This window comes from Citrobacter sp. Cpo074, assembly GCF_030332745.1.
Classification (GTDB): Bacteria; Pseudomonadota; Gammaproteobacteria; order Enterobacterales; family Enterobacteriaceae; genus Citrobacter; species Citrobacter portucalensis.
Genome location: NZ_JAOWHG010000027.1, coordinates 1,094,660 through 1,151,155, shown reverse-complemented (window position 1 = coordinate 1,151,155; position 56,496 = coordinate 1,094,660). Strand labels below are relative to the sequence as shown.

General features: G+C 51.0%; 56 protein-coding genes (2 of these 56 only partly in view). 25 read left to right on the top strand and 31 right to left on the bottom strand.

The window, feature by feature from the left end; translation table 11 throughout:
* Together OGX83_RS10170 and mcbA are read right to left on the bottom strand one after the other, a co-directional pair.
* Positions 1-1,304: the 5' portion of a catecholate siderophore receptor Fiu gene (locus OGX83_RS10170; RefSeq protein ID WP_071445276.1), read on the bottom strand. The gene continues 982 nt to the left of window position 1, outside the view; only the first 1,304 of its 2,286 coding nucleotides appear in the window; it begins with the start codon at positions 1,302-1,304; its stop codon lies off the left edge, out of view.
* A gap of 290 nt (positions 1,305-1,594) precedes the next feature.
* Positions 1,595-1,855 (bottom strand): DUF1471 family periplasmic protein McbA, encoded by a 261-nt coding sequence (mcbA, locus tag OGX83_RS10165; RefSeq protein ID WP_048235782.1) that lies wholly within the window; start codon positions 1,853-1,855, stop codon positions 1,595-1,597.
* Positions 1,856-2,065: 210 nt separating this feature from the next.
* Between mcbA and rlmF the strand changes: the two genes are divergently transcribed.
* Positions 2,066-2,992, top strand: coding sequence for a 23S rRNA (adenine(1618)-N(6))-methyltransferase RlmF (gene rlmF, locus OGX83_RS10160; RefSeq protein WP_048226015.1), 927 nt, complete (start codon positions 2,066-2,068; stop codon positions 2,990-2,992).
* On the opposite strand, the gene ybiO is transcribed toward rlmF, so the two are convergent.
* From ybiO to rhtA, 6 genes are all read right to left on the bottom strand, one after another.
* On the bottom strand, positions 2,989-5,226 hold the full coding sequence (gene ybiO, locus OGX83_RS10155) for a mechanosensitive channel protein (RefSeq protein WP_286587988.1): 2,238 nt from the start codon (positions 5,224-5,226) through the stop codon (positions 2,989-2,991). The genes rlmF and ybiO overlap by 4 nt on opposite strands.
* 118 nt (positions 5,227-5,344) lie before the next feature.
* Complete coding sequence (glnQ, locus tag OGX83_RS10150) at positions 5,345-6,067, bottom strand: glutamine ABC transporter ATP-binding protein GlnQ (RefSeq protein WP_003035246.1); 723 nt, start codon at positions 6,065-6,067, stop codon at positions 5,345-5,347.
* Positions 6,064-6,723: a glutamine ABC transporter permease GlnP gene (glnP, locus tag OGX83_RS10145; protein ID WP_003035248.1), complete on the bottom strand. Its 660-nt coding sequence runs from the start codon at positions 6,721-6,723 to the stop codon at positions 6,064-6,066. The genes glnQ and glnP overlap by 4 nt, the downstream gene beginning before the upstream one ends.
* Positions 6,724-6,860: 137 nt before the next feature.
* Positions 6,861-7,607, bottom strand: coding sequence for a glutamine ABC transporter substrate-binding protein GlnH (gene glnH, locus OGX83_RS10140; protein ID WP_048235778.1), 747 nt, complete (start codon positions 7,605-7,607; stop codon positions 6,861-6,863).
* Positions 7,608-7,972: 365 nt separating this feature from the next.
* Positions 7,973-8,476 (bottom strand): DNA starvation/stationary phase protection protein Dps, encoded by a 504-nt coding sequence (gene dps / locus OGX83_RS10135; protein ID WP_286587985.1) that lies wholly within the window; start codon positions 8,474-8,476, stop codon positions 7,973-7,975.
* 303 nt (positions 8,477-8,779) lie between these two features.
* Positions 8,780-9,667: a threonine/homoserine exporter RhtA gene (gene rhtA, locus OGX83_RS10130; RefSeq protein WP_008784209.1), complete on the bottom strand. Its 888-nt coding sequence runs from the start codon at positions 9,665-9,667 to the stop codon at positions 8,780-8,782.
* A gap of 411 nt (positions 9,668-10,078) precedes the next feature.
* On the opposite strand from rhtA, the gene ompX reads away from it, so the two are divergent.
* The gene (gene ompX / locus OGX83_RS10125) at positions 10,079-10,594 is read left to right on the top strand and encodes an outer membrane protein OmpX (RefSeq protein ID WP_048214619.1); all 516 of its coding nucleotides are present in this window, start codon (positions 10,079-10,081) and stop codon (positions 10,592-10,594) included.
* Between the two features lie 139 nt (positions 10,595-10,733).
* Here the strand turns inward: ompX and OGX83_RS10120 are convergent, their stop codons facing one another.
* Positions 10,734-12,314, bottom strand: a complete 1,581-nt coding sequence (locus OGX83_RS10120; protein ID WP_048214618.1) for a phosphoethanolamine transferase — start codon at positions 12,312-12,314, stop codon at positions 10,734-10,736.
* Between the two features lie 276 nt (positions 12,315-12,590).
* The gene (gene mntS / locus OGX83_RS10115) at positions 12,591-12,719 is read right to left on the bottom strand and encodes a manganase accumulation protein MntS (RefSeq protein ID WP_003831584.1); all 129 of its coding nucleotides are present in this window, start codon (positions 12,717-12,719) and stop codon (positions 12,591-12,593) included.
* A gap of 186 nt (positions 12,720-12,905) precedes the next feature.
* Here mntS and mntR point away from each other — a divergent pair, with 186 nt between their 5' ends.
* Together mntR and OGX83_RS10105 are read left to right on the top strand one after the other, a co-directional pair.
* Positions 12,906-13,379 carry a manganese-binding transcriptional regulator MntR gene (gene mntR / locus OGX83_RS10110; protein ID WP_003831586.1) on the top strand — a complete coding sequence of 158 codons (474 nt, stop codon included), beginning with the start codon at positions 12,906-12,908 and terminating at the stop codon, positions 13,377-13,379.
* The gene (locus tag OGX83_RS10105) at positions 13,376-14,485 is read left to right on the top strand and encodes an anion transporter (RefSeq protein ID WP_286587983.1); all 1,110 of its coding nucleotides are present in this window, start codon (positions 13,376-13,378) and stop codon (positions 14,483-14,485) included. The genes mntR and OGX83_RS10105 overlap by 4 nt, the downstream gene beginning before the upstream one ends.
* 94 nt (positions 14,486-14,579) lie before the next feature.
* Here the strand turns inward: OGX83_RS10105 and ldtB are convergent, their stop codons facing one another.
* On the bottom strand, positions 14,580-15,500 hold the full coding sequence (gene ldtB, locus OGX83_RS10100; RefSeq protein WP_008784213.1) for a L,D-transpeptidase: 921 nt from the start codon (positions 15,498-15,500) through the stop codon (positions 14,580-14,582).
* A 232-nt stretch (positions 15,501-15,732) separates the two neighbouring features.
* On the opposite strand from ldtB, the gene OGX83_RS10095 reads away from it, so the two are divergent.
* Positions 15,733-17,325 (top strand): ABC-F family ATPase, encoded by a 1,593-nt coding sequence (locus OGX83_RS10095; protein WP_008784214.1) that lies wholly within the window; start codon positions 15,733-15,735, stop codon positions 17,323-17,325.
* A 78-nt stretch (positions 17,326-17,403) separates the two neighbouring features.
* Here the strand turns inward: OGX83_RS10095 and OGX83_RS10090 are convergent, their stop codons facing one another.
* From OGX83_RS10090 to OGX83_RS10075, 4 genes are all read right to left on the bottom strand, one after another.
* Entirely contained in the window at positions 17,404-18,666 is a 1,263-nt protein-coding gene (locus OGX83_RS10090) for a DUF1479 domain-containing protein (RefSeq protein ID WP_286587980.1), read from the bottom strand.
* Between the two features lie 152 nt (positions 18,667-18,818).
* Complete coding sequence (locus OGX83_RS10085) at positions 18,819-19,634, bottom strand: Cof-type HAD-IIB family hydrolase (protein WP_032942782.1); 816 nt, start codon at positions 19,632-19,634, stop codon at positions 18,819-18,821.
* 224 nt (positions 19,635-19,858) lie between these two features.
* Entirely contained in the window at positions 19,859-22,291 is a 2,433-nt protein-coding gene (locus tag OGX83_RS10080) for a glycyl radical protein (protein ID WP_032942784.1), read from the bottom strand.
* Between the two features lie 5 nt (positions 22,292-22,296).
* Positions 22,297-23,196: a glycyl-radical enzyme activating protein gene (locus OGX83_RS10075; protein WP_008784219.1), complete on the bottom strand. Its 900-nt coding sequence runs from the start codon at positions 23,194-23,196 to the stop codon at positions 22,297-22,299.
* A gap of 132 nt (positions 23,197-23,328) precedes the next feature.
* Here OGX83_RS10075 and fsa point away from each other — a divergent pair, with 132 nt between their 5' ends.
* Positions 23,329-23,991, top strand: a complete 663-nt coding sequence (fsa, locus tag OGX83_RS10070; protein ID WP_286587977.1) for a fructose-6-phosphate aldolase — start codon at positions 23,329-23,331, stop codon at positions 23,989-23,991.
* Between the two features lie 86 nt (positions 23,992-24,077).
* Here fsa and moeB read toward each other — a convergent pair whose 3' ends face one another.
* Both moeB and moeA read right to left on the bottom strand, forming a co-directional pair.
* Positions 24,078-24,827 (bottom strand): molybdopterin-synthase adenylyltransferase MoeB, encoded by a 750-nt coding sequence (moeB, locus tag OGX83_RS10065; protein ID WP_057067348.1) that lies wholly within the window; start codon positions 24,825-24,827, stop codon positions 24,078-24,080.
* On the bottom strand, positions 24,827-26,062 hold the full coding sequence (gene moeA, locus OGX83_RS10060) for a molybdopterin molybdotransferase MoeA (RefSeq protein ID WP_008784221.1): 1,236 nt from the start codon (positions 26,060-26,062) through the stop codon (positions 24,827-24,829). The genes moeB and moeA overlap by 1 nt, the downstream gene beginning before the upstream one ends.
* 174 nt (positions 26,063-26,236) lie before the next feature.
* On the opposite strand from moeA, the gene OGX83_RS10055 reads away from it, so the two are divergent.
* The 6 genes from OGX83_RS10055 to gsiD all read left to right on the top strand — a co-directional run bounded on the left by OGX83_RS10055 (position 26,237) and on the right by gsiD (position 33,488).
* Complete coding sequence (locus tag OGX83_RS10055; protein ID WP_250671141.1) at positions 26,237-27,025, top strand: aminoglycoside adenylyltransferase family protein; 789 nt, start codon at positions 26,237-26,239, stop codon at positions 27,023-27,025.
* A gap of 191 nt (positions 27,026-27,216) precedes the next feature.
* A complete protein-coding gene (gene iaaA / locus OGX83_RS10050) occupies positions 27,217-28,182 on the top strand; it encodes a beta-aspartyl-peptidase (protein ID WP_003836974.1) in 966 nt (321 codons plus the stop codon).
* Positions 28,169-30,040 carry a glutathione ABC transporter ATP-binding protein GsiA gene (gsiA, locus tag OGX83_RS10045; RefSeq protein WP_057067350.1) on the top strand — a complete coding sequence of 624 codons (1,872 nt, stop codon included), beginning with the start codon at positions 28,169-28,171 and terminating at the stop codon, positions 30,038-30,040. Before iaaA ends, gsiA begins: the two co-directional genes overlap by 14 nt.
* A gap of 28 nt (positions 30,041-30,068) precedes the next feature.
* Positions 30,069-31,607, top strand: a complete 1,539-nt coding sequence (gene gsiB / locus OGX83_RS10040) for a glutathione ABC transporter substrate-binding protein GsiB (protein WP_191226233.1) — start codon at positions 30,069-30,071, stop codon at positions 31,605-31,607.
* Positions 31,608-31,653: 46 nt separating this feature from the next.
* The gene (gsiC, locus tag OGX83_RS10035) at positions 31,654-32,574 is read left to right on the top strand and encodes a glutathione ABC transporter permease GsiC (protein ID WP_032942797.1); all 921 of its coding nucleotides are present in this window, start codon (positions 31,654-31,656) and stop codon (positions 32,572-32,574) included.
* Between the two features lie 2 nt (positions 32,575-32,576).
* Entirely contained in the window at positions 32,577-33,488 is a 912-nt protein-coding gene (gene gsiD, locus OGX83_RS10030; RefSeq protein WP_003831612.1) for a glutathione ABC transporter permease GsiD, read from the top strand.
* A 92-nt stretch (positions 33,489-33,580) separates the two neighbouring features.
* On the opposite strand, the gene rimO is transcribed toward gsiD, so the two are convergent.
* Entirely contained in the window at positions 33,581-34,888 is a 1,308-nt protein-coding gene (gene rimO / locus OGX83_RS10025; protein WP_003831616.1) for a 30S ribosomal protein S12 methylthiotransferase RimO, read from the bottom strand.
* 468 nt (positions 34,889-35,356) lie between these two features.
* Here rimO and glgP point away from each other — a divergent pair, with 468 nt between their 5' ends.
* On the top strand, positions 35,357-37,807 hold the full coding sequence (gene glgP, locus OGX83_RS10020) for a glycogen phosphorylase (RefSeq protein ID WP_286587975.1): 2,451 nt from the start codon (positions 35,357-35,359) through the stop codon (positions 37,805-37,807).
* A gap of 32 nt (positions 37,808-37,839) precedes the next feature.
* Here the strand turns inward: glgP and OGX83_RS10015 are convergent, their stop codons facing one another.
* Positions 37,840-38,766 carry a LysR family transcriptional regulator gene (locus OGX83_RS10015; RefSeq protein ID WP_032942801.1) on the bottom strand — a complete coding sequence of 309 codons (927 nt, stop codon included), beginning with the start codon at positions 38,764-38,766 and terminating at the stop codon, positions 37,840-37,842.
* A gap of 220 nt (positions 38,767-38,986) precedes the next feature.
* On the opposite strand from OGX83_RS10015, the gene bssR reads away from it, so the two are divergent.
* Together bssR and OGX83_RS10005 are read left to right on the top strand one after the other, a co-directional pair.
* Complete coding sequence (bssR, locus tag OGX83_RS10010; protein ID WP_008784229.1) at positions 38,987-39,370, top strand: biofilm formation regulator BssR; 384 nt, start codon at positions 38,987-38,989, stop codon at positions 39,368-39,370.
* A 102-nt stretch (positions 39,371-39,472) separates the two neighbouring features.
* Positions 39,473-40,570, top strand: a complete 1,098-nt coding sequence (locus OGX83_RS10005) for a PQQ-dependent sugar dehydrogenase (protein WP_032942802.1) — start codon at positions 39,473-39,475, stop codon at positions 40,568-40,570.
* Between the two features lie 5 nt (positions 40,571-40,575).
* Here OGX83_RS10005 and OGX83_RS10000 read toward each other — a convergent pair whose 3' ends face one another.
* Positions 40,576-41,202, bottom strand: coding sequence for a glutathione S-transferase family protein (locus OGX83_RS10000; protein ID WP_032942804.1), 627 nt, complete (start codon positions 41,200-41,202; stop codon positions 40,576-40,578).
* 328 nt (positions 41,203-41,530) lie between these two features.
* On the opposite strand from OGX83_RS10000, the gene dacC reads away from it, so the two are divergent.
* Positions 41,531-42,733: a serine-type D-Ala-D-Ala carboxypeptidase gene (dacC, locus tag OGX83_RS09995; RefSeq protein WP_020996521.1), complete on the top strand. Its 1,203-nt coding sequence runs from the start codon at positions 41,531-41,533 to the stop codon at positions 42,731-42,733.
* A gap of 45 nt (positions 42,734-42,778) precedes the next feature.
* Here the strand turns inward: dacC and deoR are convergent, their stop codons facing one another.
* Positions 42,779-43,537, bottom strand: coding sequence for a DNA-binding transcriptional repressor DeoR (gene deoR / locus OGX83_RS09990; protein WP_032942805.1), 759 nt, complete (start codon positions 43,535-43,537; stop codon positions 42,779-42,781).
* 64 nt (positions 43,538-43,601) lie between these two features.
* Positions 43,602-44,210 (bottom strand): undecaprenyl-diphosphate phosphatase, encoded by a 609-nt coding sequence (ybjG, locus tag OGX83_RS09985; RefSeq protein ID WP_003831635.1) that lies wholly within the window; start codon positions 44,208-44,210, stop codon positions 43,602-43,604.
* 297 nt (positions 44,211-44,507) lie between these two features.
* Between ybjG and OGX83_RS09980 the strand changes: the two genes are divergently transcribed.
* Positions 44,508-45,740 (top strand): MFS transporter, encoded by a 1,233-nt coding sequence (locus tag OGX83_RS09980; protein WP_008784235.1) that lies wholly within the window; start codon positions 44,508-44,510, stop codon positions 45,738-45,740.
* A gap of 217 nt (positions 45,741-45,957) precedes the next feature.
* Here the strand turns inward: OGX83_RS09980 and OGX83_RS09975 are convergent, their stop codons facing one another.
* The 3 genes from OGX83_RS09975 to OGX83_RS09965 all read right to left on the bottom strand — a co-directional run bounded on the left by OGX83_RS09975 (position 45,958) and on the right by OGX83_RS09965 (position 48,370).
* Entirely contained in the window at positions 45,958-46,239 is a 282-nt protein-coding gene (locus OGX83_RS09975; RefSeq protein WP_003831642.1) for a hypothetical protein, read from the bottom strand.
* Between the two features lie 107 nt (positions 46,240-46,346).
* Positions 46,347-47,162, bottom strand: a complete 816-nt coding sequence (locus OGX83_RS09970; RefSeq protein WP_079934660.1) for a Cof-type HAD-IIB family hydrolase — start codon at positions 47,160-47,162, stop codon at positions 46,347-46,349.
* On the bottom strand, positions 47,162-48,370 hold the full coding sequence (locus OGX83_RS09965; protein ID WP_286587972.1) for an MFS transporter: 1,209 nt from the start codon (positions 48,368-48,370) through the stop codon (positions 47,162-47,164). The genes OGX83_RS09970 and OGX83_RS09965 overlap by 1 nt, the downstream gene beginning before the upstream one ends.
* Before the next feature lie 85 nt (positions 48,371-48,455).
* Between OGX83_RS09965 and OGX83_RS09960 the strand changes: the two genes are divergently transcribed.
* Positions 48,456-49,016: a TetR/AcrR family transcriptional regulator gene (locus OGX83_RS09960; protein ID WP_003831648.1), complete on the top strand. Its 561-nt coding sequence runs from the start codon at positions 48,456-48,458 to the stop codon at positions 49,014-49,016.
* Here OGX83_RS09960 and OGX83_RS09955 read toward each other — a convergent pair.
* From OGX83_RS09955 to OGX83_RS09935, 5 genes are all read right to left on the bottom strand, one after another.
* On the bottom strand, positions 49,003-49,800 hold the full coding sequence (locus tag OGX83_RS09955; RefSeq protein WP_103284947.1) for an SDR family NAD(P)-dependent oxidoreductase: 798 nt from the start codon (positions 49,798-49,800) through the stop codon (positions 49,003-49,005). The genes OGX83_RS09960 and OGX83_RS09955 overlap by 14 nt on opposite strands.
* Before the next feature lie 278 nt (positions 49,801-50,078).
* On the bottom strand, positions 50,079-50,390 hold the full coding sequence (bamE, locus tag OGX83_RS09950; RefSeq protein ID WP_234102572.1) for an outer membrane protein assembly factor BamE domain-containing protein: 312 nt from the start codon (positions 50,388-50,390) through the stop codon (positions 50,079-50,081).
* Positions 50,391-50,515: 125 nt separating this feature from the next.
* Complete coding sequence (locus OGX83_RS09945; RefSeq protein WP_286587969.1) at positions 50,516-51,562, bottom strand: phage integrase; 1,047 nt, start codon at positions 51,560-51,562, stop codon at positions 50,516-50,518.
* An 85-nt stretch (positions 51,563-51,647) separates the two neighbouring features.
* Positions 51,648-52,823 (bottom strand): hypothetical protein, encoded by a 1,176-nt coding sequence (locus OGX83_RS09940; protein ID WP_286587967.1) that lies wholly within the window; start codon positions 52,821-52,823, stop codon positions 51,648-51,650.
* 24 nt (positions 52,824-52,847) lie between these two features.
* Complete coding sequence (locus OGX83_RS09935) at positions 52,848-53,411, bottom strand: phage repressor protein CI (RefSeq protein ID WP_286587965.1); 564 nt, start codon at positions 53,409-53,411, stop codon at positions 52,848-52,850.
* 125 nt (positions 53,412-53,536) lie between these two features.
* On the opposite strand from OGX83_RS09935, the gene OGX83_RS09930 reads away from it, so the two are divergent.
* From OGX83_RS09930 to OGX83_RS09920, 3 genes are read left to right on the top strand one after another with little or no spacing between them, the layout of a single operon-like run.
* Positions 53,537-53,758, top strand: a complete 222-nt coding sequence (locus tag OGX83_RS09930) for a hypothetical protein (RefSeq protein WP_004223867.1) — start codon at positions 53,537-53,539, stop codon at positions 53,756-53,758.
* A 32-nt stretch (positions 53,759-53,790) separates the two neighbouring features.
* A complete protein-coding gene (locus OGX83_RS09925; protein ID WP_286587963.1) occupies positions 53,791-54,300 on the top strand; it encodes a phage regulatory CII family protein in 510 nt (169 codons plus the stop codon).
* A gap of 7 nt (positions 54,301-54,307) precedes the next feature.
* Positions 54,308-54,541, top strand: a complete 234-nt coding sequence (locus OGX83_RS09920; protein ID WP_286587961.1) for a phage filamentation protein Fil family protein — start codon at positions 54,308-54,310, stop codon at positions 54,539-54,541.
* Here the strand turns inward: OGX83_RS09920 and OGX83_RS09915 are convergent.
* Positions 54,489-54,947: a hypothetical protein gene (locus OGX83_RS09915; RefSeq protein ID WP_286587959.1), complete on the bottom strand. Its 459-nt coding sequence runs from the start codon at positions 54,945-54,947 to the stop codon at positions 54,489-54,491. The two genes, OGX83_RS09920 and OGX83_RS09915, sit on opposite strands and share 53 nt — an antisense overlap.
* A gap of 220 nt (positions 54,948-55,167) precedes the next feature.
* Here OGX83_RS09915 and OGX83_RS09910 point away from each other — a divergent pair, with 220 nt between their 5' ends.
* The 4 genes from OGX83_RS09910 to OGX83_RS09895 all read left to right on the top strand — a co-directional run.
* Positions 55,168-55,509, top strand: a complete 342-nt coding sequence (locus tag OGX83_RS09910) for a DUF5347 domain-containing protein (protein ID WP_286587957.1) — start codon at positions 55,168-55,170, stop codon at positions 55,507-55,509.
* 67 nt (positions 55,510-55,576) lie between these two features.
* Positions 55,577-55,810, top strand: coding sequence for a DUF2732 family protein (locus OGX83_RS09905; protein WP_286587955.1), 234 nt, complete (start codon positions 55,577-55,579; stop codon positions 55,808-55,810).
* The gene (locus OGX83_RS09900; protein WP_221661617.1) at positions 55,810-56,037 is read left to right on the top strand and encodes a TraR/DksA family transcriptional regulator; all 228 of its coding nucleotides are present in this window, start codon (positions 55,810-55,812) and stop codon (positions 56,035-56,037) included. The genes OGX83_RS09905 and OGX83_RS09900 overlap by 1 nt, the downstream gene beginning before the upstream one ends.
* A 19-nt stretch (positions 56,038-56,056) precedes the next feature.
* Positions 56,057-56,496 carry the 5' end (the start) of a replication endonuclease gene (locus tag OGX83_RS09895; protein WP_286587953.1) on the top strand. Its footprint extends 1,945 nt past the window's final position, so only the first 440 of its 2,385 coding nucleotides appear in the window; its start codon is at positions 56,057-56,059; its stop codon lies off the right edge, out of view.

The following is a 56,496-nucleotide window of genomic DNA, read 5'->3' as shown; positions in this document are numbered from 1 at the left end:
CGAGACAATCCGCCGATATTCACGTTGCTGTCGGGGTGATAGATATTAACCGGTGGTGGGGTGATCGGCACCACGCCATAGTTGGTTTGTGTTTCGCGCGTCAGCTCCACGCCGGTGCTGATGTCGTGACCGATGGATCCCGTGTAGAACGTTGAGGTCAGGTTGGTCTGGTTGGTCAAGATCTTATTGCTGACATCCTTGGTATTTGCCAGGCGTGACCAGGTCCAGCTGTCGACGCTGCTGGTGGGTTGGGTGATGTTAGACGCGCCGCCCATCACCGCCGTCATCAGATAATCCTGTTTAATGCGCGACCAGCGGGTGGTGTTGCGAATAGTGGTGCTGTCGTTCAGGTCATGTTCAAAACGCATCGTCGCGGTATCGGTTGTCGAATCGTCATAATCCGAGTTGGTACCGTAGAAATTATGCGTGTCCACTTTGCCTGAATGATTCAGTGCAGAAGTCCCCGCAGAAGGTGCGGAGTATCCCGGCAGGCCAATGGTAGGGATGCCGCCATCCGGTGTGTTGTGTTGGGTGACATGCAGATAGTTCAGGTACAGTCGGTTCTCAGTCCCTAAGCCAAAAGCGAGAGAGGGGGCCACACCGTAACGTTCATTCTTAACATTATCGCGACCAGCATCATGCGTTTTTTCACCCATCAGGTTTAAACGTGCGGCGGTGGTCTCGCCGATGACCTGGTTAATGTCCAGCGTACCACGGCGGAACCAGGCGCTACCGACGCTGGCCGATGCATCGATTCCTGAGTCGGTGCGTGGCTGCTTGCTGATCATATTGATAGAGCCAGTCGGTGCGCTACGTCCATAGTCGGTACCGGAAGGACCTTTGATTACTTCCACCTGTTCGGTATTGAAGGTGTCGCGCGTGACGCTGCCAATATCACGGATACCGTCGATATAAATACTGTTCGAGGTATCCGCACCACGCATGTAAACCGCGTCACCGGTGCTGGAGTTACCGTTCTCACCGGCGAAAAATGCGCCAACGCCCGGGACGTTTTTCAGCGCGTCGGTCAGATTTGTTGCGCCTTGATCCTTAATCACCTGCTCAGAAATCACCGTCATGGTGCGGGTTGTATCCGCCACCGGACGGGAGAATTTAGGGTCGGCAGACTGTGTTGGGGCGTACAGCGAAGGTTTGGCCGCTTCAACGATCAGAGTGTCTTCTTGTTTTTTATCCTGGTCGTCCGCAGCGACAGCCTGAGCTATAGGGGACAGGCCAATGCACAGACCGGCAAAAAAAGTCAGTGAGTGAAAGCTACTGGACGGCAAGTTGCGATTTTTATCCATGTTAATGAGTGACTTATTATTTTTTGAGTGGACGGTTTCACTCGCGCGAAGGGACATCTCTATGGATGTTATACCCTGCAGGCCTCGCGGAAATGAATGTGTAATTGATAATGATTTTGATAAGCATTACTAATCAGTGCGACGTTTTAGCATTCATTAATTCAAAAATAAATACATTTATTTACATTGGATTCAAAATGCCAACATATTGATTACAAATTGAACTGCAATGAAGTGAACAGCGCGCAGAAAACTGCATTCGGGATGAATGCAGTTGGGCTGAGAAGGGGTTACTTATAGATGGTTGCTGTGCCGTACATCTGATTTTTACCGCCTGCAGAATTAACGACAAAGCCTTTTGCGCCTTGCTCTTTCGCTTTCTCCGCCAGCTTGTCTTCCAGGTCGCTCAGATTAGAGGCGCCGGTAGCGGATACGGTGCCGGAAGCATGTAGCTGACCGGTTGCAGGGCTAGTGTTGGGCTGTGCAGCAAAGGAGGCAAATGTCATGCCGGAAAGTACAGTAGCAGCAAGTAATGTGAGGCATTTCTTCATGGTGATGTCCTCTGAAAAACAACAGGTGTGCCTGATAAGTTTAGGTCGTCAGCGGATGATATTTACCGCAAAAAATCGATGATCAGTCGTCTGTTTTTTGAACAATCAGCAAGGCGTCAAACAGGTGTAAAAAATCAAATTTCCTTGTTGTGTGTGTTTACCGCGTGGCGTTATGCGGGTATCTTACGCCGCTGTTAAAAGGAGAATGCTATGTCTGCCCAGAAACCGGGATTACACCCACGCAACCGCCACAATGGCCGTTATGATCTTGCGACTTTATGCCAGGTTACGCCCGAGCTGACGCAATTTCTCACCCTCACGCCCGGCGGTGAGCAGAGTGTTGATTTCGCGAATCCGCAGGCAGTAAAGGCGCTCAATAAAGCACTGCTGGCGCATTTTTATGCGGTGAAAAACTGGGATATTCCAGATGGTTTTCTGTGCCCGCCGGTGCCTGGTCGTGCTGACTACATACACCATTTGGCTGACCTGTTGGGTGAAACCAGCGGAACCATTCCGGCAAATGCGAGCGTGCTGGACGTGGGAGTGGGGGCAAACTGTATTTATCCACTGATCGGCGTGCATGAATATGGCTGGCGATTCACGGGTAGTGAAACCAGTAGCGAAGCGTTTAACAGCGCTCAGGCGATCGTCAACGCCAATCCGGGATTAACCCGTGCTATTCGTCTGCGTCGCCAGAAAGATGCAACGGCAATCTTCAACGGCATCATTCACAAAAATGAGCAGTATGAAGCCACATTGTGCAACCCGCCATTCCATGATTCTGCGGCCTCAGCCCGTGCCGGAAGCGAGCGCAAACGCCGTAATCTGGGACAGGACAAAGACGATGCGCTGAACTTTGGCGGACAGCAGCAGGAGCTGTGGTGTGAAGGCGGTGAAGTGGCGTTCATCAAGAAAATGATTGCTGAAAGCCAGGCCTTTGGTCGCCAGGTGATGTGGTTTACTACACTGGTTTCTCGCGGCGAGAACTTGCCTCCGCTGTACCACGCATTAACGGATGCGGGCGCGGTGAAAGTGGTCAAGAAAGAGATGGCCCAGGGACAAAAGCAGAGTCGCTTTATTGCCTGGACCTTTATGGATAACGATCAGCGTCGTCGTTTTATGGCGCGTAAACGCTAAAGCGTTGGCTCGGTTGGCGGTAGCGGTTCGCTTGCCGCCGACGCAGGACCATTCCCTGGTGCAGGTAACACTTGATACGTCTGTACCGGGGCGCGTATGTTGGCCAGATCGAAGTATTTCTTCACCTGGCTGTCGAGCGCAAAACGTACCGTCCACTGCTTCAGCGGTAAGGTGGTAAACGAGACCCGTAGCGTGAATGCCGTATTGGTTAATCCTACAATCCCGGCAAACGACGGTTCGCCGATAATCAGCCCGCGAATATCATCTTTTTCCATCACCGCAGCAACCGCGTCTTTCAACGCCTGATTCGCTTTATCCGCATCCTCATGGCGGTCTACGTCGTAATTGGCGACGACCGATCCAATTCCACGCACAAAGTTGGCGAAGGTCGTTATCGATGACCAGGGAATAATATGGTACGCCCCGGTGTCCTGACGCACGCCCACAGAACGAATGGACATTCGTTCAACCGTACCGGTGAGTGGACCGATGGTCACCAGGTCGCCGGTGTTCATGCCATTTTCAAACTGAATAAAAATCCCGGTAATAATATCTTTTACCAGCGTTTGCGAGCCGAAAGAGATTGCCAGCCCCAGCGCCCCGGCCCCGGCCAGTAAAGGGGCGATATTAACGCCAATTTCGGACAGCACAATCATGATGGTGATCGTGCTGATGATCACCGCCAGCGCGTTGCGAAACAGCGTCAACAGGGTGCGGGTACGAGCGCTGGGTAGCGGGCGTCCGTGAATATCGGAAGCCAGACGATTTTCAATCAGGCTGGCAAGGATCGTCCAGCCGATGGCGGAGAAGAATAAAATCAGCGCGATACGGATCAGAATATCCACCGTTTTTTCTCCTGCGCCGTAATGCAGCCAGTTCCAGAAGTCGAACAGTCCCCAGGCATTCAATAGCAGCATCACCGCAACGCACACCGTCAGGATCCTGGCCACGCTTAACGCCGTCGACAGCCAGCCATTCAGCCGCTTTTGGAGTTCCGGATAGCTGCGCTGGGTGTGTGGCGAAAGGGTAATAGTTTTGGCTATCCAGCGGGAAAACATGCCGGAAACAAAGGCGGCAATTCCAATGATTACCAGGCTGCGCAGCGTAGCGCCCATCATGAATTTCAGGCTGTTGCCCGGATCAAACAGCGAAAAGAAAAACAGCACAATGAAGTAGGCGCTGGCCAGCCAGTGCCATACCAACGCAAAGGCGCGGATAAACAGGCTGAAAAAAGCTAACGATCTTTCTGCCAGATTCTGTAAATGCAGCGTTATCTCTTTCTTGTTTCTGAAAATCAGGTACAGCGCCCATAGCGTGATACATAGCATGATGATGACGTTGGCCATCGCGCCGACCTGCACATTGACCTGATTGGAGATAATGGGAACGGCAACTATAAGCCCGTAACCAATCAAACTGCTTAATGAACTCAAACGCCGATTCCAGTAGCGCGCACCGGCATCCTGAATGTTAAACGGACGCAGTTCGGCCACTGTTGGGCAAAATATCAGACGCAGAATGGCTTTGAAGAATTCAATCAGGGCAAAGGCATTGAGAAACAGGCTTTGCTGAAAGGCGATGGTGCGACTGCCGGCGTTCATTCTGTCGCTCAGTATCTGCCCGACAAACAATGTCAGCGCCAGCAGAAGCAAATCAATAATGAATGCCCCGACGATCATCGCCGGAAGCTGCAGCCAGTTGCTGCGTTCGCGGTTTTTCCGCCGCGCCCATTGCCCCATTTTGCGATACAGCGGCAGCGCGCACAGGCGGATCAGCCAGTAAAACCCGAACACTGACGCCGCCAGCATTAAAAAATGAGTCAGGGCATTGGTGAACGTTTGCGGGTTAAAGGTCTTGTGCGGTGCATCGGTAATATTGCGATAAAGCTGGGCAAAGCGGCTGGAGAGCGCCTCACCGTAGTGTCGGGTGACATCGGTGACGTTTTCCAGCACCGTTTTTTCTTCCGTTAACGTGGGTGGGACAATGGTTGGCACCGGTTCGGCTGGAGGAGTTGTCGCCACTTTGCGTAACTGATCGATCAGTTCTTTCCGCGAGGTGTCATTTTCCAGCACATCAGCCAGTGCGCCGTAGGCCGCTTTCTTCTGTTCAACATCTGGCTCCTTTGCCAGGGCGGTTTGTGCGTTGGTTGACGTTGGCGTGGTGACGCCAGGTATCGTCACTGCCTGAGTCGGAAGACTCAACAGACAAACAAAGATGAACAGGATCCAGCGCATGACTCCTCCCATGAGAAAATAAATTCAAAAGGATAAGTATAGATGTCAGGGCGGGAGGGAATTGAAATGAGAGGATTCTGGTGAAAAACCTCCCTTCGGGCGAAGGGAGGTTGAGCTATCAGGAAACGTGCTGCAAGAATTCCTGTAAGCGTTGGCTGGGTGGATTTTCAATCAGGGCCTGCGGATTACCGTCTTCGGCAATTCGTCCCTTATCAATGAAAATCAGGCGTGAAGCCACTTTTTCGGCAAAGCCGATTTCGTGGGTCACAATCACCATGGTCATCCCTTCTTCCGCCAGGTCCTGCATCACTTTCAGAACTTCATGGCGCAGTTCAGGGTCGAGTGCTGAGGTTGGCTCATCAAACAGCATCATTTTCGGTTTTACTGCCAGCGCACGGGCGATAGCCACACGCTGTTGTTGACCACCGGACAGTTCAGAAGGGTAGTGATGTGCACGTTCGGCCAGACCCACTTTTGCCAGCAGCTCTTTCGCCAGTTTCTCGGCCTGTTCTTTATTCGCCCCGCGTACGCGCTGCGGTCCGAACATGACGTTTTCCAGTGCCGTCAGATGTGGGAACAGGTAGAACTGCTGAAACACCATTCCGGCTTCCTGACGGATTAAGCGCTCGTCTACCTTCGGATCGTTTACTTTCAGACCATCGACGATCAGATCGCCGGAGGTTATCTCTTCCAGCTTGTTAATGCAGCGCAGCAGGGTAGATTTACCGGATCCTGACGGCCCGATAATCACCACGACTTCACCCTGCTGAATGTTCAGGTCAATATTGTGCAGCACCTGGGTTGGACCAAAGTGCTTAGAAACGTTTTTAAATTCAATCACAGGATTTTCATCCTTCTTTCCAGACGACGCAGAATGAAGCTCAGCACCAGCGTAATGATCAGATAGAACACCGCAACGGCGCTCCAGATTTCCAGTGCGCGGAAGTTACCGGCAATGATTTCCTGGCCCTGACGGGTCAGTTCAGCGACGCCAATGACAATAAACAGCGAGGTATCTTTAATGCTGATGATCCACTGGTTGCCCAGCGGCGGCAGCATACGACGCAGTGCGAGAGGTAAAATAACGTGGCGGATAGTCTCTGTGCGTGAAAGTCCAAGCGCCAAACCGGCTTCGCTGAACCCTTTATGGATTGAGAGCACGGCACCGCGGGTGATTTCCGCAATATAGGCCCCGGAGTTGATCATGATGGTGACAACGGCGGCGCTAAAGGGGTCAATGCGTAAATCGTTAAATGCCATTGGCAGAGCGAAGTAAATAAACATTACCTGCACAACGATTGGCGTACCGCGAATGACTTCGATAAACACCAGCGCTACGTGGTTGGCGATCCAACCGCCGAAAGTGCGCGCAAACCCTGCTGCAAGTCCGATTATCAGACCGCCAGCCAGACCGAGGACCGAGATCCACAGGGTCATTTTGGCGCCTTCAATCAAAAGCGGGATGGCGGGCCAGATGGCACTCCAGTCAAACTGCATATGTCGTTCCTGTTACCGTGGTGTAAATATTCAAATGCCCGTTTTGCCGGATGTGCTGTGCTTATCCGGCCTACAGGTCTCAAAAATCCAGGCGTAGGCCCGGTAAGCATCACGCTACCGGGCAACGCTGCCGGTTATTATTTAGGTTCAGTACCGAACCATTTTTTGTAGATTTCGTTGTAAGTACCGTTCTCTTTCAGCGTTTTCAGCGCGCCGTTCACTTTCTCACGCAGGTCGTCGCTGCCTTTCGGGAAGGCGATACCGTACTGCTGGGCTTCCAGCGATTCGCCTACAGCTTTGAACTGACCATTGCCTGCTGTTTTGATGAAGTAAAGAATGTTTGGTGTGTCGTGCAGTACAGCGTCTGCGCGGTTGGTGCCCAGTTCCATATATGCGTTATCGATATTCGGGAACTGACGCAGGTCTTTGGTTTTGATATTCGCTTTCGCGTAATCAACGGAACCGGTGCCGCTCTTAACTGCAACGACTTTACCATCCAGATCTTTTACGCTTTTGACGTCGTTGTTATTCGCTTTCACCATCACTAACAGACCGCTTTTGTAGTAGCCGTCGGAGAAGTCGATCGCTTTTTTACGCTCTTCGGTGATGGTGATACCTGCCAGTGCCAGGTCGATATTTTTGGTTTGCAGTGCCGGGATGATGCCGCTGAAATCCATCGGTTTCAGTTCATAATCCAGTTTCAGTTCTTTGGCCACGGCAGCCCACAGATCCACATCAAAACCAACGTATTTGTCACCCTGTTTGAATTCAAACGGTACAAACGCGGTGTCGGTTGCGACAACCAGTTTCTTGTCTGCGGCATGGGAGGACACCGCAAAAGCCAGGGTAAGTGCAGCCAGTGAAACTTTTAATACAGACTTCATAGGATTTCCTTTTATATCCACGGGGCGATCCCCTGCGAGAACATATGGCTTAATGAAAAAATCGTGCCAATTTTGCAACTCATTGTTTTAACAAGAGGGTGTCTCGTTTCTCTGCACAATAAGTAGGGCATAGCGAATAATCTGCACTGTTTTGGGGCACTCATTTGGTGCGAACCAGTCACGGTGCAAACTGTATGACTATTTAGCGTAAAAATTGTTGATAAAACAATCTTTCGTTAACGATTGTGTGAGGTGATTATTACAAATAATTTACTTTGGAGTGACGAATGATCAATGTTATGCACCATAGATGTGCAAAACCCCCGCCGGAGCGAGGGTTATATAGGTAATTCTTATGTCTGCTGTTACTCAATGTTGGCTTCGATAAACCACAGGAATTTATCGAGGTCGCGAGAAGCTGCGGTAAAGATATCCGCGGTATCTTCGTCTTTTGCTTCGCTGGTAGCTTTACGTACGCTGTTTGCAACTACGGCATAACGTTCGGCCAGCTCTTTTAAGTGGTCCTGTACGCTATGGATATCCAGCGGGTAACTTTTCAGAGGCGTTTTGCTGTTAATAACCTGAGTTGTGCCCAGTGCCACACCGCCCAACTGTACGGCGCGTTCAGCCATGGTGTCGAGGTGATCGGTCAGAGCTGTACGGAAGCCATCCAGCATTTCATGTACTGCAATGAAGTTTGCACCGCGCATGTTCCAGTGAGCCTGTTTGGTGATCAATGACAGGTCAATGAACTGGATTACTTGCTGATTCAGCAGTTCTACGGTCGCTTTCTTTTCGCTATCAGACACATCGTTGCGGGTATAAAGGAGGGCGGATGCTTTTGTTTTTACCAGTTTCGCGGTACTCATATTTTCATATCCTCTTGATATTTATGTCCCAACTCTTCAACGGAATTAAGTATAGCGCTAAATTTGGATTTTTGTTTCCGGTGTTGCCTATCACTTTAATAGCGAAGACGAGGGTGAATATAAAATATCAAATAAAATCAATGTGATGAGTGTTTTGTTACTTGCGTGGTGTTATTTTTATGTTAATTTTAAGATTAAATGAAATATGCGGATGAGAAAATTATATTTATTAGAATTATTATCACGCAGATTTACAATTGGATATTCTGCATGATTATGCAAACCATGCAGAATAATACGTGGTTAATTCACGTCGACTTGTTTTATTTGTGGCTCTTTACGAATAGTGAGCGTAGAGCCCATTGATGCGACAATAATGGCGCCCAGAGCGAGCGTCTGGATAAGCGTCAGCGTTTCACCGAGGAAGATCATTCCGGAAACCGCTGCCAGCGCGGGTTCCATGCTCATCAATGTACCGAAAGTACGCGTAGGCAGGCGCGTCAACGCAATCATCTCCAGTGAATAGGGAAGCGCAGTAGAGAGGACTGCAATGGCCAGACCTAACGGCAGTATGGACCAGTGCCACAGGGCATCTCCGGCCTGGAGTGCGCCGATTGGTACAAATACCAGAGCTGCAATGAATGACCCTACTGCGACGGTTGCCGGACCGTGTTCCGCCCCGGCTCGCTGCCCGGTAAGAATATAGATGGCCCAGCAGGCGCCAGCCCCCAGCGCCAGCGCTGCGCCGGTTAAATCTACGTGAGAAACGTCCTGACCCAGAGGCAGCAGGAACCAAAGCCCGAGCACTGCCAACGCAACCCAAATGAAATCCACCGGGCGTCGGGATGAAAACAGCGCTACCGCGAGCGGGCCGGTAAATTCCAGCGCCACGGCGATTCCCAGTGGGACGGTTTGGATTGACAGGTAGAAAAGGTAGTTCATCCCGCCCAGAGACAGGCCATAAAACAGTAGCGGCAGGCGTTGTTCTTTGGCGAATCGTAAACGCCAGGGCTTAAAGAAAGCGATAAGAATGAGCGTACCCAGCGCAAGGCGCAGCGCGGTAACGCCCGGCGCACCGACGAGTGGGAACAACGATTTTGCCAGTGATGCTCCGCTTTGAATGGAGGACATAGCAATAAGCAAAACCAAAATAGGCAACCAGACTGGCGCTTTACGTGACAACCCCGGCATCCTTTCTCCTGTCAAATGATGATTACACGTCTCCATCTGTGCCACGCTTCAGCATTGTTCCGACGCAGATGATTTTATGTATAGAAAAGTAAAACAGCGAGTGTAATGGAATTACGCTCAACTGGTTGAGTATTCGTTGAAAAAAAAATTGCTCAGTTCCGTACAATGGCATGAAAATGATGGATTAATAATCTGTGTGATTAGGAATGTTCTGGATGAATGTGCCATATTGTGCGCGCAATAATGGTATTTTCAGTTGAAAAAGTGATGTTAATTGAAAGAGATAGCGGGTTTTTGAAATGTTCTGTTACATGAAAGACCCCGTTAGACATCGCGAATCGCAAAGAGTTTCCCATCAATTTTTGGTATATTTAAAACTTAAGATTTACTTGAAGCACATTTGAGGTGGTTATGAAAAAAATTGCATGTCTTTCAGCACTGGCCGCTGTTCTGGCTTTCTCCGCAGGTACTGCTGTAGCTGCTACTTCTACCGTTACCGGTGGTTACGCTCAGAGCGATGCTCAAGGCGCAGCGAACAAAATGAACGGTTTCAACCTGAAGTATCGCTACGAGCAGGACAACAACCCGCTGGGTGTTATCGGTTCCTTCACTTACACTGAAAAAGATCGTACCGATGCTTCTGGCGACTACAACAAAACCCAATACTACGGCATCACTGCTGGTCCGGCTTACCGTCTGAACGACTGGGCAAGCATCTACGGTGTAGTGGGTGTTGGTTACGGTAAATTCCAGAACGCAGCATCTCCGGCTGACAACCACAGCACCAGCGACTACGGTTTCTCTTACGGTGCTGGTCTGCAGTTCAACCCGATCGAAAACGTTGCTCTGGACTTCTCCTACGAGCAGAGCCGTATTCGTAGCGTTGACGTTGGCACCTGGATTGCTGGCGTGGGTTACCGCTTCTAATCACTTCGGTGATATGAAAAATCCGCCTCTTGGGGCGGATTTTTTTTGCGTGTAATGCAGGAAGGAATGTCGTTGTAGGCCTGATAAGCGCAGCGCATCAGGCATCGGTAGCAAAATGCCTTATCCGGCCGACAACGTATTATTTGGTTGAGAAAATATCGGTACCCAGATGGTTGTAGTCCACCTTCTGCAGTTTGAAGTTGGTGATGTACACCGGCCCGGCTTTTTTCTCTGAGATAAAGCGGTAGCTGTTGGTGATTTCTTTTGCGCTTATCCCCGTCCACTGCGAGAAAAAGCTGAGGAAATCATTGGCGGAGCGACGGGCTTTAATCACCCGATGCGCTTTATCATCGCTCGACAGCACCATAAAAGGCACCTGGAAATTCTGCTGGAACTGATCGTCATGCGCCAGGTACTGCACCTCTTTTCCCCGCTCTTTAAACGCGAGGCCATGATCGGAGAAATAGACCATCGAGAAGCTATTACCGCTGTTACGTAACTGCTCGTAAAGCTGGCGCAGTAGGTCATCCGTCTGCGTCATGGTGTACAGATAACAAGATGTCTCTTTTGACTGGACGAAAGTCTCGTATTTACCCTGCGTTCGGTCACAGGCCTGCGGATGCGAGCCCATTAAATGCAGCACGATGAGCTGTGGCTGGGTGCGCTCGGTTGCCAGCACCTGGGCAGTCATCTTCAACAGCGCTTCGTCACGGGTGTTTTTATCCGCTTCGAAGTCACCGCTTTTGAGGAACTGAACCTCATCAGCGCGCTTCGCAATGCTGGCGATGGCCGTATCGTATTCACCAATCTGTCCCTGATTGGAAAACCACCATGTCTGAAAGCCCGCGCGGTTAGCCAGGGTGACAAAGTTATCCTGGAACTGGGGTTTATTATCCACTACCCGATTAAGCGTTAAGCCGAGCGATTTTTGCGTTGAACCGCTGGCAGCAATGTAATCCGCAAAGATATAGCCGTTAACGGAGCTGGCAAACGGGGTGTTATCCCAGTGACCGCCAAACGCGCCTAACGCATCGCGGCGGGCGCTTTCACCGATTACCACGACGTAGGTGTGATACTTCGGTTTAACGGCGGTTACCGTCCAGCTGTCTTTTACGCTCGACAGTTTCGCCATACGCTCTTGTTCGTCGAGCACTTCGTTGTTATTGACGATAACGTCCTTGGCGAAACGGAAAACCGGATAGCCAGTGTCTTTCAGCTTGAACACGCCGCCCCAGGCCAGGTTTTGTACCGGGGTAACAAAGAATGCGACAACGCTAAACAGCAAACAAATGCTGTCGAACTTATTCCAGCTGCGCTGCTGCACATCTTTTTTACGGCGTACGGCGATAACGCCAAGGGCAAAAATAAACACCCCAACCAGATAACTGTACCAGGGGAAGATGGTCAGGATCTCGGTTGACTCTTCCATATTGGTTGAGTGCAGCGCCAGCAAGGTATTGAAGTTCGGTGAGCCGTAAGCCTGGCCGAACGGAAAGTACATTGCCGCAATGAGTGAGCAAATGCCAATCAGTGCTTTCTGCGCGCGCGGCGCGCTACGCCACAGCAGCATCAATATACAGGTGAAAGCAACGCTATAGAGCAGGCTAAGCGGATAGCCCAGAGCAAGGTTGATCAGCAAAGACTGTAAGAAATAGAGGCCAGTCCACGGACTAATCGCTCGGCTACGAGCAATGATTGAATCTTTGAGGGTTAAATTCATATGCCACTGTTACAAAAACGCCATGTGCTTACCCTGGCGCTAAGGGTCATTGCCTGCCTGAGAGAGCGAGAAGAGGGATAGGGTCCGCATCCGCGAGCCGCAATATACGCAGGGCTGCGAAAAGATAGAGTGTGCGCAAGAGAAGGTCAACTACTACAAAGAAATTGTTTTGCGAGGGACGTGGCAAAACTGACAAAAAGAAGGGTTATTGAGACGAAAACCACCACCGTACCCGAATGACGGCAGGAAAATGAAGCGGCGTACCGCGACGCCGCATTATTTTTCTGAAGGTTTATCCTGCTCTGGTTTGCTGTTAATCATGTCACACAGCATAGAGATCAGCATCAACCGTACTTTAAAGGGAGAGTGACTAAACACGCGTATGCACCTCTTAAATTCATTCATGTAAACCTCCTGACTTCACAATCCCATCAGTCCTTGAGGGATGTCTTTATTATATACAGATATAGCACAGGCTATATTATATAGCTATTGCTAAAACGTTAATTTTTTGTGCCCACGCAACTCTGGTTTACAATGAGCGCTCTCTAATCAGATGCCGTTAACGCGTCACAGTAACGAGGAAGCAGAATGAGTCGTCGCGCAGGTATGCCAACAACAAAAAAAGTGACGCAATTGGTGAATGTCGAAGAACACGTTGAAGGATTTCGTCAGGTCCGGGAGGCGCATCGCCGCGAACTGATTGATGACTACGTAGAGCTGATTTCCGATCTCATTATTGAGGTGGGTGAAGCGCGCCAGGTGGATATGGCCGCGCGACTTGGGGTTTCCCAGCCGACGGTTGCTAAAATGCTTAAGCGCCTTGCTTCAGTCGGATTGATTGAAATGATCCCGTGGCGTGGGGTGTTTTTAACCGCAGAAGGTGAACGACTAGCCCAGGAGAGCCGGGAACGTCATCAGATTGTGGAAAATTTCCTGTTGATGTTAGGCATCAGCCCGGAAATTGCCCGTCGCGACGCGGAGGGGATGGAGCATCACGTCAGTAAGGAAACGCTGGAGGCTTTTAGCCGGTTTACGCAACAGCAAGGAACTGGCTCTGAATGAGTTTTCCTTTATTACGTGCCTTACAGCGCGATCGCTTTTTCCAGCTGTTAATCATCGTTGGGATTGTACTGAGTCTGTTCACGCCATTTACGCCCCGGTCCTGGCCAGGGGCAATTGACTGGCACACGATTATCACGCTTAGCGGGCTGATGTTACTGACCAAAGGCGTGGAGCTAAGCGGTTATTTCGATGTGTTAGGGCGCAAGATGACCCGCCGCTTCAAAACAGAGCGCCAGCTGGCGATATTTATGGTGCTGGCGGCGGCGTTGTTGTCGACGTTTCTGACCAACGACGTTGCATTGTTTATTGTTGTTCCGCTGACCATCACCCTGAAAAAATTATGTGCCATTCCGGTGAATCGCCTGATTATCTTTGAGGCGCTGGCGGTAAACGCTGGATCGTTGCTCACGCCAATAGGTAATCCGCAAAACATTCTGATGTGGGGACGCTCAGGCTTATCGTTTACCGCGTTTACCTGGCAAATGGCGCCGCTTGCGGGGGCCATGATGCTGACGCTGGTGGTGCTGTGCTGGTTCAGTTTCCCGCATAAAGCGTTGCACTATCATACCGGTACGCGCGCGTCTGACTGGCAACCACGCCTGGTATGGAGCTGTCTGGCGCTGTATATCATCTTCCTGGCGGCGCTGGAGTTAAAGCAAGAGCTGTGGGGTCTGGCTATTGTGGCGACAGGGTTCATGGTACTGGCGCGTCGCGTGATCCTCAGCGTGGACTGGACGTTGCTGTTAGTGTTTATGGCGATGTTCATTGATGTGCATTTGTTGACGCAGCTCCCGGCCTTGCAGGGGATTACCCACCAGATTGGCACGCTCTCAGCGTCGGGACTTTGGTTGACGGCTATTGGCCTGTCGCAGTTTATCAGTAATGTGCCGAGTACGATTTTGCTGCTGAACTATGTCCCGCCGACGCTGCTGCTGGCCTGGGCGGTTAATGTGGGCGGCTTTGGTCTGTTGCCGGGATCGCTGGCGAATCTCATTGCGTTACGGATGGCAAACGACCGACGGATCTGGTGGCGTTTTCATTGGTATTCGGTACCGATGCTGATATGGGCGGCGCTGGTGGGGTATGGTTTGCTGCTGTTGATGTAATTGATGTGGTGTGCCGGATGGCGGCTGGCGCCTAATCGGGCCTACTGCGTTGGTAGGCCCGATAAGCGTAGCGCCATCGGGCATATATAGCAGATTAGTTCAAACGAACTGGCATACCTGAACGGTTCTGTACCGCCTGCTCAACGACGGCCTGATCGACGTCAGACTGGCCGGTGATGCTGGTAATGCTCTTGGTCAGGGTAATCGGTACGATTTCTCCGCCTTCGAACTGTGCTTCAGTCGTAGACAGTGGGTTATGTACTTCGATGTAACGGCTGCCGTCTGGTTCGGTAGTGGCTTTTACCGGCTCATCAATAAACTGTACACGGGTGCCGACTGGCACATTTTCAAACAGGAATTTGATGTCGTCGTTACGCAGACGCACGCAACCGTGGCTGACGCGTAAGCCTACGCCGAAGTTAGCATTGGTGCCGTGGATGGCATACAGGCGACCGATATACAGCGCGTACAGTCCCATCGGGTTATCCGGACCTGCCGGAACAACGGCTGGCAGCGGCTCGCCCGCAGCGCGGTATTCCGCATGCATTTTCGCCGTTGGCGTCCAGGTTGGGCCTGCTTTTTTACGTTCTACTTTGGTTGTCCAGTTGATTGGCGTGTCTTTGCCCAGCTGGCCGATACCGATCGGCAGAACAATTACGGTGTTGGTGCCTTTCGGGTAGTAGTACAGACGCATTTCAGCGCTGTTGATAACAATACCTTCATGCACGGTATCCGGCAGGATCAACTGCTGAGGAATGTTCAGCACGGTGCCGCCTTTCGGCAGGAAGGTATCCACGCCCGGGTTGGCTTCCAGCATGTTAGACAGACCCATCTGATACTCTGCCGCAAAATACTCCAGCGGTTGGGTGTTGCCTTCAGGAATAGTAATGACCTGGTTTTGGCCAATCAAACGGCTACCATCAGTCGGCAGCGGGTACGTGACGGCTGAAGCGGTATTACAAAAACCAACTATTGCGAGTGCCGCCGCGAAAAGCGTTGTTAATTTCATATTCATATTCATGTATGCGAGATTCAGTGCCAGGCAGGCTAGTGGGTTGAGATTTATGTAGTGTTGGGCACGCATTATATGTGCAATCTGAGCAACAAGGAATTCGGATGTGTACTAAATCACATTTTTTTCCTTTTGGTTTCACTTTTTCCCTTCCGCATGAAGACGCGATCTTCTTGCAGACTTATGGCATAATAAGCGGTTTGTCACATATTTCTTTCTCTTTCAGGATACGCCAGTGTTAGTTTCCAGCAACGTCACCATGCAGTTCGGCAGTAAGCCGCTGTTTGAAAATATTTCCGTCAAATTTGGCGGCGGCAACCGTTACGGCCTGATTGGCGCGAACGGTAGCGGTAAATCCACTTTTATGAAAATTCTCGGCGGCGATCTCGAACCGACGCTGGGCAACGTTTCCCTCGATCCTAACGAGCGCATTGGTAAGCTGCGCCAGGATCAGTTCGCCTTTGAAGAGTTCACCGTGCTTGACACCGTGATCATGGGTCACGCTGAACTGTGGGAAGTGAAGCAGGAGCGCGATCGCATTTACGCTCTGGCCGAGATGAGCGAAGAAGACGGCTATAAAGTTGCTGACCTCGAAGTTCAGTATGGCGAAATGGACGGCTACTCTGCGGAAGCGCGTGCGGGTGAACTGCTGCTGGGCGTAGGTATTCCGGTAGAACAGCATTACGGCCCGATGAGCGAAGTCGCACCCGGCTGGAAGCTGCGTGTGCTTCTGGCGCAGGCGCTGTTCTCTAACCCGGACATTCTCCTGCTCGACGAACCAACGAACAACCTGGATATCGACACCATCCGTTGGCTGGAGCAGACGCTGAACGAGCGTGACAGCACCATGATCATCATTTCACACGACCGTCACTTCCTGAACATGGTCTGTACGCACATGGCGGATCTGGACTACGGCGAACTGCGTGTTTATCCGGGTAACTACGACGAATACATGACGGCGGCAACCCAGGCGCGTGAACGTCTGCTGGCCGATAACGCCAAGAAGAAAGCACAGATTGCCGATCTGCAATCCTTCGTCAGCCGCTTTAGCGCCAACGCGTCTAAATCTCGACAGGCGACTTCTCGTGCGCGTCAGATTGATAAGATTAAGCTCGACGAAGTGAAAGCGTCCAGCCGTCAGAACCCGTTCATCCGCTTCGAACAGGATAAGAAACTGTTCCGTAACGCGCTGGAAGTGGAAGCGCTGGCGAAAGGTTTTGATGAAGGCCCGCTGTTTAAAAACTTCAACCTGCTGCTGGAAGTAGGGGAGAAGGTTGCCATCATTGGTGCCAACGGCGTGGGTAAATCCACCATGCTGAAAACGTTGGTTGGCGACTTGCAGCCGGACAACGGTACCGTTAAGTGGTCTGAAAACGCCCAGGTCGGTTACTACGCGCAGGATCATGAATACGAGTTCGAAAACGATCTGACTGTTTTCGAATGGATGAGTCAGTGGAAGCAGGAAGGCGATGATGAGCAGGTCGTACGTAGCTTCCTGGGCCGTCTGCTGTTCAGCCAGGACGATATCAAGAAACCTGCGAAAGTGCTCTCCGGTGGTGAAAAAGGACGCATGCTGTTCGGTAAGTTGATGATGCAGAAACCGAATATCCTGGTTATGGATGAACCGACCAACCACCTGGATATGGAATCTATCGAGTCGCTGAACATGGCGCTGGAAATGTACCAGGGCACGCTGATCTTCGTTTCTCACGACCGTGAGTTCGTCAGCTCGCTGGCAACCCGCGTGATTGAAATTACGCCGGAACGCGTAATCGACTTCACCGGTAACTACGAAGATTACCTGCGTAGCAAAGGCGTCGAATAAGTCTCCCGTCGTTCTCGTGTTACAGGTGTGATGGTTGCACCTGTAACACGGGATACTTAGGGATAAGGGGTTATAAAATTAAACAATCCCCAGCGCGCGTTTACCGTGGATATTCAAATCCTCCAGCGTGAAGCGTCCTTCCCAGTTAGTTTCATAATCCTCCCGTGGAAAATCACCCGGTGATGCACCTTTTTCCAGCGCGGCCTTCACTTTGTGGGCGTAGGCCAGATTCTTTTCGCACATCGGTGCGGCAGGAATGTACATCACGTTACCCCAACCCTGCTGATTTTCCACCGGTGCGACGGAGTGAATCACATCACAATGCCACCAGACGGAGTCTCCTGCGTCCAGTTGTGGAATGCTGGTTAACGCTTCAATCAGCAGAGGATGCCATTGCGTGGAAATCGGCAGCACCCGGCCGGGCGCGACGCCGCAAAGTTCATCTTCTGGCACATCGTCAAGCAATGGGCGTAACAGCACATACGCCATCGCTTCAGGGATCGGGACCACATGCAACAATCCCTGACCTGGCAGCATATCGGACAGTGCAGTCCAGCCCTGGAAGGTACGGAATACCGAACATTTGGTGGTGTTATCCACCGTGTACTCTTCTACCTCAGTGCGATGCGCCGCCTGCCACGGATCGTAATCTTCCAGCTTGCCATTGAAAACATGAGCAAAGACCTGCTGATATGCCGGAAGAAGCCAGCGTTCCAGCGCGCCGGAATCCGTATGCGCGCCCAGCCCTTTAGACGTGGTTCCCGGCGGTCGACGGCGAATGCGGTCAGGGTAAATAACGCTGATATCCGGGTTAAACCATTGTTTACCTTCGCTTGTAAAGGTCCACAAACGATTGAGGAACGACTGTGCATTGGCCATTTCATCACTCTGGCGGGCCTGCATCTGCGCCTGGGACCAGTAGATGGGGTAGATTTCAGGCCGTGATGCGCTCAGAGTACCGAAGAAATTATCGCCGGGTCCTTTATAGACGTCGTCAAAGTGGTTGCGGTCCAGATAGTCCAGCATTGAGCTGTCCCATCCGAGAGCCTGTTCGCGAGGGAAATGACCTTTAATGACTGCGCATCCGCGACGCTTAATATCTTCACGCTGCTCTGCACTTACGTGGCCCGCTTTGATATCTGCATAAGATATCACTGGCCACACTGGGGCACCTTGCGCTTTGAGGGCGTTGATTTCCGCCACGCGGGTGGCGATAGCATCGCTCAACTGATTGAAGATTAACTGAACATCCCCAAGCTGTGCCCGCAGTTGCTGTTTCATCTGCCGGATTGCCGCTTTGTGATCGGCAGGCAGCGTGTCGCTGGTAAAAGTAAAAGCCATATCCACCTCGCATTAACTTTCATTCGAAACCAAACTAACTTACAGATGATAATATAAGTTAAAATTTAGTTAACGCAAGTTTAAAACTTGATGGAGTGAGCAAAATAGAAAAAGAGTGAAAACCGGGATGAGGGATACCCCGGTTGGCAGGATTAGACGTTAAAAGGGGAGGTGTTATCCAGCACAGCCTGAATTACGTTCAGCGCGCCCTGATGGTTATTGTCGTCGGTCTGATAGCGAGCAATCGCTTTGATATTCTCTGCCGCGTTGGCCATGGCGAAAGAGTAGTGCGCCATTTTCAGCATTTCCGCGTCGTTTCCGCTATCGCCAATGGCGACTACGTTTTGCGGTGACAGGTTCCAGCGTTTAAGCAGGCGGCTGATCCCGTTGGCTTTATGTAGGCCCGGAATGATCAGATCGATAAACCCGAAGCCGCTGGTGACGGGCTTCATAATGCCGTCCAGCGCAGCATGCAGGTGATCGATAACCAATGGGATTTGTTGGTCCGGTAAATTTAGCGAGAACTTGAACAGCACATCATCGATATCCTGATAATCCTTTACGGGTTTCAGGCGATGGTAGTGTTTTGACATCAATGCGACAAAGGACTCTGGCGCATTTTCGCTAACGTAAGCGCTTTGCAGCCCACAAGCCACAAAGTTGAGCTGCTTATCTTTTAGTAGTTCACCAATGACAATACGGGATTCGTGGCGGGTAAGCTCGCCGTGAAACAGCTGTTTGCCATGTTCAAAGACCAAAGCCCCGTTCTCAGCGACAAAAGAAATTTCCTCTTTGAGCTCCGGGAAAAAGGAGATCAGCTGGTAATACTGGTTACCGCTGGCCACGACAAATTCGATATTTCGTTTTTTCAGTTCCAGATACTGCGCCATAAAACGTGCACGATCGTATTTCTTGGCGTCGTCGAGAAAAGTTCCGTCCATATCGGTGACGATAACTTTGATGGTCATAAAGATAGGCTCCTGGCGATTACTGCAACCAGAAACATTCTAATAACAATGTGACCTGTAGCACAAATTTAATTTCGAATGAAAGTAAAAAGCCGGATGGTAGCTTCGCCTTACCCGGCTACGGGAAGAATCGTTGTAGGCCGGATAAGCGTCAGCGTATCCGGCAATGGGGAGGGTGGCGTGCCGGATGGCGGTGTGGAATCTCATCCGGCCGACAATATTGTTTACAGCATATGCTCAGTACGCGCGATGATGTCGTCTTGCGCATCCGGAGAAAGCGCAGTGAAGAAGGCGGAATAACCTGCTACACGGACCACCAGGTCACGATATTGATCCGGGTGTTTTTTGGCTTCCAGCAGCGTTTCACGGGAGACAATGTTGTACTGAATATGCCAGCCTTTGTGCTCTTCGAAGAAGGTACGCAGCAGGATCATCAGCTTTTGCTTATCGGATTCATTTTCCAGCGTGGCCGGGTTGAGCTTCTGATTTAACAGCACGCCGCCGAGAATCGAACCGGTCGGCAGTTTACCCACCGAACCAATTACCGCCGTTGGGCCGAGATGGTCCGTACCGGAAGCCGGGCTTGCGCCTTCTGCCAGCGGAGTGTGTGCTTTACGGCCATCCGGCGTTGCCATCGTTGCTGCGCCGAACGGCACGTTTGCCGAAATAGACGAGGTCCCGGCGTAGTAATTGCCGCCAACCGGGCCACGTCCGTAACGCGGATTATGATACTGTTTCAGTTCATTGATATAGGTCTGATAAGCGCGGGCCAGTAGCGTATCAACGCTATCGTCATCGTTGCCGTATTTCGGAGCGCCGTTGATCAGTCGTTGGCGTAACTGCTCATGGGTCAGACCGTCAAAATCATCGGCCAGCGCAGCGGCCAGCTGTTGTTGACCAATAGCGCCCTGTTCAAAGACCAGTTTCTTCACTGCTGCCAGGCTGTTACCGAGGTTGGCAATACCCACCTGCAAACCCGATACCCAGTCATACTTCGCGCCGCCTTGCTTAATGCTTTTCGCCCGTTCAATGCAGTCGTCTACCAGCGCGGAACACAGAATATCGTGCACGTTCTCTTCCAGCATGGTGTCGACGACATACTCAATTTCTATGGATTTACGCGTGTAGTAGCGGATCTGCGTATCCCAGGCATCCATCACTTCGTCGAAATTGTTGAAGTTACCAGCCGAGAGCGCTTTTTCCTGTGGCAGAAAGACTTTGCCACTGGTGGCATCGCGCCCACCTTCCAGTGCCGCCAGCATCACGCGGGCAAAGTTAATAAAGCTCATGCCGGTGCAACGGTAGCCCCATTTCCCGCCAACGGCGGTTTCGATACACCCAATGGCCGCATAGTCATAGGCATCCTGCGGTTCAATACCCAACTTAATGAATTCCGGTATGACGATTTCATCGTTGTTAAAGGCTGGCATCCCGAAACCGCAGCGGATCACCTGCACGCAGGCATCAAGGAAGTCATTACTCATCCCCGCGTGATAACGCACGCTCAGGTTTGGCTGCGTAGAACGCAGACGGCCACAGGACTCCAGAATCGCGTAGGAGAGCGGGTTGACGGCATCCATCGGCTGGCCGTTGACCAGGTTTTGACCACCAATGGTCACGTTCTGATACAGCGGGCTACCCGCTGAGGCTTTCGAATGGGAGCCGGAACGGATTTTGTTCACTTCCAGCAGTTTCAACCAGCAGCTGTGCAACAGTTCAATAGCGTGCTCACGATCAAGACTCTGGTTCAGCTCGACGTCGCGACGATAGAACGGATAGAGGTATTGATCCATACGACCAAACGACACCGAGTGACCGTTTGATTCAATTTGCAGGATCAGCTGGATGAAATAGCATAACTGCAATGCCTGCCAGAACGTTTTTGGCGGTTCATGGGCGATCACATCGCAGTTTTCCGCCATGGTCAGCAGTTCATCTCGACGGCTGGTGCGGGTTTCCGTGGACGCCATTTTACGCGCCAGCGCGGCAAAGCGCTCAATGTGAAGACTGACGGCTTCCAGCACGATATCAATCGCTTTCAGGAACTGATCGCCATGGAGGTCTTCCAGACACGTCAGATTGATGCGGGAGCGACGTTCATCGACTTTGTGACGCAGGCCGTCGAGACCTTTTTCCAGCAGTAACGGGAAGTTTACCGCCAGGTGTGCGTCGCCGGAGGTCATGTTACCTTCGGCTTTGATAATGCCGGTTTCCAGCAGCCCTTTCTGCTCATCAGTGAACATCCCGTAGCAGCGATCCTGCACGGTTTGACCACGCCACCATGGGCACACCTCATGCAATACACGTTTGTTCTCTTCGCTTACCGCAAAGCCTGCGCCCGGTCTGTCGGCGAGGTCGTCGATCTCTTTTTCAATCCAGGAGACGGTGTATTCCGGGAAGATAGGCGCGGCACGCACTTCGCTTGCCTGGTTACCAATGATCAGTTCGTCATGTTTGATCCAGATGGTGCGTTCCGCCAGATGATGAGCTAGTGCCAGTGCACGACGTACCGGGATAGGCTTATCCAGGTGTTGCTGATACATCTCGGTATAGTGCTGGGCGCGCTCGGTACAAACCGGTGGTTTCACGATGTGGATCAGGGCCGTTTTATGCGCTTTGATACGGTCGCTGAGTGTGTCCAGTTTCAGAGTGGTCATGGCGATTATCCTCGTAGGGTCGCGGTTAAACCTTTAAGGCTGGCGTACTGCTGGGCAAATTCGAGCAGTGCTGGCGCATCAAGCGGTTTATCCGGTGCGTTGTAGGGTTGACTGAGTAAGTGGTATTTGTTGATGCCCAGGGTGTGGTAGGGCAAGAAATGGATCTCACCGACGTGAAGCTCATCGGCGGCAAAATCGGTAATGGCCTGAATAGCGGCTTCGTCTGCGTTGAATCCCTGAATCAGCGGTACGCGGATAATCATTTTTTTACCGGCGGCAGCCAGTTTTTTTAGATTTTCCAGTACGCGAGAGGCACGCCCATCGGTCCATTGTTTAAACGGCGCATCTGCAACGTGTTTTAGATCTGCCAGAAACAGATCGACGTCAGGTAATGATGGTTCAATATACTTCCACGGGACATGCAAACAGGTTTCCACCGCGGTATGAATGCCTGCGTCGTGGCTGGCTTTGAGCAAAGCAGCTGCCAGCTCTGGCTGCATAAACGGTTCACCGCCGGACAGGGTGAGGCCTCCGCCACTGCGGTCGTAAAACGGTTTATCTCGCAATACGGTCGCCATGATATCGTCCACGCTTTTTACCTCTCCGCAGACGGTTAACGCCTGAGTCGGACAGCAGTCGGTCAGTACGGTGAGAGCGTCATCGGTCAGTTTTTCGCGATGAATAAGTAATCCGCCCAGCGCCCGTTCAATCACCGCGGGTGCAGCCTGAGCACAGAGATCGCAACCGTCGAGGCACAAACGCGCGTCATAAAGCAGGTCCTGCGTGCGGGCGCGGCTTTCCGGATTCTGGCACCACCGACAGCCCAGGGAGCATCCCTTAAGGAACACCACGGTACGAATACCGGGGCCATCATGCGTGGAGTAGCGCTGGATATTGAAAATCATAAGCGACCTCTTTTCTTTCGTATAAAGATTAAATTACTTTCGAATGAAAGTTATATTGACATGCGTCAACTAACCGTGAGGTTTCGCCGTGCTACCTTTTATTCATGCTAATTATTCGTTTGAGGAAAGGTTATGGAACTCTATTTAGATACGTCTGATGTTGATGCGGTAAAAGCTCTGGCGCGCATTTTCCCGCTGGCAGGGGTGACCACTAACCCGAGCATTGTGGCGGCAGGGAACCAGACGCTGGAAGTACTACTGCCGCAACTGCAGGAAGCGATGGGAGGGCAAGGGCGTCTGTTTGCTCAGGTGATGGCGACCACCGCCGAAGGGATGGTCAGCGATGCGCGTAAGCTACGGGCAATCATTGCTGATATCGTGGTCAAAGTGCCGGTGACAGCAGAAGGTCTGGCGGCTATAAAATTGCTGAAAGAAGAAGGGATCCCGACGTTAGGTACTGCGGTATACGGTGCAGTTCAAGGGTTATTGGCTGCTCTGGCGGGTGCGGAATACGTTGCGCCATACGTTAACCGCGTGGATGCGCAAGGAGGGGATGGCATTCAGACGGTGGCCGACCTGCAGACGTTACTGAAAATGCATGCCCCGCACGCCAAAGTACTGGCAGCCAGTTTTAAAACACCGCGTCAGGCACTGGATTGTCTGCTGGCGGGCTGCGAGTCCATCACGCTACCGCTGGACGTTGCTCAGCAGATGATTAGCTCTCCGGCGGTTGATGCTGCCGTCGCGAAGTTTGAGCACGACTGGCAGAGTGCATTTGGACGCACGTCGATCTGATGCTGTTGCCGGGTGGTGCTAACGCTTACCCGGCCTACGTTCGAGCCGTTGTAGGTCGGGTAAGGCGAAGCCGCCACCCGACTTTTTTACTGCCCGCAAACCTCACACCCCGGGTTGCGCATCAGCTTCATTTCGCGAAACTGGCAGGTCATGGCATCGTACATGACGATTTTTCCGGATGCCGGTTTACCGTAGTTTGCCAGTAGCTTAATGGCTTCCATCGCCTGTAACGATCCGATCACGCCGATCAGCGGGGCCATCACTCCGGCTTCTACGCAGGTCAGGGCATTTTCACCGAACAGACGACTCAGGCAACGGTAGCAGGGCTCACCGTCCTGGTATGTAAATACGGTAATTTGTCCTTCCATGCGAATAGCTGCACCGGAAACCAGCGGGACTCTGGCGGCAAAACATCCGGCATTCAACTGATTGCGGATGCTGACGTTATCCGTACAGTCCAGCACCAAATCGTGTTCGGCAATAAGCGCGTGAATCTCGCTATCGTCAAGCAGCGCATTCACCGGCGTAATGGCGATATAAGGGTTAATCCGCGCTAGCGCGTCACGGGCGGATAGCACTTTGGGTTGCCCGACGGTTGCATCGCTGTGCAGCGTCTGGCGTTGGAGGTTCGACACGGAGACCGTGTCAAAGTCGAGCAGGGTTAAATGCCCGACGCCAGCGCCCGCAAGGTACTGAGTTGCTGCGCATCCCAGTCCCCCCAGACCAACGACCAGTACCCGCGCATCTTTGAGCGCTTCCTGACCTTCGAAATCGAAGCCGCGCAGAATGATTTGCCGGTTATAGCGCATCATCTCCTGGTCGCTGAGTTCCGCCATTACAGGCCTCCAAACAGTGCGTTAAACGGCTCGACCTCAACCCATTCTCCGGCCTCAACGTTACCGCGATCGCGCTCCAGCACGATAAAGCAGTTGCCCTGGCTAAAGGAGCTAAAAATATGCGAGCCCTGGTGTCCGGTGGTGGTGACTTCCAGTTCGCCTTCCGCGGTACGCTGCAATACACCGCGCTGAAAATCCAGACGCCCTGGCGTTTTCTTCAGGCGTGAGGCTGTGCGCACGCGCTGGCGCGGAGGTAACCCACAGGCGGTGTTTCCGCTGAGTTTCGCCAGCAGCGGTTGCACCAGCTGATAAAAGGTGAGGGCCGCAGAAACCGGATTACCCGGCAGGCCGCAAAACCAGCTGTTGCTCAGTTTACCAAACGCGAACGGTTTACCGGGTTTGATGGCCAGCTTCCAGAAGGCAATTTCTCCCAGCTCTTCCAGAATGGTTTTGGTGTAATCCGCTTCGCCTACCGAAACGCCACCAGAGCTGATGACGACATCGGCCTGGCTGTCGGCTTCGATAAACGCGGCCCGCAGCGCGTTGGGATCGTCGCGAATAATTCCTAAGTTGATCACTTCGCAGCCCAGCTGCTGCAGCATCAGGTGAACGGTCAGACGGTTTGTGTCATAAATCTGCCCGTCGCCCAGCGGTTGACCCGGCAGTTGCAGCTCATCACCGGTGGAGAACAATGCCACGCGAACTTTGCGAACGACCGGTACTTCGGCAATGCCGAGCGAGGCCAGAACAGGAAGCTCGGCGGTTGTCAGACGAGTTCCGGTAGGGAATACCACCGCGCCGTTTGCTATATCTTCACCGCGCAGACGAATATTTTGTCCGCTGCGGACCTCGGCGGTAAAACGCACACCGTCGTCAGTTTGTTCCGTTTGCTCCTGCATCACCACCGCTTCACAACCGGCAGGCACCGGGGCACCGGTCATAATGCGGATGCAGGTTCCCGCAGGCCACTCGCCGTGGAATGGTTGACCAGCAAAGGCTTTGCCAGCCACCGCAAGAGGCTGGTCTGATTGTAAATCGGCTAATCGCACCGCATAGCCATCCATTGCCGAGTTATCGAATCCCGGCACATCAATCGGGGAGATGACGTCGGTGGCCAGAATGCGGCCAAAGCATTGAACCAGCGGCAGCGTTTCGACGGCGGTGAGTGGGGTAATACGCGAAAGCATCTGAGAGAGAGCCGTTTCAAGCGGCATCAGTCCGGCGGTAAATTCCATGAGAAGACTCCTGCGGGGCAAAATCGAATCCGCTCATTATGTCAGAAAATGGACGCGGACAGTATGCTACCTCAGGCTTAGGATCCGATCTGAGACAGGTTTTCTGCCAGAGAATAGCGCTACAGGAAAAATGCAGTATAGACTCATTATTTCTGCTTTTTTCCAGGAGGCTAAATGGCTGCGACTATCCCGAATTCAATTCGACAACAGGTGAATGCCGCCAGTGCACTGATTGCGCGGATTATAGAGGGCGACCTGGTTGCTGTTCATTTGTATGGCTCTGCTGTTGAAGGTGGCTTAAAACCCCAAAGCGATATCGATTTACTGGTTACCATTAGGCAGCCACTGAATACTCGTCAAAGAAAAGATCTGATGCAGGGGTTTCTGGAAATATCAGCACCGCCTGGCAGCGTTGATAGCTATCGGGCGCTGGAAGTGACCATTGTGGTCTATTCACAACTTGTGCCGTGGCGATTCCCACCGTCAAGAGAAATGCAATTTGGCGAATGGTTGCGTGACGATATTCGCGCGGGAATTTTTGAACCGAGACAGGTGGATCCTGATCTTTCCATCCTGCTGACCCAGGCCCGGCGCGTCAGCGTAGCGTTGTTCGGTGAACCCGCTGAGACGTTATTCAACGTCATCCCTTTTAGCGATGTCTTGCAAACGTTTCGGCATATCCTTGATATGTGGCAGAAACCGGGCGATTTAGAGGGTGACGAGCGAAATATCATCCTTACTCTGGCGCGTATTTGGTACAGCGTAGTTACGGGCAATATTGTCGCTAAAGATGAAGCCGCCTCCTGGCTTATACCGCAATTACCCGATGAGTATGCTGATACGCTGCAAGCCGCACGTGCGGAATACCTGGGGTTAACCAAAAAGAACTGGGCTGCGTCTATGCCATCTGTTGAACGCTTTGTGTTTTATGCAAAAAAACAGATTGCCGATCGGCTTGAATAATATATTCAACGATGTTGGAAGAAACTCTTTCTGTTTAACTCATCTAAATAACCTGATGGGATGGGGCGTGAGGTACGGGCCTTAACCTTTACATGACGTCTGCATCTTTCTATATTCAAAAATCGAATCAATAAGTCACAGAAATTCTGATATTTATAACCCCGGTACCTGCCACCTGATGGACGAAAAAAATGGGTAAAGCAGTCATTGCAATTCACGGCGGCGCAGGGGCTATCACCCGTTCGCAGCTGAGCCAGGAGCAAGAGTTGCGTTATATACAGGCGCTGTCGGATATCGTTGAAACCGGCCAGCGGATGCTTGAAGACGGTCGTAGCGCACTGGATGTCGTTACCGAAGCCGTGCGCCTGCTGGAAGAGTGTCCGTTGTTTAATGCCGGAATTGGCGCGGTGTATACCCGTGATGAAACCCATGAACTGGATGCCTGCGTGATGGACGGTAACACGCTTAATGCGGGAGCCGTCGCCGGAGTCAGCCATTTACGCAATCCGATTCTCGCGGCGCGCCTGGTAATGGAACACAGCCCACACGTCATGATGATAGGTGAAGGGGCTGAAAACTTTGCCATTGCGCAGGGTATGGAGCGCGTATCAGCGGATATTTTCTCGACGCCAGAACGCTATGCTCAACTACTGGCGGCGCGAACAGCGGGTGAAACGGTACTGGACCATAGCGCGAGCCCGCTGGATGAAAACAACAAAATGGGTACCGTGGGGGCGGTCGCGTTAGATATGTTTGGCAATCTGGCGGCCGCAACATCGACCGGGGGGATGACCAACAAATTACCGGGGCGGGTGGGTGACAGTCCGTTGGTCGGCGCAGGCTGTTATGCCAATAACGCAAGTGTGGCAGTCTCCTGCACCGGAACCGGGGAAGTCTTTATTCGTGCGCTGGCGGCCTATGACATTGCGGCGTTGATGGACTATGGCGGCCTGAGTTTATCCGAAGCGTGTGAACGCGTCGTGATGGAAAAATTACCGGCGCTTGGCGGCAGTGGCGGTTTAATTGCTATCGATCATGAGGGCAATGTCGCCTTGCCGTTTAATAGCGAAGGCATGTACCGCGCCTGGGGATATGCAGGCGATACGCCAACCACCGGTATTTATCGGGAAAAAGGAGATAGCGTTGCCACACAGTGATGAGCTTGATGCCAGCGACGTGCTGGCAGTCAGCAATCTGAATATTGCCTTTGAACAGGAACAGCAACGTGTCAGCGCAGTGCGTAATCTGTCATTTCGCCTGAAGCGTGGCGAAACGCTGGCGATTGTTGGTGAGTCCGGTTCAGGAAAGTCGGTAACGGCCTTGTCGCTGATGCATCTGATTGAACAAGCAGGCGGCGAGGTAAGCTGCGATGAAATGCTGCTGCGACGCCGCAACCGGCAGGTTATTGAGCTGGGTGAACAGAGCGCATCACAAATGCGTCACGTGCGCGGTGCGGATATCGCGATGATCTTCCAGGAGCCTATGACATCGCTCAATCCGGTGTTTACCGTGGGCGAGCAAATTGCTGAGTCTATACGCTTGCACCAGGGCGCCAGCCATGAAGAGGCGATGGTAGAAGCGAAGCGGATGCTCGATCAGGTGCGTATCCCCGAGGCGAAGGCGATTTTATCGCGTTATCCACACCAGCTTTCCGGCGGTATGCGCCAGCGGGTGATGATTGCCATGGCACTGTCGTGTCGCCCTGCGGTTTTAATTGCCGATGAGCCGACGACCGCGCTGGATGTCACCATTCAGGCGCAGATCCTGCAACTGATAAAAGTGTTGCAGCAGGATATGTCGATGGGAGTGATCTTCATTACCCACGATATGGGCGTTGTGGCGGATATTGCAGACCGCGTGCTGGTGATGTATCAGGGCGAGGCGGTAGAAACTGGCAGCGTTGAACAAATTTTTCACGCTCCCCAGCATCCCTATACCAAAGCGCTGTTGGCAGCCGTGCCGCAGCTTGGGGCGATGAACGGGCATGAGCTTCCGCGCCGTTTCCCGCTCATTTCATTGCACGATCCCAGTCATGTAGAACCGCAGACCGAGCAGGACACCGTGGTTGAAGGCGAGCCTATTCTGCGGGTACGTAATTTGGTGACGCGTTTTCCTCTGCGCAGCGGCATTCTAAATCGCGTGACTCGCGAGGTGCATGCAGTGGAAAACGTCAGCTTTGACCTGTGGCCTGGAGAAACGCTCTCACTGGTGGGGGAGTCGGGCTGCGGGAAATCCACCACCGGGCGGGCGCTGCTGCGCCTGGTTGAGTCTCAGCGTGGGGAAATCATTTTCAACGGACAGCGTATTGATACCCTTGCTGCCAGCAAGTTGCAGCCGCTGCGTCGGGATATTCAGTTTATCTTCCAGGATCCGTATGCTTCGCTCGATCCGCGCCAGACCGTGGGATATTCCATTCTGGAGCCGCTACGGGTACATGGGTTATTGCAGGGCGATGCGGGGTCAAAACGGGTTGCATGGTTGTTGGAACGTGTAGGCTTGCTACCTGAGCATGCCTGGCGCTATCCGCACGAGTTTTCCGGCGGTCAGCGTCAGCGTATCTGTATTGCACGGGCATTGGCGCTCAATCCCAAAGTGATTATTGCCGATGAATCTGTCTCGGCGCTGGATGTTTCAATTCGTGGGCAAATCATCAACCTGATGCTCGACCTACAGCGAGAATTGGGTATCGCATACCTGTTTATTTCCCACGATATGGCGGTGGTGGAACGGATCAGTCACCGTGTGGCGGTGATGTATCTTGGGCAGATCGTTGAGATAGGCACCCGACGGGCGGTGTTTGAAAATCCGCAACATCCGTACACTCGCAAGCTGATGGCGGCGGTTCCGGTCGCCGATCCATCCCATCACCGTCCCCAGCGCGTGCTGTTGTCGGACGATATCCCCAGCAATATTCGTAAACGTGGCGAAGAGATTTCCCCCGTATCACTCCAGTTAGTTGGTCCGGGGCATTATGTTGCGCGTCCGCTACCAGAAAATGCGCTTTCGCGTTTATAACAGGCAGGCAGGGTTTAAGGAGAATAACATGACAAAAATTGTTGCTCGAAAATGGCTGGTTGCTGTGGGAGTGGTCTCTGCACTGGCCGCATCGCCTGGCTGGGCCGCCAAAGATGTAGTGGTAGCCGTGGGGTCCAATTTCACGACGCTCGACCCCTATGACGCGAATGACACGTTGTCGCAGGCGGTAGCGAAGTCGTTTTATCAGGGGTTGTTTGGCCTTGATAAAGAGATGAAACTGAAAAATGTGCTCGCGGAGAGTTATACGGTTTCTGATGATGGGCTGACCTATACCCTTAAGCTGCGCCAGGGCGTGAAGTTTCAGGATGGAACCGACTTCAATGCCGATGCGGTAAAAGCTAACCTCGATCGGGCCAGTAACCCGGAAAACCATCTGAAACGTTACAACCTGTATAAGAATATCGATAAAACCGAAGTCGTCGATCCGTCGACGGTGAAGATTACGCTGAAACAGCCGTTCTCTGCCTTTATCAATATTCTGGCGCACCCGGCAACGGCGATGATTTCTCCCGCCGCGCTGGAGAAATACGGTAAGGAGATCGGTTTCCATCCTGTGGGGACCGGGCCGTACCAGCTTGATACCTGGAATCAGACGGATTTTGTGAAGGTTAAGAAGTTCGCGGGCTACTGGCAGCAAGGGTTGCCAAAGCTGGATACGATTACCTGGCGTCCGGTGACCGACAACAACACGCGTGCGGCCATGCTGCAAACTGGGGAAGCGCAGTTTGCCTTCCCAATCCCTTACGAGCAGGCGGCGTTACTGGCGAAGAACAAAAACCTGGAACTGGTGGCCAGTCCGTCTATTATGCAGCGTTACATCAGCATGAACGTCACGCAAAAACCGTTCGACAACCCGAAGGTGCGTGAAGCGCTGAATTATGCCATCAACCGCCAGGCGCTGGTGAAAGTGGCTTTTGCTGGTTACGCGACGCCGGCAACCGGCGTTCTCCCCCCGTCGATAGCCTATGCGCAAAGCTATACGCCGTGGCCCTACGACCCGGCGAAAGCGCGCGAACTGCTAAAAGAAGCAGGTTATCCGAACGGTTTTACCACTACGCTATGGTCTTCGCATAACCACAGTACCGCGCAGAAAGTGCTGCAATTTACCCAGCAGCAGCTGGCACAGGTGGGCATTAAGGCTCAGGTAACAGCGATGGATGCCGGTCAGCGCGCCGCGGAAGTTGAAGGGAAAGCGCAGAAAGAGAGTGGGGTACGGATGTTCTACACCGGCTGGTCGGCGTCTACGGGCGAAGCTGACTGGGCGCTGTCACCGCTGTTTGCATCACAAAACTGGCCGCCAACTTTGTTTAATACGGCGTTCTACAGCAATAAGCAGGTGGACAGTGATTTAGCGGCAGCGTTGCAAACTAACGATCCGGCGCAGAAAGCGAAGCTGTACAAAGACGCGCAGGATATTATCTGGAAAGAATCGCCGTGGATCCCGCTGGTGGTGGAAAAACTGATTTCGGCGCACAGTACCCGGTTGACCGGGTTCTGGATTATGCCGGATACCGGATTTAGTTTTGATGATGCGGATTTAAAATAAGCTATGCATTCGGCCCCGCAGCCCAGGGGCCGACGAAGGGAGCCTGATGCTTAACTATGTTTTCAAGCGCCTGCTGGGGTTGATTCCAACTCTGTTGATTGTTGCGGTGCTGGTATTTTTATTTGTTCACCTGCTACCCGGCGATCCGGCCCGGCTGATTGCCGGACCGGAAGCTGACGCCGAGGTTATTGAACTGGTGCGCAAGCAGCTGGGTCTTGACCAGCCGCTGCATGTTCAGTTCTGGCATTACATGACCAACGTGTTGCAAGGCGATTTTGGCACCTCGATGGTTTCTCGTCGCCCGGTTTCTGAAGAGATAGCCAGTCGTTTTATGCCATCACTATGGCTGACTATTGCCAGTATGGCGTGGGCGGTATTGTTTGGTATGACGGCGGGGATCATTGCTGCCGTATGGCGAAATCGCTGGCCGGACAGATTAAGCATGACGCTGGCGGTCACCGGGATCTCGTTCCCGGCGTTTGCGCTTGGCATGCTGCTGATGCAGATATTCTCCGTTGAACTCGGTTGGTTGCCTACCGTGGGCGCAGACACCTGGCTTCACTACATCCTCCCGTCTATTACGCTGGGCGCGGCGGTGGCTGCGGTGTTAGCCCGATTTACTCGCGCCTCGTTTGTTGATGTGCTTAGCGAAGATTATATGCGCACCGCGCGGGCTAAAGGGGTGAGTGAAACCTGGGTGGTGTTAAAACATGGTCTGCGTAATGCGATGATCCCGGTGGTCACCATGATGGGACTACAGTTTGGCTTTTTGCTTGGTGGATCAATCGTGGTTGAGAAGGTGTTCAACTGGCCCGGGCTTGGGCGACTGTTGGTGGACTCCGTCGAAATGCGCGACTACCCGGTGATTCAGGCCGAGGTGCTGTTGTTTTCTCTGGAATTTATTCTTATTAACTTAGTGGTGGATGTGCTCTACGCTGCCATTAATCCGGCTATCAGGTACAAGTAAGGATGCGATTTTTTAACTGGCGCCGACAGGCGATTTTAAATGCGATGCCCCTTGTTAAGCCAGAGCAGATACGCACACCGTGGCATGAGTTCTGGCGTCGGTTCCGTCGACAGCACATGGCGATGGTCGCTGGGCTGTTTGTATTGCTCCTGATCATGGTAGCGATTTTTGCCCGCTGGCTGACGCCATTTGATGCCGAGAATTACTTCGATTATGACCGTTTGAATGATGGGCCGTCGATGCTGCACTGGTTTGGCGTTGACTCACTGGGACGGGATATCTTTAGCCGCGTGCTGGTTGGTGCGCAAATCTCGCTGGCGGCAGGAGTCTTTGCCGTATTTATTGGCGCGGCGATTGGTACGGTACTGGGTCTGTTGGCGGGGTACTACGAAGGCTGGTGGGATCGACTGATCATGCGAATCTGCGATGTGCTGTTCGCCTTTCCGGGGATATTGCTGGCGATAGCCGTGGTCGCCGTGCTGGGCAGCGGAATCGCTAACGTGATCATTGCCGTGGCCATTTTCTCCATTCCAGCCTTCGCGCGCCTGGTGCGCGGGAATACGCTGGTGCTGAAGCAACAGACGTTTATTGAGTCTGCGCGCAGTATTGGTGCCAGCGATGCGACCATCATCTTCAACCATATTCTGCCTGGAACGGTCTCATCGATCGTGGTCTTTTTTACCATGCGAATTGGCACGTCGATCATCTCTGCCGCAAGCCTGTCATTTCTGGGATTAGGCGCACAGCCGCCGACGCCGGAGTGGGGGGCAATGCTTAATGAAGCGCGCGCTGATATGGTGATCGCGCCGCACGTGGCGATTTTCCCGGCGGTAGCGATATTCCTGACGGTGCTGGCGTTTAACTTACTGGGAGATGGTCTGCGCGACGCGCTGGACCCGAAGATAAAAGGATAAACCGTAGGCCTGATAAGACGCTTCAGCGTCGCCATCAGGCATTGCCGGATGCGGCATAAATGCCTTATCCGGCCTACGTTGGGTTACGCTAATTAAACGCGGGTGCCCCACAGATCGTATTCATCTGCGTTTTCGACCTTCACGCGGATGATATCGCCAGGTTTCACCTTGGTTTCACCATTCAGGTATACCGCGCCGTCGATTTCTGGAGCATCAGCCATGCTACGACCAATTGCGCCTTCTTCGTCAACTTCATCAACGATAACCAGAATCTCGCGGCCCACTTTCTCTTGCAAACGTTCAGCAGAGATCTGCTGCTGCAATTGCATAAAGCGGTTCCAGCGTTCTTCTTTCACCTCTTCCGGGATTTGATCCGGCAGGTCATTAGCGCCAGCGCCTTCTACCGGGCTGTATTTAAAGCAGCCCACGCGATCCAGACGCGCTTCCTTCAGGAAGTCGAGCAACATCTGGAAGTCTTCTTCCGTTTCACCCGGGAAACCAACAATGAAAGTGGATCGCAACGTCAGTTCAGGGCAGATTTCACGCCACTGCTTGATGCGCGCCAACTGTCTGTCCACGGAGCCCGGGCGTTTCATCAGTTTAAGAATACGCGGGCTGGCATGCTGTAACGGGATGTCCAGATACGGCAGGATTTTCCCTTCCGCCATCAGCGGGATCACATCATCAACGTGCGGGTAAGGGTAGACGTAATGCAGGCGCGTCCAGATCCCCAGTTTTGATAATTGTTCGCACAGATCAACCATGCTGGTTTTGACCGGCTCGCCGTTATGGAAACCGGTACGATGCTTCACATCTACACCGTACGCTGAGGTATCCTGAGAAATTACCAGAATCTCTTTCACGCCCGCATCGACCAGACGCTTGGCTTCGCTAAGGACGTCGCCAATCGGACGGCTCACCAGATCGCCGCGCATGGATGGAATAATGCAGAACGTGCAGCGGTGGTTACAGCCCTCGGAAATCTTCAGATAGGCGTAATGGCGAGGAGTCAGCTTGACGCCCTGCTCAGGAACCAGACTCTGGAACGGGTTGTGTTTTGGTTTTGGCACATAGTGGTGAACGTGCTCCAGAACCTGTTCATAGCTATGCGGCCCGGTGATTTCCAGCACCTTCGGGTGGACTTCACGGATCTGATCGACTTTCGCGCCCAGACAGCCGGTGACGATCACCTTACCGTTCTCGTTCAGCGCTTCGCCAATTGCTTCCAGGGACTCCTGAACCGCACTGTCGATAAAGCCGCAGGTATTAACGATAACCATATCCGCGTCGTCGTAGCTTGGCACAACATCATAGCCTTCGGTACGAAGTTCGGTCAGGATGCGCTCAGAATCGACGAGGTTTTTCGGACAACCTAGTGATATAAAACCAATTTTTGCCATTTTCTTATACTGTACATTGCTCGTAATCGGGGGATTATACAGATGCCTTCACGGTACATCTATATCTGATCAGCATAAGACGGAGAGAATAAAGAGCGATACCTATAAAGAGTAGATCGGTTAGTGAAAGGTGTTTAGTGAGTCTAATTCCGGCTTTAAGTGCCGCTTCTTGGCTATAGACACTCATTATCGTAAATTTTATCTCGTCGAGCGTTACTAATGAGGTTAAATTTGAAAGATATTGTTTTGAAGTCGAAACTTGAAATGGCTAAAACTCTTTATGCTAATGGTGTGAGTTTATATTATATCTCACTTGCCACAGGCTTAAGTTGGCGTGTATTAATGACAGAATTAACGTTCATCGCCAGTCATGAAAATATTCGACAAAAAGCTAACGCTCACGTACCCAAACTTTAAATAATTCACCTGTCTATTACCATCCTACAAAATTTGAAAGGTAACGTTAATATGTATATTTCGCCACTTCCGGTCGCCACGGACTCTGATGTTGATAAACTTAGAGATGATATTGCTAATAAACTTTTATTCACTATTGGCAAAGATCCCGCAATCGCCACGAAACGGGAGTGGCTTAATGCGACGTTATATGCGGTACGCGATCGGATGGTCGAGCGCTGGCACCGTTCTAATCGGGCGCAATTCTCTCAGGATGCGCGCCAGGTATATTATCTGTCGATGGAATTTTTAATTGGTCGTACGCTATCCAATGCGTTGCTCTCTTTAGGTATTTATGACGAAGTCAGAAGCGCGCTGGAGGCAATGGGGCTTGAACTGGAAGAACTGATTGATGAAGAAAACGATCCCGGGTTAGGTAATGGTGGTCTCGGTCGTCTGGCGGCCTGCTTCCTTGATTCACTGGCGACGCTTGGGTTGCCGGGATGTGGATACGGTATTCGTTATAATTACGGTATGTTCAAACAAAATATCGTTAACGGTGTACAAAAAGAGTCGCTCGATTATTGGCTGGAATACGGTAATCCGTGGGAGTTCAAACGTCATAATACGCATTATAAAGTACGTTTTGGCGGGCGTGTTCAACAGGAGGGGAATAAAACCCGCTGGCTTGAAACCGAGGATATTCTGGCCGTGGCGCATGATCAAATTATTCCAGGTTATGCGACGGACACGACTAATACGTTGCGTTTGTGGAACGTGCAGGTGAATAGCGAAGTTAATGCGGGCAAACTGAATCAGCAGGCCGACTTTGCTACTGAAGTGGAAAACAAATATCACTTCGATCGTATCTCGCGGGTTTTGTACCCTGATGATTCCACCGATGCGGGGCGTGAATTGCGTTTACGCCAGGCCTATTTCCTGGCCTCGGCGACGATCCAGGATATTCTGAGTCGTCATTATCAGTTGCACAAAACATACGACAATCTGGCCGATAAAATTGCGATTCACCTTAATGATACGCATCCGGTACTGGCGATCCCTGAGTTGATGCGTTTATTGGTTGATCATCATCAGTTTAGCTGGGATAACGCGTTTGACGTGACCTGTCAGATTTTTTCTTATACCAACCATACGTTGATGAGTGAGGCGCTGGAGACCTGGCCAGTAGAAATGCTAAGTCGAATTTTGCCGCGCCATTTGCAGATTATTTTTGAGATTAACGATCGTTTTCTGAAGACATTACAGGAACGTTATCGTAATGACAGCGATCTACTAAAACGTGTGTCGTTAATTGATGAGTCCAATGGTCGTGTGGTGCGTATGGCCTGGCTGGCGGTAGTTGTCAGTCATAAGGTAAACGGCGTGTCGGCATTGCATTCAAAACTGATGACCGAATCACTGTTTGCAGACTTCGCGCGTATATTTCCCTTGCGTTTCACCAACGTAACCAATGGTGTGACTGCGCGTCGTTGGCTGGCGCTGGCGAATCCACCGCTTGCCAAAGTGCTGGACGAAAATATCGGTGACAGCTGGCGGACTAAATTAATGCAGTTGGGCGAGCTGAAGCAGTTTATAGATTATCCGTCGGTGAATGAGGCTGTGCATCGTGCGAAACGTGAAAATAAGCAGCGGCTGGCGCACCATATTGCCACCCACTATGGCGTGGTGGTGAATCCTGATGCGCTGTTTGATGTGCAGGTGAAACGCATCCACGAGTACAAGCGGCAACTCATGAATGTGCTCCACGTTATTACACGCTATAACCGGATTAAAGCCGCGCCGGATGCCAACTGGGTACCGCGAGTGAATATCTTTGCCGGAAAAGCAGCCTCCTCTTATCACATGGCAAAACAAATTATTCGCTTGATTAACGATGTGGCGCAGTTAGTCAATAACGATCCGCAGATTGGCGGCAAACTGAAAGTAGTATTTATTCCGGATTACAGCGTCAGTCTCGCTCAGCTAATTATTCCGGCAGCCGATCTGTCAGAGCAAATTTCCCTGGCCGGGACGGAAGCCTCCGGGACCAGCAATATGAAATTCGGTATGAATGGTGCGCTCACTATCGGTACGCTCGACGGTGCGAATATCGAAATGCGCGAATACGTTGGGGAAGATAACATCTTTATCTTTGGCAATACGGCTAATCAGGTTGAAACTCTGCGACGTGATGGCTATGACCCGAGGCACATCTTTGAAAAGGATGAGGAACTTCATCAGGTGCTGACGCAAATCGGTACAGGGGTGCTCAGTCCGCAGGAGCCAGGGCGTTATAGAGACGTGTTGGATTCATTGATTAACTTCGGCGACTACTATCAGGTATTGGCAGATTATCGCAGCTATGTAGATTGTCAGGATGCGGTGGATGAGTTGTATCGTACTCCCCGGGAGTGGACGACAAAAACCATGCATAATATTGCTAACATGGGGTATTTCTCGTCGGACAGAACGGTTCAGGAATATGCCGACCATATCTGGCGCATAGCAAAAATACGCGTGTAGCCAGTATTTCTAACGCTCAGCCTCTCTGGTTTTCATAATAGGGAGGCTGTTTGCAAATCAGCCAGAATAGGTGAGAGGATTTTGTGGGTATTGCTTTCTTTGCGCGATGAGGCAAACACGCTAAATTGTGGCAAGGGAAACGGAGTGTTTATTTTTTTTAGTCCATACAGCTGAGCGTGTGTTTCAAATACCTTTTCCGGGATCACCCCTAAACAATGGGTATTGGACACAATCGTCAGAATCGCCGTAAACGATGAGGTAAGCAGGCAGCGTTCTCCGGTTCTAAATTTTTTATCCACAATACTGCGATGATAAATGATTTTCTCATTCTTAGTATTGTAACCGACCAGGTTAGCGTTTCTGAATTGCGCTTCACTGATGGTGTTACCATATAAAGAATTATTCTGCGAGGCCGCCAGTACCAGGCGCATATCGCAAATTTTCTGGCATGAAAGACTTGCTGACTCTACGGCAAAGGTAGAAAAAACGGCATCTGCCTGACGCATATTCAGCAGTTCAATAATACTCTGTTCATTCAGGTCGGCGGTAAGGTGCAGGAGGCTGATATCGGCGTCAGTCTCGATTATTCTGGCGGTGACATCTGGAATAACGATAGGGGAAATAAAAGATTCCGTATAAAGCGTTAACCTTTTTTTGGCGGCAGGCGTGGAAAGCGGCATCAGCGTTGATAGCTTATCGATAATTGGGATTGTATTATCATACAGTTCATCAGAATAGACTGTCGGTAACAGTGCATTCCCGCTACGGACAAAAAGATTATCACCCATCATTTCGCGCAGTTTTCTTAATGACTGGCTGACGGCGGAAGGTGAGATGTTCAGCATGTCAGCGACTCTGGAAATGCTACCCACGCTATAGATCAAACAGAAAATGGTCAGCAGATTGAGATCTATTTTTGATAGTGTGCGTATTTTTTCTGCATCATTTGCTTTCGACATAGACCCCTCATCATCAACACCATGGCAGTAACCACATCAGGTATAGCAAAAAAAGTCAGGCGAGTCAGACACAGAGCGCCTTCGATAAGCGTACAGAATGAAGTTGTAACATTGTAAATTATGTTAATCAATTGGGCTTTATTGATGTAGGACATCTATTTGTTCAAAAAACAACCATACTATTAAGTTGCACCATAGTTGGAAAGAGGAGGAACAAAGTATGGTTGTTGACAGACTGAGAACCGATCTTCTCAACAAATTGATAAACGCCCGTATCGAACTTGCCGCTTATCTGCAGTTGAGAAAAGCGAAAGGCTACATGTCAGTTAGCGAGAGCGATCGCCTGCGTGATGTTTTTTTTGCACTGAATCGCGAATTGCACGAGCAATCACAGCTTCACGGTATGCATCTTGATCAGGAAGAGTGGAATGCCCTTCATCGTGCTGAAGGGGCGTTAGCCGCCGCCGCTGTTTGTCTTATGAGTGGACATCACGATTGCCCAACGTTTATCGCCGTTAACGCAGAGAAACTGGAAAACTGCCTGACAACGCTGACGCTAAGTATCCAGAGTTTGCAATCTTACCCAACGCTGGAACACGTCTGAATCAGGGGGAGGGCGCTCCCCCTTTTCGTCAAGGTTATGTAAATGTAGCGGGATAATTCCCCTTGCTGGCTACGCTTTATGCAGAGCCATTAAGGAGGTGTTATGCGTCGACTCTTTCTCTGTGCTATTCCACTTGCGCTATTTTCCACTTATGCCGCCGCGGTAAAAGTGGAAGTGCTGCAAACTAAACTCGATCACCCATGGTCACTGGCTTTTTTACCCGATAACCGCGGTATGCTCATTACGCTCAAAGGTGGACAGCTTCGACTCTGGCAGCCTGATAAAGGGCTTTCCGACCCACTGACCGGCGTACCCAAAGTTTGGGCAAATGGTCAGGGAGGACTGCTTGATGTGGCGTTAGCACCGGATTTTGCACAATCTCGCCGGGTATGGCTAAGCTTCGCTGAAGCCGACCGCGAAGGCAAAGCGGGCACTGCGGTAGGCTACGGGCGATTGAGTGACGATCTCAAACATCTGCAAGGATTTCAGACCGTTTTTCGCCAACAGCCAAAGCTTTCCACCGGAAACCATTTTGGTGGACGTCTGGTATTTGATGGTAACGGTTATCTGTTTATTGGCCTGGGGGAGAATAATCAACGCGCTACCGCCCAGGACTTGGATAAATTGCAGGGTAAATTAGTCCGACTGACCGACGAGGGAAAAATTCCGCCGGATAATCCGTTTGTGAACATGGCAGGAGCGCGGGCAGAGATTTGGTCGTATGGCATCCGCAACCCGCAGGGGATGGCGATGAATCCGTGGAGTGATGTGTTGTGGCTCAATGAGCATGGTCCACGCGGAGGCGATGAAATCAATATCCCCGAGAAAGGGAAAAACTACGGCTGGCCTATCGCGACCTGGGGTGTTAACTACAGTGGTTTGAAAATTCCCGAAGCAAAAGGTCAAATTGTTGCTGGCACGGAACAACCCATCTTTTACTGGGAAAAGTCGCCGGCGGTTAGTGGAATGGCTTTTTACAATAGCGATACCTTCCCGCAGTGGCGGCAGAAGTTGTTCATCGGCGCGTTGAAAGATAAAGAAGTGATCGTGCTGAGCGTTAAAGGGAATACGGTCACTGAGGATGGTCGTCTGTTGCAGGAAAGGGGGCAGCGGATCCGTGATGTGCGCGTCGGACCAGACGGTTATTTGTACGTGTTAACCGACGAGTCCGACGGGGAATTACTGAAAGTGAGTCCCTGATTTGGTTAGCTGACCGGGATCATCACGATTTTTTGAAACGCCGGGCGCTCGGTCAGTTGTTGATACCAGCGTTCCAGATGCGGGCGCGGGGTCCAGCTCAGACCAACGTTGAACAGGTTATAGATGAACGGTGCCACAGCGATATCCGCGGTGCCAAATTCAGCGCCGGAGAACCATGGCTGGTCTGCCAGCGCGTTATCCAGAATGGCAAACAGGTTCTCGCAAACTTGCTTACTTGCCTCAATGGCCGCCATATCGCGCTGATCGGCAGGTGTTCTGACCAGACCAAATAAGATAACCCGATGCGCAGGGCTTAGCGTCTGATTTGCCCAGTCCATCCATTTTTCACCGACGGCGCGCGCGGCCGGGGCGTCAATCCACAAACGTTTTTGTCCGTACTGAGCGGCCAGATAGCGGACAATGGTATTGGATTCCCACAATACAACGTCCGTTTCATCATCGCGTAGCAGCGGGACCAGTCCGTTCGGGTTCAGTGCCAGATAGTCGGCATCGCGGTTACCGCCATGCTGCCCGCCCGCCAGAATTTGGTTATACGGCAGTTCCAGTTCCTCGAGCGTCCACAATACTTTTTTTACGTTGGTCGAGTTATTGCGACCCCACAGTGTAATCATAGTAACCCCGCAAATTAATTGAGCAGCTTTATGGCTGCAGATGCCATCTGACTAGCTCACATGGTGGGGTAAACCTAATATTTACGCAACAAAGTCTAAAAAAATCGTGCCAGGAGCAGCGCAGCGCGGCGTTATTGCATAAACTTTAAAAACTTTACCAACTTACGGTTTCTTTAAGCTCGTTAGTGCGTTATTACTCACCGCACTTATTTTACACGTCATCCATCAGACTTTTTCTGCATGGGTTGGTCGAGGTCGCTTGGCCGGTTTTGTGTAAACACGGTGTGGTATGACGTGGTTTTTTGGAATGGATACTCGGGTGGCATTTATGACGCAATACTTCTCTTCACTTCGCAGCTTTGCTGCAGGTTCTGCACTCTTAATCCTTTTGGCGCCGACCGTACAGGCGGCGGAGCAACCGACGGCCCCGCCGAGCGTGGACGCGCGTGCGTGGATTCTGATGGATTACGCCAGTGGTAAGGTGCTGGCGGAAGGTAATGCTGATGAGAAACTGGATCCTGCCAGTCTGACCAAAATCATGACCAGCTATGTGGTTGGGCAGGCGCTGAAGGCCGGAAAAATTAACCTCAACGACATGGTCACTGTGGGCAAAGACGCCTGGGCGACCGGTAATCCAGCCCTGCGCGGTTCGTCGGTCATGTTCCTCAAGCCCGGCGATCAGGTCGCGGTGTCCGATCTGAATAAAGGCGTTATCATTCAGTCAGGTAACGATGCCTGTATTGCACTCGCTGATTACGTTGCCGGTAGCCAGGAATCCTTTATTGGTCTGATGAACGGCTATGCGAAAAAACTGGGGCTGACCAACACGACTTTCCAGACGGTACACGGCCTGGATGCGGCAGGACAGTTCAGTACCGCACGTGATATGGCGTTGCTCGGGAAGGCGTTAATCCACGATGTACCGGAAGAGTACGCTATTCACAAAGAGAAAGAATTTACCTTCAATAAAATCCGCCAGCCGAACCGCAACCGTCTGTTGTGGAGCACCAACCTGAACGTGGACGGTATGAAAACCGGGACCACTGCCGGGGCGGGATACAACCTGGTGGCCTCCGCGACCCAGGGCGATATGCGCCTGATCTCCGTGGTGCTGGGAGCAAAAACCGACCGCATTCGTTTCAATGAGTCAGAAAAACTGCTGACCTGGGGCTTCCGTTTCTTTGAAACCGTTACGCCGATCAAGCCGGATGCGACTTTCGTCACCCAGCGCGTCTGGTTTGGCGATAAGAGTGAAGTGAATCTGGGCGCCGGAGAAGGGGGTTCTGTGACCATTCCACGTGGTCAGCTCAAAAACCTGAAGGCCAGCTTTACCCTGACTGAACCACAGCTAACTGCACCGCTGAAGAAAGGTCAGGTTGTGGGCACTATCGACTTCCAGTTGAACGGAAAATCCATTGAGCAGCGTCCGTTGATGGTGATGGAAGATGTGGAAGAGGGTGGTTTCTTTAGCCGCATGTGGGACTTTGTGATGATGAAATTCCACCAGTGGTTTGGTGGTTGGTTCTCTTAATCTTATCTATTGCCGGATGGCGCAATCGCCGTCCGGCAGTATCTGTTAGTACTTCAGCGTGATACGTTGTGCTTTAGCGTACTCAACAAATGCCTCGTCAGGACGGCTGTCGCTGATGATGGTATCAAAGCGTTTTAATTCCCCCATCCTCGCAGGTCGCACCTTGCCAAACTTGCTGTGATCGACCACCAAAACGTGATGCTGCGCCATCGACATCGCCCAGTGCTTCACCGGCAGTTCTTCCAGATTAAAACAGGTCGCGCCTTTTTCGATGTGAACACCTGCTGCGGAATAAAAGGCGATATCCGGACAGAGGTTGTTCAGCGTTTCCTGGAAATCGAGCGGTTTAAAAATCGCGTTACTGGCATGGAATTCACCACCACACAGAATGACGCGGCACTGCGGTTTTTCCTGCAGCACCAGAAACGTATTCAACGAGTAGCAGATTGCGGTGAAGGGCAGTTCATTGTCGATCGCTTCAATGATCCACGGCGTGGTCGTACCGCAATCGAAAAAGATGGTCTGATGCGCCTGCACGAGACTCGCCGCCTGCTGGGCAGCGCGACGCTTTTCATCAACCAGACGGGATTTTTGATCGCTGATTAAATAGTGGTTAGCGCTGCGGGGTTCCAGAACAATATAGCCCCCGAGCAGCACGACGGGAGCATCATGATTATTCAGGTCGCGACGAATGGTCATCTCAGATACGCCCAGCAACGTCGCGGCTTCTTTGAGGTGTAATTTATCGCTGCGTTTCAGCGCCTGCAGTAATTGACCAATACGCTCGTCGCGTCGAGTTTCCATAATTCCCCTGGAGAATAGAATAAGTGCTCAGTTTCGCGCTTAATACTACTCTTTTTACCGCGGGTTAGTCACGTACCCAACCTTTACGGATGGGGAGAGCGAAGCAGGTGCGATAGCACGTCTGCAAGCCGAGGTACAAGGTTGTGCCGAACCGTTGCCAGATCATCTGGGCGCTCAGACAGCCGATCAACCCGGCCAGTAATCCACCCAGCATATCCAGCGGCCAGTGAACGCCAAGGTAAACACGTGACCAGGCAATCGCCACGGCGACAACCATCAGCAGAGCACCCGTCCACAAGCGATGCCAGAACAGGAAGGCCAGAGCAAAGGTAAAGATAACCGTACCGTGGTCGCTCGGGAAAGAGTCATCTGCCGCATGGTGCAGGAAGTTATAGCCGATGTGGTTAACGAACGGACGATCGTGGGGGAAAAGATGCCCCATCAGCCAAGAAATCGTCAGACCGACTACCAACGCAATGGCCATTTTGATGACCAACTGGCGCTGAAGCGTAACCTGACCACGAGGTCCCCAAAGCCAGAGCACAACGGCTAACAGCGGCACAATGCTGATCAGATCTTTGGCAATGAAAATGGCGAGCGAAATTGCCCATTGCGCAGAGTCGGGTGTTGCATTGATCAGGTAAAAAAGCGAATTGTTCAGATTTTCCAGCATAACGTCCAGACTCAGTGTAATCGTTAAAAAGACCCATTTGGGGAGAGCATAAAATTGCTTTCACGGGATAAAAAGCGGTCTTGTCTTATTTGCCTGTTAAATGACGATTTTTAAGACAATTAATGAGACTTATTGAGCATGATAGCGGTCTCAACTTAAATTAACCTTAAAGCAAAATGTTCTTGAGCAAATGAGTGTAAAAATGTGCGCATTTTGCTTTCAAATCACATAATTCACTATCACCAGTACGGCGCATTTATTACACTTTGCGCGATTTTTCTATAGTTAAGAGATTGCATGCAGAACCGTTTATCTTCAGGCGTCCGTTTGGGGCGTCAGGCATTACTTTTCCCGCTCTGTCTGGTGCTTTACGAATTCTCCACTTATATCGGCAACGATATGATCCAGCCCGGAATGTTGGCGGTGGTGGCGCAATATAACGCCGGATTAGATTGGGTACCTACGTCCATGACCGCCTATCTGGCAGGCGGCATGTTTTTGCAGTGGTTGTTAGGACCGCTGTCGGACCGTATTGGTCGTCGTCCGGTAATGTTAACCGGTGTGATCTGGTTCATCGTTACCTGCCTTGCAACCCTGCTTGCACAGAATATTGAGCAATTTACCTTCCTGCGTTTTTTACAGGGGATAAGCCTGTGCTTTATTGGTGCAGTGGGTTACGCCGCCATTCAGGAATCCTTTGAAGAAGCGGTCTGCATAAAAATTACCGCGCTGATGGCAAACGTGGCGCTGATTGCGCCACTGCTGGGTCCGTTGGTAGGCGCAGCCTGGGTACATGTTCTGCCGTGGGAAGGGATGTTTATCCTGTTTGCTGCTCTGGCGGCCATCTCCTTTTTTGGTCTGCAACGCGCGATGCCGGAAACGGCAACCCGGCTTGGTGAAAAGCTGTCCATTAAAGAGCTGGGCAAGGATTATAAGCTGGTGCTGAGGAACGTACGTTTCGTTGCAGGCGCACTGGCGTTGGGTTTTGTCAGCCTGCCGTTACTGGCGTGGATTGCGCAGTCCCCGATTATTATCATCAGTGGTGAACATCTCAGCAGCTACGAATATGGTCTGTTGCAGGTGCCGATTTTTGGCGCGTTGATTGCCGGTAACCTGGTGCTGGCGCGTCTGACTTCGCGAAAAACCGTGCGTTCGCTCATTATCATGGGCGGCTGGCCAATCGCCGTTGGCCTGATTATTGCCGCTGCGGCAACGGTGGTGTCATCCCATGCATATCTATGGATGACGGCGGGTTTGAGTATCTATGCGTTTGGCATTGGCGTGGCGAATGCGGGGCTGGTGCGCCTGACGCTGTTTGCCAGCGAAATGAGTAAGGGTACTGTTTCTGCCGCAATGGGTATGTTGCAGATGCTGATTTTTACCGTCGGTATTGAGTTGAGCAAACACGCGTATCTGCTGGGAGGGAACGGCTTGTTCAGCCTGTTCAATCTGGCAAGCGGCGTACTGTGGCTGATTCTGATGGTTATCTTCCTGAAAGATAAAAGGGTAGGGAATTCCCGGGAAGGCTAAGGTCCGGATTTCCGCAATCCAGCGCAGATAAGCATAATGACGCCGATAAATTCATCATTATGTTGATAATAGAATCACGCTGTAGGCCGGATAAGCGAAGCGCCATCCGGCGGCCTGTAGCAAATTGCCGGATGGCGGCGTAAACGCCTTATCCGGCCTACCGCTCACCAAAGATCTTAACTGACCAGTATTACTGTTGTCTGGGCCTGGCGACAACTTAGTGGTGGTCGTCAATCTGATGTTCGATAACCATCCCTTCACCGACGCTTGCCACATGTCGCGCATAAGGATGTGCGCGATAGACAGGGGCCGGAGCAGGCGCTGGAGCAACATATACCGTTTGTGGTGCGGTCGTTACGCTGACCGCCTGCGGGACGCTGACGGAAGAGGGCACTACCACCACTTTATAACCGCTGGGGACATCAACGGTAACGCTCTGTGCAAATGTTGTCCCCGCAAAGCCCAGCAACAATGTCGCCATCAGTACACTTTTCTTCATGATCCGCTCGCCTGAAATATTCACTGGAAGTAATAATCCAGCGGGTTAATTTGAGGCGGATTATGAATAGATCATGCCATCATTTTGTTGCCGTCTGTGCTGAGCCGTTAATGCGTAAACGGTGCTTCATTCTTTAACACGCGGTCGATAACATCCAGCACGCCCTCTTCGTTGTTCGAGCCTGCACGATATTTTGCCGCCTGGACAACCGGTTCGTGAGCGTTGGCCATTGCGAAACTAAATCCCGCCTGACGCAGCATCTCAATATCATTTCCGCCATCGCCAAACACAACAACCTCGTCGTCGTTAATATTCCAGCGTTGTTGCAGCAGGCGCAGACCGTTAGCCTTATGCACGCCGGGTATTATTAAGTCGATGCTGCCGTAGCCGGTATGCACCGGTACCATAATATCGCCAATCGCCTCGTGGAGATCGGCCTGTACCTGTGGAATTCGGTCGTCGGAAATATTCAGCCCGAACTTGAAGAAAACGTCGTTAAGATTGTCAAAATTATCTACAAACTCGAGACGATGATAGTACATGGCGGAAACGTTCTTATGCTCATCGCTGTACTGTTTCAACGTATAGGCGCTGTTTTTACCACAGGCAATAATGTCGATATCGGCGCGGGTCAGCAGATGATCCACGATGGCATGGAAATCGTCTTTAGCCAGTTCGCCGTTAAAGACATCTTCTCCTTCGCTGACCACCCAACCACCATTTTCGGCGACAAATGAGATCTCATTGGCCAGTTCGGGGAAAAAGGAAATCAACTGATAATATTGGTTACCGCTGGCGACCACAAAGCGGATCCCTTGTTCTTTCATCTGGCGATATTGCGCCATAAAGCGCTCACGGTTATAGGTTTTTTGGTCGCTTAAAAATGTGCCGTCCATGTCGACCGCAATTAGTTTGATACTCATTAGCTGTTCTCCATCACCGTGGTATTTTTGAGATCCGGTTTCGCTACCGCTTTCGCGACGACGGCGGCGACAAGCACCAGCGCCAGCACCACTAACATAGCGCTGCGCAGGCCATAGTGTTCACCCAGATAGCCTAGCAGCGGCGGTCCAACAAGGAACGCCAGGTAACCGGTGGTCGCCACGACGCTGACGCGGGTTGGGGCATCGGGGCCGGTGTCGCTGGCGGCTGAAATGGTCAGCGGGAAGCCGAGCGATGCGCCGAGTCCCCACAGAATAACTGACACACCCGCCACCCAGGAGCTGTCGACAAAAATAATCAGGCTAATCCCGAGAGCGCCCATCAGCGCACTGGCGCGCACCACCGCAACGCGGCTGTAACGGTCGATGAACCAGCCGCCGGTAAATCGCCCAACGGTCATACCCAGCGTGAAACCGGCATAAATCAGCGAGCCTGATGTCGGGCTAAATCCATGTCCGTCCACCATTAACAGTGGAAGCCAGTCGTTGGCGGAACCTTCAGCAAATGCCATCGCCAGCACTACAACGCCGATCAGCAATAGCTGGATATCACGATAAAAAGGCAGTCCTTTTTCACCGGAGTGAGAACCGTCAGCGGCATTTTTGCCCGTGCCGTCAGGAATAGCTTTGATGGCGATGAAAATAGGTGTGATAGCAACCATTGCAGCCAAAAGAATATGCGCGGTAGCCGGGACGCTGAAGGCGGTAAGCATCATTCCAACTCCAGCCCCTGCCAACGTTCCCAGGCTGTAAAAACCGTGCATCAGCGGCAGCACGGTTTTGTTCATTTCGCGCTCAACTGCCGCACCTTCGACGTTGATGGCAACTTCTGCCGCGCCAAAGCTGGCACCAAATACGCTCAGGCCAAACGCGAAAAGCCATGCGGAATGTAGCCAGAGCGCTACGCTGAGGATCGCCATTCCGAGAACGGCACAAGACATGGTGGTGCGGATCACCTTACGCGTGCCAAATCGTTTCACCAGCCAGGCCGAACAAAGTATGCCACTCATCGAACCAATAGAGAGCCCAAACAACACCGCACCCATTTCGGCAGTGGAGATGGAGAGGATATCTCTGATGGCAGGGGTACGCGTTGCCCAGGAGGCCATTAATAATCCTGGTAAAAAGAAGAACGTGAACAGCGCGCAGGTGCGACGTCTTAAGGCTTTGCGTGATGAGATGCCAGTCATGAATTCGAGCCAAAGAAAAGAGGGAAGGAGACAACATTAGCAAGACTGTGTACATTTGTACACAAATGCAAGAAGAGGAAATGTAGTGCGACGTGCAAACGATCCGCAGCGGCGGGAAAAAATAGTTCAGGCGACTCTGGATGCAGTAATAGCCCATGGTATTCATGGGGTTACACACCGTAAAATCGCTATGATTGCCGAGGTACCACTGGGTTCTATGACCTATTACTTTTCGGGAATCGATGAGCTTTTGATGGAGGCATTTGGCCGTTTTACTGACAGGATGATGCTGCAGTATCAGGACTTTTTTGCCGATGTTAAGGATGCGTCGCAGGCTTGCCATGCCATTACCGATATGATTTACGGCTCTCAGGTCACAACGCCTGATAATATGGAGCTCATGTATCAGCTGTATGCTTTTGCCAGCCGTAAACCAGCGTTGAAAACGGTGATGCAGAACTGGATGCTACGCAGCCAACAAACGCTGGAGCAGTGGTTTGACCCGGTTACGGCGCGGGCGCTGGATGCGTTTATTGAAGGAATGACGCTGCATTTTGTCACGGACAAAAAACCGCTGCAGCGAGAAGATATCTTGCTGATGGTGGAGCGTATTGCAGGGATACCCGCGACAGTCAGCTGTGCGTAGCGCCTCCGGTAATATTCACCACCGTCGCGGTCATGGCGCTGGCATGGTCTGAAGCAAGAAAGGTCATGACCTCAGCGATTTGTGCAAGCGTAGGCAGGCGCGCGAGCATGGTACTTTGCGCCGCACCCCCTAACCATTGATCGACGGTTAAACCCATTGACTGTGCTTTAGCGGAGAAAATTTCTCCGGTATAGGAGCCAGCTGCAACAGCATCCACAATCGCATGCGAGCGCACGCCGACGACCCGGATATTTGCCGGTCCTACCTCGCTGGCGAACGCTTTAATAAAAGCCTCTGTTCCTGCACAACCAACAATATGACCCAGATGACCAGGCATCGCCATCGGGGCCGCGGGGGCAACAACGCTGAGAATGACGCCCGCACGATTGCCGCCCATGTGCGGCGTTACGGCTTTTGCGATATTGAACTGCGCCGAGAGGAAAGGGGTTATACCGCTCATAAACTCAGAGAGGGATAATGCGTCAAGGCGTTTGCCCTGTTCGTGCATAAATCCCGTTGCGTTAACCACCACATCTATTCCACCGGTTTGCTCTACAAGGCGGGTAACTTCCTTCGATGCGTTGTGCTCGTCGAGTACATCGGTGATAAAGGTTTCGACTGTACCACCTGCCGTTCGGATAATACTGGCCGTCCGATCAAGTTTTTCCTGGCTGCGAGCACCCAGACACACATGGGCTCCTTCGCGCGCCATGGCCTGCGCAACCGCACTACCAATAGCCCCGCTGCCACCAAAAATTACTGCGACTTTGCCAGTAAGCAACATGACTAACCCCCATCCCAGATAAAGCAACGTTTTAAAGTATGTGCCATAACCGGCATGCTGCAAATTTGGGAGGTGTTTCAGAGGTGGAAGGCGATGAACGCAAATTTCAGGCAACAAAAAACCCATTTATGTAAACGGGTTAGTAAAAACAATGACTTGTAATAGAATCAATAAGTTAGTTTGGTGGGGAGAGGTGGCGACTACGGGGCATTGCCAACCGCTGCCGCCACTTTGTCGCCACTAACGTTTAACTAACTAATGTCATAAGAGTGCGCGTATTAAAATACCACAACACCTTTGACGGGAGCGCCAGCACCACGGATTTCGCCGCTTCCATAAGAGACGACTTTCCCGTTTTCAAAGGTAACGTAGTAATCACCCTTATCCCATCCCCAACCAGATGTTAACCGGTTGCTGTACTGGATTTGTTCGCTGTTACCTTTAACTGCATCACCATCAGGGGTTCCAAGCAAATCAAGTACTTGTTGTTTTGTCATGCCAACCTGAACATTGTGAATTTTTTCACCAGTAGTACAGCTTGCTAAAACTGCTACGGTAAAGCCGATCATCATTAATTTTTTGAAGTTCATTTTCAGTCTCTATGGATTGTGAGCAGTAATTATTTACCAACCAATATTATGTGATATTGATCACGCACTAGAGGACTCAATGATTCCATGAATAATTTTTAATAAGCTGGTACAGGGTGAGCATTCTAAATCCGGGACATGTCAAAGTTTGTTTGTGCCATAGGCAATGTTGCTAAGGGATTAAAACGCAATGCTGTTTCCAGGTGGTCAGGTGCTAAGTGCGCGTAGCGCATGGTCATTTTTATGTCGTGATGCCCAAGGATTTTCTGCAGAGCCAGGATGTTTCCGCCAGACATCATAAAGTGTGCTGCGAACGTATGACGCAGAACGTGTGTTAGCTGACCGCGTGGAAGCACGATAGAAGTTTTATCCATTACAGATAGAAACTGGAAGTAGCAGTCAGTGAAGAACTTGAAACCGTCCAGGGCAATGATTTCCTCATACAGCTCTTTGCTAATCGGAATGCTGCGGTTCTTTTTGCCTTTTGTCCTGACAAACGTGATCCGGTATTTCGTGACTTGAGAGCGGGTCAGGTTCACAGCTTCGCGCCAGCGTGCTCCGGTACTCAGGCAGATTTTAACGATCAGAGCGAGAAGGGCGCTTTGGCGTTGGCAGTCATACAAAAGCTCTGTGATTTGTTCATGCGTTAGCCAGGCCTTTTCCTTTTCGGCAATGGTGAACTTGCGCATATTTTCAAGTGGGTTTGGTGCTGTCCATTCGCCGAGCCGGGCCAGTTCGCTAAACACTCCGCTCAGATAGCTTTGCTCCAGATTGATCGTGACCGGGCTGGCACCTTTCTTCCATTTCTCACTAAAGTAGATTTCACCGGTCAAGCGTTTGTCACGATAATGTGCGAACAATTTCGAGCTGAGATCAGTGGCGAGAGGGTTTCCGAGTGCATCGACCATTAGAATCAACTTGTCGTAAACATGCTCGCCAGCGGTTAGGGATTTGCCGTGCAGTTTGAACCAGAGTTCAACGACGTCTTTCAGAGTTCGGCGGTCTACTGATTCACCCAACCAGGGTTTAGCCTCTGTCTCATCCATCGTATGGCGTTCAAATGCCAGTGCTTCGCCTTTGGTGGCGAACTGCTTACGCACACGGCGCCCGCTGCGCCCGGCGGGGTAGCATTCACAAATCCATTTTCCTGTGATGAGTTTTCGTATTGCCATAAAAAAGCCCTCATGTCTGAGGGCTAAATTTAACTGTGTGTTTGAACAGTGGTCAATGTATAATTACTTCTTAATCAACCATTGCTTATTTGACTTTTTTATTCTCCACCTCTGCAAATTTAAAATGCTCACTTATATTATCTTCTAGTATCTTGAACTCAGTTGCATCATAGCTTTTAAGTAGTGTTTCATAAATATCATCAATATCGTGTTCAGATACATATCTTTCAGTCATACTTTCAAATTTAAGTGTCGAAAGTAAAGACCAAGGTACTGGATTAGTAACCCTCATACTTTCTGCTAAATGAGGACAGAAATTATAGTCTTTCATGTCTTGGTAGCTGGCTTGAGGTGGTAGGACAATGTTTACACCAAAAGCATCACTGCTCATTTTTTCGCTTTTTGTTGAATAATAAGCAATTCCTGCAATTTCCATATTTCTATCAGAGCTGATTTTCTGCATCAATAAGTTAGGTATAATATATTCCGGATTGAATGATGCATTTTTGTTTTTTTTCAAGTAACTGCACGCAATAACTAAAGGCCAGATAGTTAAATATGCGAGTTGAATTTCTTCATTGATAGGATCAAAGTCAAAAAACCTGGATAAATTATTTTCTTTTAACGAGTCTAATGTGTAAGCTAAATTAAGTATTCCAAGGTTTTTTGCTTCCCGAGATGCTCGAAATGCTGAAATATACAGTTTGTCAAAGTCAGGACATCCTAATTCCTGCCAACAAATATACAATGATGTTCCAAGGTATATGCACGGTAAACCTTCAACAGAGTATCTTTGTGTTTTTACCCGTTCTCTCATACTAAAAGAGATATGAAACATTTCCTCACGCTTAAGTAATGGTGTAGGACTTGCTCGTAGTCTAAATGTTGGTGTTATACGATTAGACCATGAGCCTAGATTCTTTGTAAGTTGTCTTAAATTTATTCTTATTTCAGGTTCATCTAATGCATCACTGAAAGTGTTGTATGAACGCCTAATATTACCTTCAAGAAATTCTTTTGTGGCAGTTTCAATTGAATTTGATAATGCCTTGATGTGTCCTAAATTATTAGCTAATCTTCTATAAAGTGATGATCCTGAACCTTCTGAATCCAAAAAACGCTGAAGAAGACCTTGATACGAATTAAATACCTTATTCATATCAGTGACAATATCACCACTATACGTCTTAAAGTTTCTTTGAATTCCACTTGTTTTTAATCGACCTATAATATTCTGAAAATCACTTTGATTGCTGCTCATGGTAAATAACCTTACTGTTTATTTTTATATTTTTTTACATAATATGATGATTTTAGCAATGATGCCCAAGTCGCTAATAGTGCATTCAAAAGCACTTGAACCACCATCAACTCGTAATCGCCCCCCTGGTAACCGAGTCAAAGTTCTAACATAAACCACATCATCGATGCTGATAAACCATCTGCCATCACGTATATCCTCAAAGTTGACTTCACAGATGTACTTTGAGTCGCCATCACTGACTACGATAGGGTTCTTCAAATTGGCTGGAAGAAAAGCTGCATCGAAAACGTAAGAGCCATCCTCGAGAAGTTTACCGTCGACTAGCGTTTTTTTTATGAGTAATCTGGTGTTGACATTTTGTGAACCCATAGAGTGACCTTCTCCTGTTGTGAGCCAGTTAAGTGATGTGCCAGTCTCAAGTGCACACTGTATAACCCACTCAGCGGGGAAAGAGTCCCGCATATAGCGTGTAGCCAAAGTACTTTTTGAAATTCCTAGATGGTCACATAAAGCTTGTCTTGTCTTGAAACCATAGGCTTCAACCATACGCTCTATGGCACCACGGCCGCCTTTTTCCAAATTCATGGTCACTCCAAGTGAACTTTTGTCTTGGCGATTTCATGATGTGATCGTATGTTTATCGTGTTCACAAAACGCAAACGATCAGTATTCATCCTGATTAATCATTGCTAAACGAGGAATGTTGCATCATGAGACCTAACATTTCAATCACTCTCATCACCCCCCACGTCACTATTGAAAGATATAGTGAACTCACTGGGTTATCTATCGACACCATCAACGACATGCTTGCAGATGGTCGATTGCTTCGTCATCGCCTACGCAAGGACAAAAAGCGTGAAAAAGTGATGATTAACATAGCTGCGATGACTGTCGATGCCCTTTCTGATTGCAATGTGACTATCAACTAGTTCCATTCTGAGACTTCACGGAGCAACTGACTATGTTTGACTATCGCATATCAAAACATCCCCATTTCAATGAAGCCTGCCGTGCTTTCGCTCTACGTCACAACATGACGAAGCTGGCAGAACATGCAGGTATGAATGTTCAAACCCTGCGCAACAAGCTTAATCCGGAGCAACCGCACCAGCTCACTGCGCCAGATATCTGGCTGCTGACCGATCTCACAGAAGACTCAACATTAGTTGATGGTTTTCTGGCGCAGATTCATTGCCTGCCATGTGTTCCAGTAAACGAAGTTGCAAAAGATAAATTACCTCATTACGTCATGAGCGCTACCGCAGAAATAGGTCGTGTTGCTGCCGGTGCTGTCTCTGGTGATGTGAAAACTACCGCAGGTCGCCGCGATGTAATTAGCAGCATTAATTCAGTTACGCGTTTGATGGCTCTGACCGCAGTTTCTTTGCAGGCACGTCTACAGGCAAATCCGGCGATGGCAAGTGCGGTGGATACCGTGACGGGGCTCGGCGCTTCGTTCGGTTTGATCTGAGGTAGTTATGCTGACGAAAGAACCTTCATTTGCATCACTGTTGGTGAGGCAAAGCCCGGCAATGCATTGCGGTCACTGCTGGATTCACTTACCTGATGGGAAAAAGTGGCATCCGTGTATTGAATTATCTCCCCGGCAGCAGGCTGTCCGGGGAATAGGTAAAAAGAGATTGCTACAACGTCTAAATTTTAACGTGGCAGGCATCCTGCAAACCAGGCGAAAAGCTTTTCCTGGAAGCTGAGCTTAGTGTCGTCAGTCCGACCACATGCAATAGCTGCTCTTTTGTAGGCTGGATTTAACAAAGAACCGAAAGGTGCGGAGTCAGAGTGATGCAGCGTTTTCAATTTTTGTGCAATCAGTTCCGGGGTCAGTTCATCCACGGCATAAAGCAATTCTCCGTACTGGCGGCTTTGTACGCTGGCACGCTCGGAAACAATTGCGGGTTGCCACACAAGTTGAATTGTTGCGATTACAACAACGGGCAAAGCGAACAACCATTCCAACCCAGTATCGGCTATGACAGCAGTACCGCTAATAATCTGGATAGCAGTCATCAATTTGTCAGCCCTACCATGAAACGTCGCTGTCATAAGCTCAAGGTAATAGCAGTAATGCAACTGGAAATATTCGGAGCTTTGTTTAGTCATGCCGGATTCCTATTTTTTATCTTGCCCCGGTTCTGGCTTAGGTGCTGGGGCAGGACGAGGCAATACATGGAAGTTGTCAGAGTCTGACATCAGATTTCTCCTTCGAGGGGTAGATGATTGTTGGCGCAAATAGTCTACCACCAAGGCACGCGCCGGGCGTGTGAAAAAATTCCCGGCACAACTTCAAATAGGTATATGTACGACGAGACAGGAGGGGGTAATGGCTATTGATGGCCCGGCGGCAACTGTTCCACTAAGCCCCGGCAAACGCCTGGACGGACTGAACCATATTGCAGAACTACGTGCAAAAGTGTTTGGTCTGAATATTGAGTCGGAGCTTGAAAGGTTTATTGAAGATATGCGCGACCAAAGGGACGTTAACAATAAACAAAATGAGAGGGCACTGGCAGCCATATTTTATATGGCAAAAATTCCGGCAGAACGTCATAGCGTCAATATTAGTGATCTGACTACTGACGAAAAGCGGGAACTGATTAAAACAATGAATCATTTTCGTGCAGTGGTGAGCTTATTTCCAAAACGGCTAACCATGCCGAATTAAGCCAAGACAGAAATTAATGGCGTAAACCCGCCGGGCATTCCTTTGCCCAAATTCAGGAGTCATAACTATGCGAAATATTGAAACACGTATCACCAAAACAGGGCCAGATGATGCTGGCCTGAACCAGTTGCTGACTGATGCCCGCGTGGAAGAACGCCGGGCACGAGCTGCGGCAATGGCTGCCCGTCTTGATAGTCTGGCTTGCCATATCACGTCACGACAGCTTAACCACGTTGAAGCGGCGGAACTGCTGCGTATTGCGGCTGAAAACATTCAGAACGAAGCGCAGGAGATCCACTGATGGCTGATTCAATGGACCTTGTACAGCAGCGCGTTGAAGAAGAACGTCAGCGCCACATCCAAACTGCTCGCAGCCGAAAGGCTGGGGCTTCTTCTCTGGAGTGTGAGTGTTGCGGAATCGTCATCCCGGAACAGCGCCGTGCTGCAGTGCCGGGCTGTGATCTCTGCGTCACCTGTCAGGAAATAGCAGAGTTGAAAGGGATGCACTACACCCGAGGTGCTTTGTGAGCTTCGGAGTCCTCCAGTGATGTCTGAGCTACTAAAAGATAAAGGCGGTCCGATTGTGACCGCCGTGGCCTTTCCATGGAATACCCCAAAAAAAGCGGTTAACCCGTATCTGGACCCGGCGGAAGTTGCGCCGGAGTCTGCGCTTTCAAACCTCATCACTCTGTACGCTGCGGATAACGAGCAGGAGCATCTGCGCCGTGAGGCGCTGAGTGATAAGGTTTGGGAACGTTATTTCTTCAATGAATCCCGCGATCCTGTCCAGCGTGAAATGGAGCAGGATCGGCTGATTAGCCATGCCAAAATGGCCCGCGAACAGCAGCGCGTGAATCCCGATTTGGTGATTATTGCCGATGTAAGCGCCATGCCTGCCCATATCAGCAAGCCTCTGCTGGAGCGGATTAAATACTTCAATACCTTGGGACGTCCGAAAGCGTATTCCCGCTATATGCGCGAAACTAT

What these genes read in the sequence shown, in the direction of transcription:
- mcbA (WP_048235782.1), bottom strand. Translation starts at nt 1,855, where the DNA reads ATGAAGAAATGCCTCACATTACTTGCTGCTACTGTACTTTCCGGCATG.
- rlmF (WP_048226015.1), top strand. Translation starts at nt 2,066, where the DNA reads ATGTCTGCCCAGAAACCGGGATTACACCCACGCAACCGCCACAATGGC.
- ybiO (WP_286587988.1), bottom strand. Translation starts at nt 5,226, where the DNA reads ATGCGCTGGATCCTGTTCATCTTTGTTTGTCTGTTGAGTCTTCCGACT.
- glnP (WP_003035248.1), bottom strand. Translation starts at nt 6,723, where the DNA reads ATGCAGTTTGACTGGAGTGCCATCTGGCCCGCCATCCCGCTTTTGATT.
- glnH (WP_048235778.1), bottom strand. Translation starts at nt 7,607, where the DNA reads ATGAAGTCTGTATTAAAAGTTTCACTGGCTGCACTTACCCTGGCTTTT.
- dps (WP_286587985.1), bottom strand. Translation starts at nt 8,476, where the DNA reads ATGAGTACCGCGAAACTGGTAAAAACAAAAGCATCCGCCCTCCTTTAT.
- rhtA (WP_008784209.1), bottom strand. Translation starts at nt 9,667, where the DNA reads ATGCCGGGGTTGTCACGTAAAGCGCCAGTCTGGTTGCCTATTTTGGTT.
- ompX (WP_048214619.1), top strand. Translation starts at nt 10,079, where the DNA reads ATGAAAAAAATTGCATGTCTTTCAGCACTGGCCGCTGTTCTGGCTTTC.
- OGX83_RS10120 (WP_048214618.1), bottom strand. Translation starts at nt 12,314, where the DNA reads ATGAATTTAACCCTCAAAGATTCAATCATTGCTCGTAGCCGAGCGATT.
- mntS (WP_003831584.1), bottom strand. Translation starts at nt 12,719, where the DNA reads ATGAATGAATTTAAGAGGTGCATACGCGTGTTTAGTCACTCTCCCTTT.
- mntR (WP_003831586.1), top strand. Translation starts at nt 12,906, where the DNA reads ATGAGTCGTCGCGCAGGTATGCCAACAACAAAAAAAGTGACGCAATTG.
- OGX83_RS10105 (WP_286587983.1), top strand. Translation starts at nt 13,376, where the DNA reads ATGAGTTTTCCTTTATTACGTGCCTTACAGCGCGATCGCTTTTTCCAG.
- ldtB (WP_008784213.1), bottom strand. Translation starts at nt 15,500, where the DNA reads ATGAATATGAAATTAACAACGCTTTTCGCGGCGGCACTCGCAATAGTT.
- OGX83_RS10090 (WP_286587980.1), bottom strand. Translation starts at nt 18,666, where the DNA reads ATGGCTTTTACTTTTACCAGCGACACGCTGCCTGCCGATCACAAAGCG.
- OGX83_RS10085 (WP_032942782.1), bottom strand. Translation starts at nt 19,634, where the DNA reads ATGACCATCAAAGTTATCGTCACCGATATGGACGGAACTTTTCTCGAC.
- OGX83_RS10080 (WP_032942784.1), bottom strand. Translation starts at nt 22,291, where the DNA reads ATGACCACTCTGAAACTGGACACACTCAGCGACCGTATCAAAGCGCAT.
- OGX83_RS10075 (WP_008784219.1), bottom strand. Translation starts at nt 23,196, where the DNA reads ATGATTTTCAATATCCAGCGCTACTCCACGCATGATGGCCCCGGTATT.
- fsa (WP_286587977.1), top strand. Translation starts at nt 23,329, where the DNA reads ATGGAACTCTATTTAGATACGTCTGATGTTGATGCGGTAAAAGCTCTG.
- moeB (WP_057067348.1), bottom strand. Translation starts at nt 24,827, where the DNA reads ATGGCGGAACTCAGCGACCAGGAGATGATGCGCTATAACCGGCAAATC.
- moeA (WP_008784221.1), bottom strand. Translation starts at nt 26,062, where the DNA reads ATGGAATTTACCGCCGGACTGATGCCGCTTGAAACGGCTCTCTCTCAG.
- OGX83_RS10055 (WP_250671141.1), top strand. Translation starts at nt 26,237, where the DNA reads ATGGCTGCGACTATCCCGAATTCAATTCGACAACAGGTGAATGCCGCC.
- iaaA (WP_003836974.1), top strand. Translation starts at nt 27,217, where the DNA reads ATGGGTAAAGCAGTCATTGCAATTCACGGCGGCGCAGGGGCTATCACC.
- gsiB (WP_191226233.1), top strand. Translation starts at nt 30,069, where the DNA reads ATGACAAAAATTGTTGCTCGAAAATGGCTGGTTGCTGTGGGAGTGGTC.
- gsiC (WP_032942797.1), top strand. Translation starts at nt 31,654, where the DNA reads ATGCTTAACTATGTTTTCAAGCGCCTGCTGGGGTTGATTCCAACTCTG.
- gsiD (WP_003831612.1), top strand. Translation starts at nt 32,577, where the DNA reads ATGCGATTTTTTAACTGGCGCCGACAGGCGATTTTAAATGCGATGCCC.
- rimO (WP_003831616.1), bottom strand. Translation starts at nt 34,888, where the DNA reads ATGGCAAAAATTGGTTTTATATCACTAGGTTGTCCGAAAAACCTCGTC.
- glgP (WP_286587975.1), top strand. Translation starts at nt 35,357, where the DNA reads ATGTATATTTCGCCACTTCCGGTCGCCACGGACTCTGATGTTGATAAA.
- OGX83_RS10015 (WP_032942801.1), bottom strand. Translation starts at nt 38,766, where the DNA reads ATGTCGAAAGCAAATGATGCAGAAAAAATACGCACACTATCAAAAATA.
- bssR (WP_008784229.1), top strand. Translation starts at nt 38,987, where the DNA reads ATGGTTGTTGACAGACTGAGAACCGATCTTCTCAACAAATTGATAAAC.
- OGX83_RS10005 (WP_032942802.1), top strand. Translation starts at nt 39,473, where the DNA reads ATGCGTCGACTCTTTCTCTGTGCTATTCCACTTGCGCTATTTTCCACT.
- OGX83_RS10000 (WP_032942804.1), bottom strand. Translation starts at nt 41,202, where the DNA reads ATGATTACACTGTGGGGTCGCAATAACTCGACCAACGTAAAAAAAGTA.
- dacC (WP_020996521.1), top strand. Translation starts at nt 41,531, where the DNA reads ATGACGCAATACTTCTCTTCACTTCGCAGCTTTGCTGCAGGTTCTGCA.
- deoR (WP_032942805.1), bottom strand. Translation starts at nt 43,537, where the DNA reads ATGGAAACTCGACGCGACGAGCGTATTGGTCAATTACTGCAGGCGCTG.
- ybjG (WP_003831635.1), bottom strand. Translation starts at nt 44,210, where the DNA reads ATGCTGGAAAATCTGAACAATTCGCTTTTTTACCTGATCAATGCAACA.
- OGX83_RS09980 (WP_008784235.1), top strand. Translation starts at nt 44,508, where the DNA reads ATGCAGAACCGTTTATCTTCAGGCGTCCGTTTGGGGCGTCAGGCATTA.
- OGX83_RS09975 (WP_003831642.1), bottom strand. Translation starts at nt 46,239, where the DNA reads ATGAAGAAAAGTGTACTGATGGCGACATTGTTGCTGGGCTTTGCGGGG.
- OGX83_RS09970 (WP_079934660.1), bottom strand. Translation starts at nt 47,162, where the DNA reads ATGAGTATCAAACTAATTGCGGTCGACATGGACGGCACATTTTTAAGC.
- OGX83_RS09965 (WP_286587972.1), bottom strand. Translation starts at nt 48,370, where the DNA reads ATGACTGGCATCTCATCACGCAAAGCCTTAAGACGTCGCACCTGCGCG.
- OGX83_RS09955 (WP_103284947.1), bottom strand. Translation starts at nt 49,800, where the DNA reads ATGTTGCTTACTGGCAAAGTCGCAGTAATTTTTGGTGGCAGCGGGGCT.
- bamE (WP_234102572.1), bottom strand. Translation starts at nt 50,390, where the DNA reads ATGAACTTCAAAAAATTAATGATGATCGGCTTTACCGTAGCAGTTTTA.
- OGX83_RS09945 (WP_286587969.1), bottom strand. Translation starts at nt 51,562, where the DNA reads ATGGCAATACGAAAACTCATCACAGGAAAATGGATTTGTGAATGCTAC.
- OGX83_RS09940 (WP_286587967.1), bottom strand. Translation starts at nt 52,823, where the DNA reads ATGAGCAGCAATCAAAGTGATTTTCAGAATATTATAGGTCGATTAAAA.
- OGX83_RS09935 (WP_286587965.1), bottom strand. Translation starts at nt 53,411, where the DNA reads ATGAATTTGGAAAAAGGCGGCCGTGGTGCCATAGAGCGTATGGTTGAA.
- OGX83_RS09930 (WP_004223867.1), top strand. Translation starts at nt 53,537, where the DNA reads ATGAGACCTAACATTTCAATCACTCTCATCACCCCCCACGTCACTATT.
- OGX83_RS09925 (WP_286587963.1), top strand. Translation starts at nt 53,791, where the DNA reads ATGTTTGACTATCGCATATCAAAACATCCCCATTTCAATGAAGCCTGC.
- OGX83_RS09920 (WP_286587961.1), top strand. Translation starts at nt 54,308, where the DNA reads ATGCTGACGAAAGAACCTTCATTTGCATCACTGTTGGTGAGGCAAAGC.
- OGX83_RS09915 (WP_286587959.1), bottom strand. Translation starts at nt 54,947, where the DNA reads ATGACTAAACAAAGCTCCGAATATTTCCAGTTGCATTACTGCTATTAC.
- OGX83_RS09910 (WP_286587957.1), top strand. Translation starts at nt 55,168, where the DNA reads ATGGCTATTGATGGCCCGGCGGCAACTGTTCCACTAAGCCCCGGCAAA.
- OGX83_RS09905 (WP_286587955.1), top strand. Translation starts at nt 55,577, where the DNA reads ATGCGAAATATTGAAACACGTATCACCAAAACAGGGCCAGATGATGCT.
- OGX83_RS09900 (WP_221661617.1), top strand. Translation starts at nt 55,810, where the DNA reads ATGGCTGATTCAATGGACCTTGTACAGCAGCGCGTTGAAGAAGAACGT.